This is a genomic window from Kineosporia sp. A_224 (assembly GCF_002198655.1).
GTDB lineage: Bacteria > Actinomycetota > Actinomycetes > Actinomycetales > Kineosporiaceae > R-H-3.
Window position 1 is genome coordinate 1 of sequence record NZ_MWLN01000216.1, and the last position, 54427, is coordinate 54427.

A 54427-nucleotide genomic window follows, 5' to 3' on the forward strand; every position below is an offset into this window, starting at 1 on the left:
AAGTACGAGATCTACACGATCGTCAACCGGCTCGCCGCCGAGGGGAAGGCGATCCTGCTGATCTCCTCCGAGCTCCCCGAGCTCATCGGCCTGTGCGACCGGATCTACACGCTCTCCGCCGGCCGCATCACCGGCGAGGTGCCCCGTGACGAGGCGACCCAGGAGCGACTGATGCAACTGATGACGAGCGAGCAGGAGCAGCCAGCATGAGCGTGACCCGGACCCCTGCGGACGCGCCCGCACCCGACACGTTCGAGCCGCTCGGCGGCGCGGGCCGGCGCGGACTTCGGCTGAACGCCCGGGAGAGCGGCATCTACGTCGCCTTCGGGCTCATCGTGCTGCTCTTCGCGGTGCTCACCGACGGCGCCCTGCTGCAGCCGCAGAACATCTCGAACATCATCGTGCAGAACAGCTACATCCTCATCCTCGCGATCGGGATGATCCTTGTGATCATCGCCGGCCACATCGACCTGTCGGCCGGTTCGGTGGTGGCGGTGAGCGGGGCCGTGAGCGCCGTGCTCATGGTCCGGCACGACGTCCCCTGGCCGTTCGCGCTGCTGCTCACCCTGCTGTTCGGGGCGGCGGTCGGGGCCTTCCAGGGCTACTGGGTGGCCTACTTCGGGCTCCCCGCGTTCATCGTCACCCTGGCAGGGATGCTCGTGTTCCGGGCACTCACCCTCACCGTGCTCGGCAACCAGGGGATCGGCCCGTTCCCCGACGAGGTGCGCACCCTGGCCAACGGGTTCCAGCCCGGCTACCTCGGCAACGTCGGTCTCGGTGCGCTCGGCGGGGCCGACCTCGTGAGCCTGCTCGTCCTCGTCGGTGTCGTGGCCGCGATCGTCGTCACCCAGTGGCGCGGGCGGTCGGCCCGGGCGGCGTACGGCCAGAAGGTCGACAGCGTGCCGGTGTTCGTCGCGAAGATGGTCGCGGCGGCGCTCGTCATCGGCTTCGTCGTCGTCCAGCTGGCCCGGTTCAAGAACCTGCCCTGGGTGCTCGTGCTCCTCGCGGTGCTCGTGCTCGCGTACTCCCTGGTGGCGTCCCGCACGGTGTTCGGCCGGCGGATCTACGCGATCGGCGGCAACCTCCAGGCGGCCCGGCTCTCCGGGGTCGACGTCCGGCGGGTGACGTTCTGGATCTTCGTGAACATGGGTGTGCTCGCCGCACTGGCCGGGGTGATCTTCGCCGGCCGGCTCAACCAGGCCGGCCCCACCGCAGGCACGAACTTCGAGCTCGACGCGATCGCGGCCGCCTTCATCGGCGGCGCGGCGGTGCAGGGCGGCGTCGGCAAGGTCGCCGGTGCCATCACCGGCGGCCTGATCATGGGCGTCATCAACAACGGGATGTCGCTCATCGGCGCGCCCAGCGAGCGCGTCATGCTCGTCAAGGGCGCCGTGCTCCTGGCCGCCGTCGCGTTCGACGTGTGGACCAAGCGCCGGGCGGACGGCGGCGGCCGCTGAGCCGGCCCCGACGGTAGGGCCGCTCCCGCCGTCGTCCCGGCGGGTGCTCGGGTCAGGTGAACGTGTACTCCACCGCGTCGCCGACCTGCACGTAGCCCAGCCGCGCGTAGACCCCGTTCGACGTCGGGTTCGCGAGGTCGGTGAAGAGCATCACCTGCTCGGCGCCGTCGTCGAGCAGGGCCCGGCTCACGACGGTGGTCGCCATCGCCGCGTAGCCGCGCCGCCGAAGCGCGGGCGGCGTCCAGACCGGCCCGACCCGGCCGACCCCGAAGGTCGGGCCGGACCGCCCCGCGAGGCTCACCGGCGTGCCGTCGACCTCCCACAGCACGAACCGCCGCTCGGCGACCCCGGAGGCGGCCCGGCGCACGAAGACCTCCCGCGGCTCGGGCTCCCGGTCGGCGAACGCCTCGGTGGAGAAGTCCAGGAGCCAGTCGGCGAGGAGGTCCTCGTCCGCGGGGCCGGCGGTCCGCGCCGTGCCCGGGACGCCGGTCGGCGGGACCAGCGTGCCCAGGACGTGGACGCCCTCGTCGGTCGACACCCGCGCCGTGCCCCCGGTGGCCGCCGTCCAGGCCGCGACGAAGCCGGCCACCGGCCCGCGGATCCCGACGACGCCCTGCGGCGTCCGGCCGGAGCCGAGCAGGGCCTGCGCCAGGAGGTCCCCGGCGGCGTCCGGCCCCGGACCGGTGTAGGCGTTCGGGGCGGTGTGCATCCCGGCGGCGACGACGGCGCCGTCCTGCTCGACGGTCGCGAACCAGGGGTCGTCGCACGTGTACGTGCCGCGGGCCATCCGTTCCGCCACGACCGCGAGGACGTTCGTCAGCACCGGTTCTGCGGCCAGGTGCGCGGCGGCCCGGTCGAGGAAGGCCGCCGGGTCGTCGGTGGTCCACACGTCCATGCCGCAACTCTGGCGGCTCCCGACCACGCCGGTCGACCCGATTGCGCCCACGGCGCGTCGCCCGGCGCGCGCCGTGACGCACCTCAGAGGTAGATCGCCCTCGGTATGCGCGGCGATCTACCTCTGAGGCCGGGATCAGGAGGCGAGGACCTCGTCGAGCTTCTCGTAGCCCTCGCGGACGCCGCCCTCCATGCCGCTCGCGACGAAGGCGTCGCGGTCGGCGAAGCTGTCGACGAGGGACGTCGCGACGAGCTCGGTACGGCCGTCGCCGAGGTCGGTGAAGACGACCTTCTCGAGCGCGACGCCGTCCGGCATGCCCTCGTAGGTGAAGGTCTGGACGATGAGGCCCGACGGGCGGACCTCGTGGAAGGTGCCGTGGAACCAGGCCTCGAAGCCGGTGCTCGTCGTGTGGACGTAGCGGTACGAGCCGCCGGTGCGGCAGTCGTGGTGCTCGACGCGCATCGTCACGTCCCGCGGGCCGAGCCAGCGGACGAGGAGCTCGGGGTCGGTGTGCGCCCGGAACACCTTGTGCGGCGCGGCGTCGAAGACCCGGGTGATGCGGACGAGGGGCACGTCGGGCGCGACCTCGATGCGGGTGTCGTGGGTGCTCGTGGGCATGGTGGTCCTCCGGTTCGTGGGTGGTGCGGGTCGGTGGTCGGGTCGGTGGTCGGGGCCCGGCGAGGGTCAGGCGGGCGGCAGCGGCTCGACGTCGTCCGGCAGGTCGGCGAGGACGTCGTCCAGCCGGCGGAACCGCTCCTCGGCGAGCACCCTGTAGCGCTCGATCCACTTCGTCATCAGGTCGAGCACCTCCGCCTCGAGATGGACGGGACGGCGCTGCGCGTCCCGGGATCGGCTGACGAGGCCCGCGGACTGCAGCACCTTGACGTGCTTGGAGACCGCCTGGACGGTCATGGCGTACGGCTCGGCGAGCTCGTTGACCGTCGCGTCCGCGACGGCGAGCCGGGCGACCATGTCCCGGCGCACCGGGTCGGCCAGGGCGGCGAACACCTGGGAGAGCGCATCTGCCGTCATGGGTCCTCGAGTCCTGCCGGGCCCGTTCGGCATACTCAATCGATCGGTTGAATAGAACGTACTCCCGGTCGTCCCCGTATGCAACCCCTGAGTTGAATACCGAGGGACGGCGGTGCGTGATCCCGCATCGTGCTCCCCGGTGTCCACATTCTTGACACTCGGGCGCGGGCGTGGCGTGGCTGCCTCGAGGGAGTCGTTGTCCGTTATGCCTGCTCTCACGGGGGACCCCCGGCCGCAGGGTCGCCCCCGGGCGGGTATACGGCCGGTGACCTGCGAGGACACGCCGGGAGGCAACTCCCCGCCAGGCCTTGTGTTCGACGCCGCATTCACCTTGGATGCGTCGTGAGTCACATCGAGGTGGCCCGCTCGAGCGGCCGCCTCGTTCCTGCACGAGATGTATGACGTGAGAGGCGTGGAGGCCGCATGGGCACCAGGAGGATCTCCGTCACCGTCGACGGCGTCGCGTACAGCGACGACGTCGAACCCCGCACCCTGCTCGTTCACTACCTGCGTGAGCGCCTGGGCAAGACGGGGACGGTGGTCGGATGCGACACCAGCAACTGTGGTGCGTGCACCGTTCATCTCGACGGCCGGAGCGTGAAGTCCTGCTCCGTGCTGGCCGTCCAGGTCGACGGGAGCGATGTCACGACGATCGAGGGCCTCGCCCAGAACGGTGAGCTGCACCCGGTGCAGCAGGCGTTCCACGAGAACCACGGCCTGCAGTGCGGCTACTGCACGCCCGGCATGATCATGCAGTCGGTCGACCTGCTCAAGGACAACCCCGACCCGAGCGACGAGGAGATCCGCGAGGGTCTCGAGGGCAACCTCTGCCGTTGCACGGGCTACCAGAACATCGTCAAGTCGGTGAAGGCGGCGGCCAAGGCCGGTTCCGTCTCCGCCGGTGTCGCTGGAGGTGCCGCGTGACCGCGGTCGACGAGACCACCGGGGCCAAGGAGTTCGGCCAGTCCCGCCGCCGCAAGGAGGACGCGCGCCTCATCACCGGCCGGACGAAGTGGACCGACAACATCGTCCTGCCCGGCATGGCGCACCTGGCCATGGTCCGCAGCCCCGTCGCCTCGGGGACGATCGCCTCGATCGACGTCGCGGACGCCAAGACGTCCCCGGGTGTCCTCGGGGTCTGGACGGGCGCCGACCTCGACGCCGAGCAGGGCGACCTGCCCTGCGCGTGGGCGGTCACCCCGGACATGAAGCACCCGCGGCGGCCCGCCGTCGCGGCCGGCCGGGTCAAGTTCGCCGGCGAGATCGTCGCGGTCATCGCGGCGCGCTCGGCCGCCGAGGCCCGGGACGCCGCGGACAAGGTCATCGTCGACTACGACGACCTGCCCGTCGTCCTCGACATGAACGAGGCCATCAAGGAGGGCACCCCGCTCGTCCACGAGGAGCTCGGGACCAACGTCAACGCGACGTGGATCTTCGACTCCGGCGAGGCCGGCACCGGCGGCAACGTCGACGAGGCCATCGCCGCCGCGCACGCGGACCCGGACAGCCTCGTCATCGAGCGGACCTTCCGCCAGCAGCGGCTCGTCCCGGCGTTCATGGAGCCGCGCTCCACGGTCGTCGACCCGACGGGCGAGCAGCTCACGGTCTGGTCGGCGACCCAGGTGCCGCACATCGCGCGCTTCCTGCTCGCCGTCGTCCTGGGCATCTCCGAGTCGAAGGTGCGCTTCATCGCGCCGGACGTCGGCGGCGGCTTCGGCGGCAAGATCCACCTGTCGCCGGAGGAGGTCGCGACCGTCCTCATCGCGCGCAAGCTCGGCAAGCCGGTCAAGTACACCGAGACCCGCAGCGAGTCGATCCAGTCGGCGCACCACGGCCGCGACCAGATCCAGAAGATCACGCTGTCCGCCAAGAAGGACGGCACGGTCACCGGTCTCAAGGTGGACCTGCTCGCCGACATGGGCGCCTACCTGGGCCTGGTCACGCCGGGCGTGCCGATCCTCGGCGCGTTCATGTACAACGCGATCTACAAGATCCCGGCGTACCAGTTCAAGTGCGTCAACGTGTTCACGAACAAGGTGCTCACCGACGCCTACCGCGGCGCGGGCCGCCCCGAGGCGACGTACGCCATCGAGCGGATGATGGACACCCTCGCGAACGAGCTCGGGGTCGACCCGCTCGCCCTGCGCGAGAAGAACTGGATCAAGCACGAGGAGTTCCCGTTCACCTCGGTGTGCGGCCTCACGTACGACTCGGGCAACTACGAGGCGGCCACCAGCCGCGCCGTGGAGCTCTTCGACTACGAGGGTCTGCGTCGTGAGCAGGCCGAGCGCCGGGCCCGCAAGGACCCGATCCAGCTCGGCATCGGCATCTCGACGTTCACCGAGATGTGCGGCCTCGCGCCGTCCCGCGTCCTCGGCTCCCTGAACTACGGGGCCGGCGGCTGGGAGTACTCGGCGATCCGGATGCTCCCGACCGGCAAGGTCGAGGTGCTCACCGGGGCCAGCGCGCACGGGCAGGGCCACGAGACGGCGTTCAGCCAGATCGTCGCCGACCAGCTCGGCGTGCCCTTCGAGGACGTCGAGATCCTCCACGGCGACACCCAGATCACGCACAAGGGCCTGGACACCTACGGCTCGCGGTCCCTGGTCGTCGGCGGCATCGCCATCGTCAAGGCGGCCGAGAAGGTCATCGAGAAGGCCAAGCCCATCGCGGCCCACCTGCTCGAGGCCAACGTGGCGGACATCGAGTTCGACTCGGGCAAGTTCTCGGTCGCGGGCACCGACAAGGGCGTGACGATCCAGGAGGTCGCGCTCGCCACCTTCGCGGCGCACAACTACCCCGAGGGCATCGAGCCGAGCATCGACGCGGACGCGACGTTCGACCCGGAGAACTTCTCCTACCCGCACGGCACCCACCTGTGCGCGACGGAGATCGACACCGAGACGGGCAAGGTCACGATCCGCAAGTACGTCTGCGTCGACGACATCGGCACGGTCGTCAACCCGCTCATCGCCGAGGGCCAGGTCCACGGCGGTCTCGCCCAGGGCATCGCCCAGGCGCTGTGGGAGGAGGCGCGTCACGACGAGTCGGGCACGCTGACGACCGCGACGTTCGTGGACTACACGCTGCCGACGGCCGCGGACATGCCGTTCTTCACGACGGACATGACCGAGACCGCGTCGACCTCCAACCCCCTCGGGGTCAAGGGCGTCGGCGAGGCCGGCACCATCGCCTCGACGCCGGCGGTCATCAACGCCGTCGTCGACGCGCTGCGGCCGTGGGGCATCGACGACATCCAGATGCCGACGACCGCGCAGCGGGTCTGGAAGGCCATCCAGGGCAAGGAGTTCGACGCGTCGGTCGGCGCGAAGGACACCCGGGACGGCAGCCACGAGGCGGCGCCCGGCAACGGTGCACCGCTGTGGAGCGGCAACGAGAGTGGAGGTGCCCAGTGATCCCCGCGGCGTTCGACTACGAGTCGCCGGCCAGCGTCGACGAGGCCCTGGCGGTCATCGCCGGTGCCGGTGACCGCGAGGTCAAGGTGCTCGCCGGCGGGCAGAGCCTCATCCCGGTGCTGCGCCTGCGGATGAACGCTCCCGACCTCGTCGTGGACCTCGGCCGTATCGCCGAGCTCCGCGGCGTCCGGGACGACGGCGACGCGATCGCCATCGGCGCGATGACGACGCACGACGACGTCACCCGCGAGCCGCTCATCCGCCAGCACGCCCTGCTGCTGTCGCTCGCGGCGCAGACGGTCGCCGACCCGCAGGTCCGCCACCGCGGCACCTTCGGCGGCTCCCTCGCGCACGCGGACCCGGCGGCGGACATGCCGGCCCCCGCGCTCGCGCTGGGTGCCGAGTTCGTCATCGCCGGCCCCTCGGGCCGGCGCACGGTGGGCGCGTCGGACTTCTTCACCGACCTGTTCACGACAGCGATCGGCGAGGGCGAGCTCCTCGTGGAGGTCCGGGTCCCCAAGCACACCGGCTGGGGCGCCCACTACGAGAAGTTCAACCACGTCGCGCACACGTGGTCGATCGTCGGCGTCGCGGCGGCCGTCCGCGTCGAGGGCGGCACAATCGCCGAGGCCAAGGTCGGCCTGACGAACATGGGCCTCGTCCCGATCCGCGCCACCGCGGTCGAGCAGGCCCTCGTCGGCCAGCCCGCCACGGCGGACGCGATCCGGGCCGCGGCGCAGAACGCCGACCAGGGGACCAACCCCATGAGCGACGCCAGCGCCGACGAGGACTACCGGCGGCACCTCGCCAAGGTCCTCACCGGGCGGGCCGTGCTCGCGGCCGTCGGCTGACCCACCCCTGCACGACAGCACCGCTGCACGTCCGCACCACCGCACCACTGCACGTCCCGGCGGGCCGGGCCTCCTCGTGAGGCCCGGCCCGCCGGCCGTGCGCCCCACCCCCTCCACGACCCCTCAGAGGTAGTTCGCTCTCGATATGCACGCGGATCTACCTCAGAGGGGCTGCCGGGGCAGTCCCTCGTGATGCGCCGTGACGGGGCTGGGGCATGCTGTCGGGAGGTCGGGCAGCGGTGCCCGGCGCGTTCCCCGGAGGACCTCCCTGTGAAGCTCGAGCACACGTTCACCGTCCCGGCGCCCGTCGACCAGGCGTGGGCGACCCTCCTCGACATCGAGGGCGTCGCACCGTGCTTCCCGGGGGCGACCCTGACCGGCACGGACGGTGAGGAGTTCGCCGGGCTCGTCAAGGTCAAGCTCGGCCCGGTGTCGCTCAGCTACTCGGGCAAGGGCCGCTTCCTCGAGCGGGACGACGAGGCGCACACCGTCGTCCTCGACGCGACCGGCCGGGACAAGAACGGCAACGGCACCGCGGGGGCCACCGTGCACGCCCGGATGGAGGCGGACGGCGAGAGCTCGACCCGGGTCGTCGTCGAGACAGACCTCAAGGTGACCGGACGCCCGGCCCAGTTCGGCCGCGGCGTCATCCAGGACGTCGGCGGCAGGATCATCGGCCAGTTCGCCGACTCCCTCGCCGCGAAGATGACCGCCGACGGCGCAGCGCCGGACGCCGCGGACGGCCTCGCCGCCGCAGCGCCGTCCGAGGCCGACCTGGCCGCTCCGCCGGTCGCGGCCGACGACGCAGCCGGCGCCCCGGCCGGCCCCCCGACCCTCGCGGCGGCGACCGCACCGACGCAGGGCCGCCGGCCGCCGGCCCCGCGGCCGCAACCGGTCCGCTCGCTGCCGACGACCTCGGGCACGCCGGACGCCGCGGCCGCCGAGCTCGACCTCGGGACGGCGCTGCTGCCCGTGCTGCTGCGCCGGTTCGCGCCGCCGGTCCTCGTCGCCCTCGTCGCGGCGTTCGTCGCCTGGCGCCTCGTGCACCACCGCCGGCGCTGACCGCGGGCACCCCGGCGGGGTGCCGAGGGCTCAGAGGTCCTTGCGGAGGTGGATGTCGGCCGCGCCCGGTGTCGGGACGCCGTCCCACCGGAAGATCTCGCGGTACCCGTGCCGGGTGTAGAACCCCGGCGCCTGGAACGTGAACGACGTGACGAACACGTGGGTGCAGCCGCGCTCCCGCGCCTGCGCCTCGAACTCCGCGAGCAACCGGCCGCCGAGGCCCGTCCCGCGGTCCTGCGCCCGGACCCAGGTCAGGGCGATCCCGGCCGCGACGCCCCACGTCCAGCCGCTGAGCCCGCCGGCGAGGTCGCCGTCCGCGCCGAGCGCCTGCACCGTGAGGTCCCGCGCGGGGGCCACGCCCGGGGTCGCCGCGGCGTTCACCGCGTCGAGCTCGTCGGAGAGCCGCTGGTCCAGGGCAGGGTCGCCCTCCCCGACGACGACCCGGACGTCAGGCACCGGCACGGAGCGGCTCCGGCAGCGGTTCGGCGTGCACGATCTCCAGGCCGGAGACGGCGCGGGTGAGAACGACGTACAACCGGCGCAGGCCGGTCCGCTCGTCCGGCTCCGCGGCCGCGATCTCCGTCGGCTCGACGACGACGACCCGGTCGTACTCGAGGCCCTTCGCGGTTGTCGCGGGGACGACGCTGACCCGCGGCGGGGGCGGCGGCGCGCCGTCGCCGGCGGCGGTGTCGTCGTCCCGGGGGCCGACCGGCGCGTCGAGGTCGACCGGTTCGGGCAGCGCCTCGTCGCCGAGCACGTGGTGCTCGATCCCCGCGCCCGCCAACGTCTTCGCGCACCGGGCGACGCCTGCGTCGGGGACGATGACGCCGACGCTGCCCTCGGCCCCGAGGGCGTGCCGGACCGCCGTGACGGTCGCCGGCCACAGCCGGGCGGCCGGGACGTGCGTGACGACGAGGCTCCCGGGGTCGTCGCGCACGCTCGTCGGTGCGGACATCCCCGGGGCCATGAACGGCAGCAGCCGCGCCGCGTACTCGATGACGGCCGCGGGCACCCGGAAGCCGCGGTCGAGGATCTCCAGGACGGCGTCGGTGCGCCCGAGGTGGGTCAGCGAGACGTCCCACGACGGGGTCGCCCACGGCGTCGTGCCCTGGGCGATGTCGCCGAGGACGGTCGCCGAGCCCGTTGAGCAGCGCCGCCCGACGGCGCGCAGCTGCATCGGGGAGTTGTCCTGGGCCTCGTCGAGGACGACGTGCCCGAGGCTGGGGGTGCGGCGCAGGACGTCCGCGATCTCGTCGAGCAGGACGGCGTCCTGCAGCGACCAGCGCGACGCCCCGGGCGTCCTGGCCGGCTTCGGGTGCAGGAGCAGGGCCTGCTCGCCGGCGTCGAGGACGCCGTCCGCGCACGCGGCGAGGAAAGCCGCGTCCGACAGGAGCCGGTGCAGCACCTGGGGCGGTGTGAGCGCCGGCCAGACGGCGTCCACCCAGCGCTTCACCTCGCGGCTGCGGGCGACCGCGTCCTGGACCCGGTCGTCGGGGGAGTCGCCGGCCTCCTCGAACTGCAGGAGCAGGGCGTGCGAGAGCCGCTGCGGGAGCATGTCGCGGGCCGCCGCGTACCGGACCCCGCGGCCCGTGAGCTCCGTGACGATCTCCGCCGCCTCGTAGGCCGGCACCCGCCAGCGCCGGGAGCCGCGCGGCAGGACGAGCGCCTCCGTCGGGGTCGCGACGTGCGACCAGACAGCCCGCCGGACGACCTCGGCCATCCGGGCGTCGCCCTTGAGCGTGGCGACGGCGACCTCGTCCGTGGCCCGGACGGCGCCGTGCACGGCGGTCATCGCCTCGACGGTCGTGTGCCGGACCTCGACCTCCCCGAGCGAGGGCAGGACGGCGCTCACGTGGTCGAGGAACGAGGCGTTCGGGCCGACGACGAGGACGCCCGCCCGGCCGAGCTTCTCCCGGTAGGCGTAGAGCAGCCAGGCCGCGCGGTGCAGGCCGACGGCGGTCTTGCCGGTGCCCGGTGCGCCCTGGACGCACACGGTCGTCCCGACGTCGGCCCGGACGATCTCGTCCTGCTCGGGCTGGATCGTCGCGACGATGTCACGCATCGGCCCGACGCGCGGCCGCTCGATCTCGCGGGCGAGGATCTCGCTGCGCTGCTCGCGCTCGCCGGGGTCGGTGAGGTGCTCGTCCTCGTAGGCGGTGATCCGGCCGGCCTCGATGCCGAACCGGCGCCGACGGACGACGCCGAACCGCTCGGTGCGGCTCGCGCGGTAGAAGGCCCGGGAGACGTCCGCCCGCCAGTCGATGACGACCGGGTCGCCGTGCGGGTCCGCGACGTGCCGGCGGCCGACGTACCAGCGCTCGCCGTCGTCGTGGTCGGTGCGGCCGAAGAAGAGCGTCGTCGTCGGGTCGTCGACGAGCGACGCGGCGCGCCGCCACAGCGCGGCCGCGAGGAACTCGCTGTTGAGCCGGTCGGCGCTCTGGACCTCGAGCGACAGGGTCCGGCGACGCATCTCGCCGAGGTGCTCGCGCGCACGGGCGAGATAGGCCTGCTCGGACACCAGGGGATCGGCAGCGGGGGAGTCGGCAGCGGGGGAGTCGGCACCGGGGCCGCGGAGGCCCACCGGCGCGGTGGTGGTCAGGGAGTCGGGTGCGGATATGGACCGGTCAGGCTGTCCAGGCACAAAGAGCGAGCCTACGCCTGACCGCCGACCGGTCTCACCTGCATTTCCCGGGGGCGTGCAACGGGGCTGAGCAGGCGTGCTCATGATCGCTCGGGGGGCGCCGGGGGAAGGTCGTGGCACCACCGTCGGCCGCCCGGCCGGCGGACCACCCCCCGCGCCCGGCGCGGAGAGGAGCCCGACATGGCGCAGCAGCCCACCACCTCGCACCCCGTCCTCTCGACCGCAGCACGCGTCCTCGTGCGTGCCGGTGCGGTCGCCGTCCTCTTCCTGCTCCTCGGGGCCGCGCTCCGCGCCGTCGAGCGGCTCGGCGGCAACGACGGCCCCGCCGGTGCCGACATCGGCGGCGGGATCGCCCTGATCGCCGTCATGCTCGGCGCGGTCGTCGCGGGCGGCGCTGTGGACGGCTACCGCCGCGGGTTCCGGGCCGCTGCGACCGACTGGGCCCTCACGGTCGCGCTCCTGGGCCTGACCGCCGGCGGGTTCGTGGTGCTCGGGACCGTCAACGCCGTCCAGGACCGCGGCATCGGCGGGATGTCGACCGGCGAGGCGCTCACCGGCGTCGGTGCCCCGCTCGCCTTCGTCGTCACCTCCCTCGTCGTGACCGCGGGTGCCCTCGCCGCCGGCGCGGCCGCCCTCGCCGAGTCGGCCCACGACCGTCGCGCGGCTCGGGCGGCCTGAACGTCACCCGTCCGGCCCGCCCGGCCTGTTCACCTTCGCGTGCTACGGTCGCTGAAGATGAACGCCAGGTGAACAGGAGGTGGCTCCATGGCCATCATGGAACTTCCGGTCAGTGAACGGACCGCCCGGGCGCTGCGCCCGGTCGCCCGCTGGGTGCCGCAGGCCGGCGCCGACGGCCGCACCAGGCTCGTCATGGTCTGGTCCGTGCCCGACCCGCAGCCTGCGGACCTCCACGCCGCGGTCGCCTGACCGCCGCTCTCCCGCCGGACCTGACGGCGGCCGGCCCGCGCCGGCCGCCGTCAGCGCGAGAACATCCGCACCGCCGACTCCTCGGCCTCGGCGTACTGCCGCCCCGCCGTCGAGAGCGCCTGCTGGATCTCCTCGAGCACCGCCCGCACCCGCTCCTGCGTCGCCCGCCAGTCGCTCACCACGTGCTGGAACGACGACGAGGCCTGGCCCCGCCAGCTGCCCTGCAGGTCGAGCAGGTTGCGCATCATCCGGTCCACCTCGGTGCCGATCTGCGCCGCCGACGCGTGCACTGCGGCGCTCGCCTGCGCCACCTGTGCACTGTCCACCTGGAACTGCGTCATCGCCGACCTCCTCCTCCGCCGCCGTGCGGCGGCTGCCCGCGGCCGGGCTCCCGACCGTCCGGTGCCGACACTGGCACGGACCCGCGACGGCCGGCGCCGTCATCCACAGGCGCGGCCGTTGCTGCGGTCGTCCACAGCGGGTGCTCCGGGTCGACCCTGACCGGATGTCAGTCGAGGACCGGGATCCGCAGCGACGTATGTCCACAGGCCGCACCGCGGGACGCACCTAGAGTGCCCGCATGGCCGTGCTCATCGACCCCCCGCTGTGGCCCGCCCACGGCCGTCGGTGGTCGCACCTGGCCAGCGACGCCTCACTGCGCGAGCTCCACGAGTTCGCCGCGGCCGTGGGCATCCCCGACCGCGGGTTCGAGGGTGACCACTACGACGTCCCCGAAGAGCGCTACGCCGCGACGGTCGCCGCGGGGGCCCTGCCGGTGAGCAGTCGTGAGCTGCTGCGGCGGCTGCAGGGGTCCGGGCTGCGCCGGCCCAAGCGTCGCGGCGAGCGGGTGCTCACGAGCAGCCACGCCCCGGACGGCGCGGGCCGGGTCGATGCGATGCTCTCCGCGCTGCCCCCGCTCGGCCGGGTCACCGGTGTGCACGCCGTCGTCGTCGCCGGCCACGACCTGCTCGTCCTGCCCGACGGTCCGGACGGCGTCGGGTACCGGCTGCCCGCGCACGCCCTGGGCCCCGGCGACGCGGACGAGGGCGCCGCAGCCTCCGCGCAGTCGCTCGTCGTCGCCCTCGTCGGTGGCGGCGCCGTCCCGCTGCTGCCGGCGGCCACCCAGGTCGGCTACCTGCGCCGGGTCGGGCCCGGCGCCCGGGTCGCCGACCCGGTCGTCGAGAACGAGGTGGTGCTGCGGTTCGTCCTCGGCACCCCGGCCCCGCGCCCCGCGGGCGGAGCGGCCTGGGTCGCCGCGCGGGAGGCGGTCGCGCTCCTCGCCGGACCGGTCGCGGCCCTCGCCGCCGGCGCCGCGTACCGGCTGCCCGGGCGCCCCGTCGGGCCGACGTCCATCTGACCCGGAACGGCTCGCCGCCCGGCTCTCGACCGGTGGCCCGGCGCAGGGCAGGATGCGCGCTGTGACCGTTCCCGCCGACCGCCCCGGACGTGGACATGGACATGGACGTGGACGCCGCATCGTCCGCCGGTCGGTCCGGACCCTCGCCACGCTCCTCGTCCTCGGGGTCGCGGCGGTCGCGGGGATCGCCTGGTACTTCTCCGGCGCGGCGCTCGCCGTCGACCACAGCCCGTACTACCCGTACGTCGTCCAGCGGGCGGTCGGCGGCACCGTCCAGCTCGACCGGGACCGCTGGTCCGAGGTGCCCGGCCGGTACGGGCTGCGCTGGGCCGGCGGTTACGGGACCGTCGGCGACGTCACGGCCGCGGCCCCGGGGGCGCACCCCGGCTCCGTCGTCCGGTCGTTCACCCCGGTCACCGGGACTCCCGCGGCAGGCACCCCGGTGTGGGTCGACCCGTTCGCGTACACCGGCGACCCGAGGACGGCCCTCGGCCTGGCGTACAGCGAGGTCGCCGTCCCCGGCGACGGCGGCGACCTGCCGACCTGGTACGTCCCCGGTGCCACCGGGGCGACCACGTGGGTGGTCTTCGTCCACGGTCGCGGCGGGACCCGCGAGGAGTCGCTGCGCTACCTCAAGGCCTGGAACGCCAGGGGTCTGCCGGTCGTCGTCCCGATGTACCGCAACGACGTCGGTGCCCCCGCGAGCCCCGACGGCCGATACCACCTCGGCGACACCGAGTGGCGCGACGCGGCCGCCGCGGTCCGCTGGGCACAGGGCCAGGGCGCCCGCGACGTCGTCCTCGCCGGCTGGTCGATGGGCGGCGCGATCGCGCTCCAGGTCGCCGACCGGTCGGACGTCGCCCGGGCGGTCCGCGGCCTCGTCCTCGACTCGCCCGTCCTCGACTGGCGCGACACCTTCGCCCGCCAGGGGGCGGACCGCGGGCTGCCGCCCTGGGTCACCGCGGTCGCCGTCCGCGCCGTCGAGGCCCGGGCGGACGTCGACCTCGACCGGTTCGACTGGCCGGCCCGCGCCGCTGACCTGAAGGTGCCCGTCCTCCTCTTCCACAGCGAGGACGACACGTTCGTGCCGGACGGACCGTCCCGGGCGCTGGCCCGTGCCCGGCCCGATCTCGTGACCTTCGTCGACGTCCCGGGCGCCGAGCACACCCGGGCCTGGAACGTCGACCCCGCCCGCTACGAGCAGGCGATGGCCGACTGGTTCATCCGGACCGGGATCGCCGCGACGTAGGCGGTGCGGTGGATCCCCGGACGACGAGCGTCGGGCGGAACATGTACTCCGCCCGCGGCGCCGGGTTGCCGGCCATCTCCTCGAGCAGGGCGCGGGCCGCGGTCTCGGCGATGTCCTCGGAGGGCTGCCGCACCGTGGTGAGCGCGGGTTCCGTGAACTCCGCCAGCGGGATCCCGTCGCTCCCGACGATCGACAGGTCTTCCGGCAGCCGCAGCCCGCGGCGCCGGGCGGCCCGGATCGCGCCGAAGGCCATGACGTCCGAGCCGCACACGACCGCCGTGACACCGCGGTCGAGGAGCGCCTCGGTGGCCTCCTCGCCGCCCTCGACGGTGAACACCGTCGTCTCGAGCAGGTCGTCGAGCTGGGCGGGGGTCGCGGCGGGGTCGACGTGCGACCGGTACGCGACGGCGAAGCCGGCGACCTTGCGCCGCACCGGCACGTAGCGGTCGGGCCCGAGGGCCAGGCCGATCCGGGTGTGCCCGAGGCCGGCGAGGTGCTGCACCGCAAGCTCCATGCCCGCTGCGTCGTCGTTCGACAGGAAGGGGGCGTCGACGTCGGGCAGGTAGCCGTTGACGAGGACGATCGGCAGGCCGCGCTTGCGCAGGGCGACGTAACGCGCCGGGTCGGAGTCGACGTTCGCGTGCAGGCCCGACACGAAGACGATGCCTGACACGTTGCGCTCCAGCAGCATCCGTACGTACTCGTCCTCCCGCACGCCGCCGGGCGTCTGGGTGCAGAGGACCGAGGTGACGCCCTTGTCCGCGAGGGCGGTCTCGATGACCTGCGCGACGAGCGGGAAGACCGGGTTCGTCAGCTCCGGGACGATGAGCCCGACGAGCCCGCTCGTCCTCGTGCGCATGCGTTCGGGGCGCTCGTAGCCGAGCAGCTCCATGGTCCGCAGGATCTCCTTGCGGTTGGCCTCGGAGACGCCTGGCTTGTTGTTGAGCACACGGCTGACCGTGGCCTCGCTGACCCTGGCCCGCGAGGCGATGTCGGCAAGGCGCACCCTCACCCCCGCAGACTAGCCGCGACCGGGAGCACGTGACCCGAAACAGCACCCGCAAGTCGGTGCGACTTGCACGCAACCCGTGCCAGGGTGAACGGGATCAGCCGCCGAGGCCGGCCAGCTCCGCCGCGACGTTGGCCCGGGCGGCGGCCTCCCAGCGCTGCCGGCCCTGCGCCGTCCGGTAGAGCCGGTCCGCCGCGACGAGCCCGGCGAGGACGGCGCTGCGCCCGGCCCGGAAGGCGTCGTCCGGCACCGCTGAGTACTCGGCCCGGACGGCGGCCGCGTACCGGGCGTAGCGCGGCGCGGGGGCGGCGAGGATGGCGAGGTCCGCGTCGCTGAGCACCGCCTCGTCCGGGTCGCCGTCCGACGGCGCGTGCGCCGCGGTCATCCGGACGAGCCGGGCCACCCGCGCCGCCCGGTCGGCGGGCACCCCGAGACGGGCGAGCACCTCCTCGGCGAGGACGGCGCTGGCTTCCTCGTCGTCCCCCGGCCGGCCGTCGTAGACCGCGTCGTGGAACCACGCGGCGAGCCGGACCGCGGCCGGGTCGGCGGCGTCGGCCGCGAGCAGGTCGACCGCGGCGAGCACCTCGGTGAGGTGCTCGGTGTCGTGGTAGCGGCGGTGCGGTTGCGCCCAGCGGGCCAGCAGGTCGGTGCCCGCGGCGTCGACGGCGGCGGGGCCGGCCGTCGCACCTGCCGACCGGACGGCGTCCCGCCAGGCGTCGAGGAGGTCCGTCACGGGGCCCATCCTCGCGGTCCCGTCGCGACAAAGCGACGGAGCACCGTCGCGGCCGTCAGGGGGAGCGGTCGCGACGGTGCTCCGTGCTCGGCGCGCACGTCTGCGCGCCCGGTGAGGACCAGACCTCACCACCGGCCGCCGGAGGGGAGCCGCGGCCGGCTGCCGCCGGTGGCTCGGGATCACCGGCGGGTCCTGCCCGCAGGTGCCGGGGAGAGCACCTGCGGTCCTGCGTCGGCCGTCGCGGCGGGAGGTCCGCGTCGGCCGGGTTCTCGGGCGGCGTGGGGCCGGGAGGTCCCCACGCCGCCCGGGTCCGGGCGGCCTACTGGCCGGAGGTCGGGCGCGTCCCGAGGGTGACGTCGACCTTCTGCGTCGAGCCGCCGCGGACGACGGTCAGCGAGACGGTCGTGCCGGGCTTGCGCTCGCGGATCTGGGCGACGAGCGAGTCGGCGCCGCTGACGGCCTCGCCGTCGATGGCGACGACCGCGTCACCGGTCCTGAGCCCGGCCTTCGCCGACGGCCCGTCGGCGGCCACCGACTGCAGGATCGCGGCCTGGCGCTGCGCGCCGTCCGCCGACGCGGTGCCCTCGCTCAGGGAGACGCCCATCCAGGCGTGCTGGGCGGTGCCGTTCTTGACGAGCTGGTCGGCGACGTCCTTCGCGGCGTTGATCGGGATCGCGAAGCCGAGGCCGATGCTGCCGGACTGGCTGCTGCCGGCCACCGCGCCGAGCGAGGCGATCGACGAGGTGATGCCGATGACCCGGCCGCGGCTGTCGACGAGCGCGCCGCCGCTGTTGCCGGGGTTGACAGCGGCGTCGGTCTGGATCGCGTTCGTCACGACCGCCTCGCCGCTGCTGCCGAGCGGGGTCTGGCTCTCCGACGCGGACGTCGTCACCGGCCGGTCGACGGCGCTGACGATGCCGGTCGTCACGGTGTCCGAGAGGCCCAGCGGGTTGCCGAGCGCCATGACGGCGTCCCCGACGCGGACCGACGAGGAGTCGCCGAGCGTCGCGGCCTTGAGGCCGGACGGCGCCGCGTCGAGCTTGATGACCGCGAGGTCCGTCGCCGGGTCGCGGCCGACGATCGACGCGTCGAACGTGCGCCCGTCGGAGAGCACGACCTGGATCGTCCCGCCGTTCGCGGCTTCCGAGACGACGTGGTTGTTCGTGAGGATGCGGCCGCTCGTGTCGAGGATGACGCCGGAGCCCTCGCCGGAGCTCTGGCCGGCCTGGACCTTCACCGAGACGACGCTCGGCTCGACGGCCGCCGCGACGTCGCCCCAGTTCGGGGACGTCACGTTGCCGCTGTCCACCGGTGCCTTGCCGGTGCCGGCCGCGGGGCTCGAGGAGGTCGTCGTCACGGTGCCGCCGGAGTCGTCCGTCGCGGTGACGATGCCGGCGGTGAGCAGGCTCGACAGGACCGCGGCGCCGGCGCCCATCGCGACGACCCCGCCCCAGCCCGGGCGGCGGTCGCGCCGGTCACGGCCGGGCGGTGGCGGGACGGGCGGGAAACCGCCGTGGCCGGGGCCGCCGTACGGCTGGCCCGGCGGAGCCGGCTGGGGGGTCTGGTACGCCTGCCCGCCGAACAGCGGGGACGCCGGCGGCGGCCAGCCGGCGCCGAGCGGCTGGGTCTGCGGACCGGCCGGGGCGACTGGCGTGGCCGGCGTGGCCGGCGCGGACGCTGCGGACGGTGCGGACGCCGCGGGGTACTCCGGAGAGGCTGCCACCGGGGCGGTCACGGGGGCGGTCACGGGGGCCGTCGCCGCCTCCGGCGGCGTCCCGCCGCCGGCCGGCGCCGCCCAGGGGGCGCGCCAGTGGTCGGGGCGGGGGTCCGTGGTCTGGGTCATCGCGGTCACCTCTGTCGTGGACTTGGTGACTCCTATGGGACCCCCTGCCGCTGGGCGGACCCTCCGACGACCCTGGGAGTTGACTGGGAGCCTGCGACGGCGGCGGGGTCCTGGCCGGGGCCGAGGACGTGGGATCCAAAACGCGGCGGCCGGCAGGACGCTCGCGCGTCCGGCCGGCCGAGCCGGGTCCGCTGTGGGGCGGGACCTGGGCCGAGTGCTCCTGCCGGGTCAGTCCCGGTCGGAGGTGTCGGTCAGGGGCGGGGAGGACAGCCGGACCCGCTTGGGGTTGGCCACGGTGGTCAGACCCACGGAGCGGTCGTCGTCGGCGGGCTGGTTGGTGTTCGTCATCCACGTCTCCTCGTCGAGCTGTGTCGGTTCGAGCTGTTCCGGGCGAGCCGGCGGTCGTGCGGTGCGTCGGGCCCCGCCGGTCCGTGCGGACGGGCGAGCGGTTGGCGCGGGGTGCGACCCTGTCGGGCCGCCCCCGCGGCAAGGATCCTCGTGGTCCGAGGTGTCCTGTGCGTTTCCCGATGGGAACATCCTCGTCAAGGTCGTACCCACACCTTGTGTTCCCGAACACAGGTGCAACGAACGTCACACTTGTTGGTCACGGCGCGCGAAAACGCTTGCATCCCAACGGGATCCTGTGCGCGGACGACCAGAGCCGGTCCGGACCCGTTGTGGTGCAACGGTTCCGGCCGCCGATGGCAGCCCCGGCGGGTGCCCCGACGACGATCATCGCGGCTCGGCACCGGCCCGGGCTGCCCGACGCAACGGTGTGGGAACGGTCACGCCGCAACGGGGGACGCGCGGACGCCGGACGCCCGAGGGCCGAACGGCCGAGACCGCGGAGCCGGGACGTGCGACGGGGCGCCGCGGCGTGGCCGCGGCGCCCCGTCGTGGAGCGGGTGGGTCGGTCGCCTCAGGCGACGCCGACGACCTGCGACGCGAGCTCGCGGTCGCGGGCGGCCACGAGGACGCGGAACCGGCCCGGTGTGCCGGGCATCGAGCCCACGGGCTGGATGACGGCGCGCAGGCCGACGTCGGCGAGGCACTCCTCGACGAAGTAGAGGCTGTCGCGGCTGATCTCGGCGACCGGGACGAGCCGGTTCGGGCTCGGCGCCGGCGCGACCGCGTCGAGCAGACGCGTCCAGCGCGACCTGTGGTCGGCGGTGCGCGCCTCGCGGGTGGTGGCGGATGCGTGGATCGGGGCGGACATGTGGGTCATCACTCCTGTAGGGGTGACCAAGGGGGTCCCGTCGGCGCGCCGTCGCGCCGGGCGAGGTCCGGCGGCCGCTGCGAGGCGGCTCCGCCGCTCGTCCCGTCAGAGGTGCCGGGTCGCGGTCACCCTGTCCGAGAACGCTTTCATTCTCTCACTCCGTCGGCATCCGCGCCCCCGCGGAGAACCCGTACGACCAAACCGTGAGGGGGATCACGAGATGGGTGAACAACCCTCCTCCGGGCGGTCAACCTCTGGAGGGTTGTGCATCCCAAAACGTGAGTTTGGGGTGAACAACCCGCCAGAGGACGGTGGGGGAGGGTTAGTCGGGGGGCGCTGCCGGGAGGGTCACGCGGAAGGTCGCGCCACCGCCGGGCGTCGTCCGGACGCCGACCTGGCCGTGGTGCGCCGACACGACGGCGGACACGATCGACAGGCCCAGGCCCGAGCCGCCGCCCTTGCCGCGCTGGCGGGAGGAGTCGGCCCGGTAGAAGCGCTCGAAGATCTTCGCGGCGTGCTCGGGGGAGAGCCCCTGTCCGTGGTCACGGACCTCGAGGACCGCTGAGCGGGTGCCGTCCGGCCCCGTCTCCGTGCCGACGGCGACCTCGACGGGGGTGCCGGGCGCGGTGTGCCGGACGGCGTTCGCGACGAGGTTCGCGACGACCTGGCGGAGCCGGTCCTCGTCGCCGACGACGCCCGAGGGGACGGGTCCGACGTCGGGCCGCAGCCCGACGAGCTGGACGGGGCGGTTCGGGTCGAGGCCGCGGGCGTCGTGGACGGCGTCGCCGGCGAGCACCGTGAGGTCGACGCGCTCGACCCGGCCGGGCCGCTGCTCGTCGAGCCGGGCGAGGAGCAGCAGGTCCTCGACGAGGCCGCCCATCCGGGTCGCCTCGTCCTCGATGCGGCGCATGGTGCGCGGGACGTCGTCCGTGGGGACGGCGCCCTGCCGGTACAGCTCGGCGAACCCGCGGATCGCGGCGAGCGGCGTCCTCAGCTCGTGGGAGGCGTCGGCGGCGAACCGGCGGGTCCGCGCCTCGGAGGCCTCCCGGGCGCGGAAGGCCGCCTCGATGTGGCTGAGCATCGTGTTGAGGGAGGCGGTGAGCCGGCCGACCTCGGTCGTCGTGGGCCGCTCCTGGATCCGGCGGGAGAGGTCCCCGCCGGCGATGAGCGCGGCCGTCTCCTCGACCTCGACGAGCGGGCGGAAGGCCCGCCGGATCGCCAGCCAGCCGAGCAGCGCGAAGACGGCGATCGCCGCACCACCGATGCCGAGCGTGAGCTGCCGCAGGGTGCGCACCGAGGCGTCGACCTGCGAGGTCGGCAGCGCGAGCGTCACCGTGCCCGGGTAGGACGACAGGCTGAGCGAGGGCCGGACCCCGACCGGGACGACGACGGCGCGCCACGGCGTCCCGTCCGCGGACTCGAGCTGGAAGACCGCGCCGTCGAGCTCCTCGGCCTGCGCGTAGCTGACGTCGGTGAAGACCGGGGTGGCCCGCTCGGGCCCGGAACCGTTGGTGCTGTTGAGGTCCGGCCGGGACGGCACGGTGACCCGGGTGGCGAACTGGGCGGGCCCGCGGCGGTCGTCGTCGTCGGTGCGGGTGAGCCCGGAGAGCAGCCGGTTGTCGCCGCCGACCGCCTGCTCGTAGGTCGCCTTGAGCTGGTCGTCGAGCTGCTGGACGAGGTAGCCGCGCAGCACCCACTGGACGCCGAACCCGGTCGCCGCGAGCGCGAGGAGCAGGGTGCCGACGAGGACGGCGACGAGCTGGGTGCGCAGCGGGATCGCCGCGAGCCGGGAACCGGCGGCGCGGGCCGGTGCGTCGTCCGGCGCCTCCGCTGCGTCGGCCGGTGCGTCGTCCTGCGCCGGGTCCGCCCCGGGGGTCACGTCGACGGCCTCGGGGGCGGGGCCGGCGAAGAGGTTCACCGGGGGTTCGGTCCGGGAGCCGGCACGCACCGGGTCCGGCCCGAAGGCCGCGACGTCGATGCCGCGGGTCGGCTCGCTCATGCCTCGGGGGGCAGCCGCAGGACGTAGCCGACGCCGCGCCGGGTGTGGATGAGCGGCGGGTCGACGTGGTCGATCTTGCGGCGCAGGTAGGAGATGTAGGACTCGACGATGCCGGACTCGCCGTTGAAGTCGTACGCCCAGACGTGGTCGAGGATCTGGGCCTTCGACAGCACGCGGTTCGGGTTGAGCATGAGGTAGCGCAGGAGCTTGAACTCCGTCGGCGACAGGTCGACGAGCTTGCCCGCGCGGCGCACCTCGTGGGAGTCCTCGTCGAGCTCGAGGTCCTCGAAGACGAGACGGCCGGTGTCGGGGTCGCCGCCCACGCCCGTGCGGCGCAGCACGGCGCGGATCCGGGCGACGACCTCCTCGAGGCTGAACGGCTTCGTGACGTAGTCGTCCCCGCCGACCGTGAGCCCCTGCACCTTGTCCATCGTCTCGTCGCGCGCGGTGAGGAACAGGACGGGCATCTCCCGGCCGCGCTCGCGGAGCTTGCGGGTCACGGTGAAGCCGTCGAGGTCCGGGAGCATCACGTCGAGGACGACGAGGTCCGGGCGGTGCTGCTCGGCGAGCTTCAGCGCCTGGGCGCCGTCCTCGGCCGGGAACACCTCGAAGCCGGCGAAGCGCAGGCTCGCGGTGAGGAGCTCGCGGATGCTCGGCTCGTCGTCGACGACGAGCAGCCGCGCCTCAGGGGTCTTGTCTGCCACCTGACCAGTCTCTCTCGTCCTGCTGTGAACTCGCTGGGAGACTGCTGTGCGGTCCGTGCACGGTGTGCAGGGTGAGGTCGGCCGGCGGCACGCTCAGGGCGACGACGGCCGCGACGAGGAGCACCGACGGCCCCAGGGCGGCGTCCCACGTGAGGACGGCCGGGGCGGTCGGCGTCGCGTGCCGGGGCCGCAGGCGCATGGTGACGGGATCGGACCCGGCACGGTCCGCCTTGAGGGCCCGGCGGCCACGCGTCGGTCAGGACGGCGGGCCGGTGACCGTCCGCACGTCGCCGCGACCGTCGACGAGGACGACCGCGTGGTCGGCCAGCGTCGACGCCCACTGCGCGGCGTCCGCGCCGCGGACGAACGCCGCCGTCGCGTAGACGTCCGCCCAGGTCAGGCTCGGGCCGACGACCGTCGCCGAGAGCAGCCCGGACGGCGCGGCGCCGGTCGCCGGGTCGACGATGTGGGCGCCCCGCGCCGCCGTGCCCGACGTCGCGACCGCGCCGCGGCGCAACGGCACCGTGAGCAGCATCCGGCTGCGCATCCGCGGGTCCTCGACGCCGACCGTCCAGTCCGGGGTGTCCGTGCGTGCACATCCGACGACGACGTCGCCGCCGGCCGACAGGAGCACGTCGTGCGGGCCGAGCGCGGCGAGCCGGTCGACGAGCCGGTCGAAGGCCTGCTCGGCGGCCCAGCCCTTGACGAGGCCGGTCGGGTCGAACACGGGCCGGGCCCCGGCGGCCGGCGGCAGCCAGGCGGAGAACGCCCCTCCGGTCCGTTCCGCGGCCTCGTCGCAGAGAGCGGCGACACGACGGACCCGCTCCGGGGCGTCCTCGAGGCGCAGCTCTCCGCGCCGCATCCGGCTCACCGGGCTCTCCGGCTTCCACGTGCTGAACATCGCGTCGTCGGCGCGCAGGTCGGCGAACGCCGCCTCGACGGCGCGGGCGACGCGGTCGTCGCGGGCGAGCGGCCCGCGGACGTGGACGCTCATCGGCAGCCCCATGACCTGCTCGACGAACGAGCGCCGGGGCTGCTCGACGATCGGCGTCGCGCCGTCGAGGGCCGGGGCGGCGGCCGGGTCGGTGCCCGGGTCGGCGTCCGGGCGGACCGTCCGGGCCTGGCCCGGGACGGTCACAGGTGGGCCTGGTCGATGGCGGACTGCAGGGACTGGACGTAGCCGTCGCTGGTGACGGTGGCGCCGGAGACGGCGTCGATGTTCGCGCTCTGGGCGGCGGTGACCTCCTCGGCGAGCACGGGCAGCGCGTAGGAGTTGATCTGCTCGTCCCGGTGGTTCCCCTGCGGGTACTGGACCGCCTCGGACTTCGTGATCTTGCCGTTCTTCACGGTGATCTCGACCTGGACGACGCCCCAGCGGGTCATGACCGCGTCGCCGGTGTAGGTGCCGGAGGACGACGAGGAGCCGGACGACGACCCGGACGACGAGCCGGACGACGAGCCGGACGACGAGGCTTCGTCCGAGGACGTCGAGCCGTCGGCCGACGTGTCTGCGGAGGCGGTCCCGTCGGACTGCCCGGCCGCCGTCCCGCCGGCCGTCCCGGTGCTCGCGAGCGCCGTCCCCGAGTTCGTGCTCGTGTGGTAGCTGAAGAGCAGCACGAGACCGCTGAGGGTGCTCATGAGGCCGATCGCGATCCTGCGCATGGGGTGCCGTTCTCCTTACCAGGTGAAGCGTTCGTCGTGGATGTGGGTGCTGGGGACGCCGGCGGTGGTGGCGGCGGTGCGGGCGGCGTCCATCCAGGTGTCTGCGCCGCAGAGGTAGACGTCGTGGTGGGCGATGTCGGGGACGAGCTGGGTGAGGGCCTGGGCGTCGGTGAGGTGCGCGGCGGTGGCGGGCAGCCAGGAGGGGGTTCCGTCCCGGCGGCGGGCGCGGGGGCCGAGGACGTAGTAGACGCGGTGGCCGCGGGCGGCGGCGAGGGCGTCCAGCTCGTGCTTGAGGACGAGGTCACCGGTGTCGCGGGCGCGGTAGACCAGGGTGATGTCGCCGGGGGCGGCGGGGAGCTCCTCGAGCAGGGCGCGCAGTGGGGTGATGCCGATGCCGGAGGCGAGGAGGGTGACCTTGCGCCGGGTGCGGACGCCTTCGTGGAGGCGGCCGTAGGGCCCTTCGATGGCGACCCGGGTCCCGGGGCGCAGGTGCTCGAGCCGGCGGGAGTCGTCGCCGAGGTCCTTGACGGTGATCCGCAGGGTGCTGGGGGTGGGTGCGGCGGACAGGGAGTACGGGTGGGCGCGGGTCCAGCCGGGGCCGTCGAGGAAGCGCCAGCTGAAGAACTGGCCGGCGGCGACGGGGAGCCGGTGCAGGTGGCGGCCGCGCATGTGGACCGAGACGACATCGGGGCTCTCGCGGACCACGTGGGTGACCCGCAGGTCGTGGGTCAGGGTCCGGTAGACCGGCATCCCGACCCGGTAGACGAGGACGGCGGCTGCGGCGGCGGCCCACAGGGTCCACCAGTAGACGGTGGCGACGGTGCTGGAGAGGAACTCCTGGCCGGTCCAGAGCTGGTGGGGCAGGGCGAGGCCGACGCCGAGGTAGGCGTAGAGGTGGAGCAGGTGCCAGGACTCGTAGCGCAGCTTCTTGCGGGCCTTGCGGATGCTGGTGACGGTGACCAGGACGAGCAGCAGGGTGCCGGCGGCGGCCAGGAGCATGCCGGGGTAGTCGACGACGAACGACCACAGCTCGGCGACCGGGTCGGTCGAGTACTGGGCGGCGTACCCGAGGGTGATGAAGAGCAGGTGGGCGGCCATCAGGGTGAAGGAGGTGAACCCGACGAGGCGGTGCCGGCGGGCCAGCTCGTCCTGGCCGTAGGAGCGTTCCACGAGCGGGATCCGGGCCATCAGGAGCACCTGCACCAGCAGCAGGTCCGCCGAGACCAGCCCGGTGAGGCGGCCGATGCTGGTCAGCCCGGACGCCCACCCGCCGAGGTCCTGCAGGCCGCCACCGGCCACCCACAGCCCGACCACCACGAGCATGCTCGCCCAGGTCGACGACCCGACCAGGTCACGCCACCACGCCGGCACCCGCACGGACCTCCACGTCGGCACGACGGCCGCGGGCCTGTACCGGGGGTCACCGGTACCGAGCGGCCGCCGGTCAGCGGTCATGGTCATCGTCAGGCTCCTGGAGGCATGGCGTGCGGCCGCCGGGTGCGGCTGCTTCCTGAGATCAACCGTGGGGCCCGAACCTGAGAGGTTCCTGTGGGGGACCTATCCGCCAGGTTGTCGTGCGGCGTCGCGGCCTGTGATCCGCGGCACAGGGCCGTCAGGACGTCGACGCCAGCGGCCGCCGGCGCGCGAGCGACACGATCCCGGCCGCGCCGAGGACGACGCCCTCGTCCCGCAGGACGAGGTCGGCGCCGTGCGCGAGCAGCACGACCACGTCAGCCGTCGACGCCCGCGCCGGCAGCGTCGCGAGGACCGCCGCAGCGGGGAAGCGCGCCCGTACCGCGTCGACGGTCGGGGCGTCGGCGCTGCTCACCCACACGACGTCCGGGACGTCGTGCGACACCAGGGCCTCGGCGAGCGGCGCCTCGTGCACGTCGGCCCCGCCCGGCAGCGCTGCCGAGAGGGCGTCGCCGAGCGTCGGCTGCGCCGAGAACGCCCGGACGACGTGGAGCACATGGGTGGTCATGCCCCGACTGTCCCGCGACCGGCTCGGAACCCGATGACCACTACCTGTGAGTCGTCTGGGCGCCGGCCGGCCCACAGTCAGGCCTGGAGGACGTCGTCCGCGTCGACGATCCGGTAGGCGTAGCCCTGCTCGGCGAGGAAGCGCTGCCGGTGCGCCGCGAAGTCCTGGTCGAGGGTGTCGCGGGCGACGATCGCGTAGAACCGCGCCGAGCGGCCGTCCGCCTTCGGGCGCAGCACCCGGCCGAGGCGCTGGGCCTCCTCCTGGCGGGACCCGAACGACCCGGAGACCTGGATGGCGACCGAGGCCTCCGGCAGGTCGATGGAGAAGTTCGCGACCTTGCTCACGACGAGGACCGTGATCTCGCCCTGGCGGAACGCCTCGAAGAGTCGCTGCCGCTCCTTGACGGTCGTGTCGCCCTTGAGGACGGGGCAGTCGAGCCGCTCCCCGAGGTCGTCGAGCTGGTCGAGGTACTGGCCGATGACGAGCGTCGGCTCGCCCTTGTGCTGGGCGACGAGCTTCTCGACGACCTTCGACTTCTGCTCGGCGGTCGAGCACAGCCGGTAGCGCTCCTCGGGCTCGGCCGTCGCGTAGAGCAGCCGGTCCCGCTCCGGGAGGGTCACCCGGACCTCGACGCAGTCGGCCGGGGCGATGTAGCCCTGGGCCTCGATGTCCTTCCACGGGGCGTCGTACCGCTTGGGCCCGATGAGGGAGAAGACGTCGCCCTCACGGCCGTCCTCACGGACGAGCGTCGCGGTGAGGCCGAGCCGGCGGCGGGCCTGCAGGTCGGCCGTCATCCGGAAGATCGGCGCCGGGAGCAGGTGCACCTCGTCGTAGACGACGAGGCCCCAGTCGCGGGCGTCGAAGACCTCGAGGTGGCTGTAGACGCCCTTCCGCTTGGTCGTCATGACCTGGTAGGTCGCGATCGTCACGGGGCGGATCTCCTTGCGGGACCCGGAGTACTCGCCGATCTCCTCCTCGGTGAGCGAGGTCCGCTTGAGCAGCTCGTCGCGCCACTGCCGGGCCGACACGGTGTTCGTCACGAGGATGAGCGTCGTCGCGCGGGCCTTCGCCATCGCCGCGGCACCGACGATCGTCTTGCCGGCACCGCAGGGGAGCACGACGACGCCCGAGCCGCCGTGCCAGAAGTTGTCGACGGCCTGGCGCTGGTAGTCGCGCAGCACCCAGCCGTCCTCGGCGAGGTCGATCGCGTGCGCCTCGCCGTCCACGTAGCCGGCGAAGTCCTCGGCGGGCCAGCCGAGCTTGAGGAGCACCTGCTTGAGGTGCCCGCGCTCGCTCGGGTGGACGGCGACGTGCTCACGGTCGATCCGGGCGCCGACGAGCGGGATGACCTTCTTGCTCCGGAGCACCTCCTCGAGCACGGGCAGGTCGATCGCGTGGAGGACGAGCCCGTGGGTCGGGTGCTTGAGCAGCTGGAGGCGCCCGTAGCGGGCCATCGTCTCGGCGACGTCGACGAGCAGCGCGTGCGGCACGGGGTAGCGCGAGTGCTCCAGGAGGACGTCGACGACCTGCTCGGCGTCGTGCCCCGCGGCCCGGGCGTTCCACAGGCCCAGCGGGGTGAGCCGGTAGGTGTGCACGTGCTCCGGGGCGCGCTCGAGCTCCGCGAACGGGGCGATCGCCTGGCGGCAGGCGTCGGCCGCGGGGTGGTCCACCTCGAGGAGCAGGGTCTTGTCGGACTGGACGATGAGCGGTCCGTCGGTCACGTGGTGCCTTCCGTGGGGGGACGTCCGGTGCCAACGTCGGCCGGGGGCGTCTGCTTCCACCCAGGGTAGGAGTCCCGTGGCCCGCTCAAGTTCACCCGGGCGCAGGCCGACCACCTGATCGTGAACGCGCAGGCCGGGACGGCGACGGAGGTGGCAGGTGCAGGAGCCTGACCACAGCCGGCTCGTCATCATCGGCGGCGGCCCGGCCGGGTACACCGCGGCGCTCTACGCGGCCCGCGCGGGCCTCGAGCCGATCTGCATCGAGGGCTTCGAGGCCGGTGGCCAGATCGCCAAGTCCGCCCGGGTGGAGAACTTCCCGGGCGCACCGGGCATCACGGGCGCCGACCTGTCCTGGCGGATCCGCGAGCAGGCCGAGGAGTTCGGCACCCGGATCGTCGTCGACGACGTCATCGACGTCGACTTCTCCCGGCGGCCCTTCGTCGTCGTCGCCGCCGGTGGGCTGTTCACCGGGGACGCCGTCATCGTCGCGACCGGCTCCAAGCCCCGCTCCCTGGGCCTGCCCGGGGAGAACGACCTCGTCGGGCGCGGCGTGGCCTACTGCGCGATCTGCGACGGCGCCTTCTACGAGGGGCAGGACGTCGTCGTCGTGGGCGGCGGCAACGCGGCGCTCAGCGAGGCCCTGCAGCTCGCCCGGATCGCCGCGAAGGTCACGCTCGTGCACCGGCGCTGGCAGTTCCGCGCCGAGTCGATCGTCGAGGACGCCGTCCGCAACGAGGAGCGGATCGACATCGTCCTGCCGACCGTCGTCGACGAGCTCGTCACCGACGAGACCGAGTGCCTCAGCGCCGTGACGCTGCGCCACCTCACGACCGGCGACCGCGCCCGGCTCGACGTCCACGGGCTCTTCGTCGCCGTCGGGCACGAGCCGGCGAGCGCGCTCTTCGCTCCCTACCTCAAGACCCACAGCGGGCACATCGTCACGACCCCGGGCGGGACGGCGACGTCCGTCCAGGGTGTCTTCGCCGCCGGGGACGTCGTCGACGCCCGGTACCGGCAGGCCATCACCGCGGCCGCCTCCGGCTGCATGGCGGCCCTCGACGCCGAGCGGTGGCTCTCCACGAGCGAGGCGGCCGACGCGGCCGCCGAGGGCGGCCTCACGAGCGCCCCCCCAGACCACAGTGACCCGGAGTCTGCCGCGGTCCCTGCACCCCGCCCCGTTCCCTCCCAGGAGACGCGATGCTGATCGGCCGGCCGGCACCGGACTTCCGGATGCTCACCACCAAGGACCCCAACACCCTCGAGCACGAGGCGACCCTGGCCGACTACCAGGGGCGCTGGCTGCTGCTGTTCTTCTACCCGTCGGACTTCACGTTCGTCTGCCCGACGGAGATGCTCGCGCTCAACGCCGCGCTCCCGGAGTTCGCCGACCTCGGCTGCGACGTCCTCGGGGTCAGCACCGACGGCGTCTTCGCGCACATCGCGTGGATGGAGTTCCACATCGGGACGCTCGACTACCCGCTCGCGAGCGACCGGTCGCAGGCCGTGTCCCGCGCGTACGGCGTCCTCGACGAGAACGGCTGCGCGGCCCGCGCGGTGTTCCTCGTCGACCCCGAGGGGGTCGTCCGCTTCGAGACCGTCTACGACGACCGGGTCGGCCGCAGCATCGACGAGATCCTGCGCGTCCTGCAGTCGCTCCACAAGCCCGGGCGGACCTTCGCCCAGTACACCTCGCCGCCCCGGCCCCGGAACGCCGACTGCAACCCGGCCCTCACGACCGCCTGACCCCGCCCGCCTCCGCCCCCCCCTGCAAGGAGACCGACCATGTCCACCGTCGTGCTGTACTCGGCGACCGGGTGCCCGCTGTGCGCCCGGTACCGACAGATCCTCGAGGACAAGAGCATCGCGTACACCGAGCTCAACACGACCGACGACCCGAGCCTGCTCGGGGAGCTGGCGAAGAAGGGCATCCGGATGGTGCCGACGGTGTTCGTCGGTGACAAGTTCGTCGCGGGCTTCCGACCGTCCAGCCTGCTCGAGCTGCTCAGGTAGTCAGCCGCCGGTCCCCATGGAGACCGCGACGACGACGGCGACCGCGAGCACGATGAACGCGGACACGCCTCCGAGCACGATCCAGCCGGTGCGGGCGAGCCGCTGCGCCTGCTGCGGGTCGGTCGCGTTCCGGCTGAGTGCGATCGCGCCGAGGATGACGGCGGGCAGGCCCGCCAGGGTGAAGTAGCAGGACGTCGTGGCGAGGGCCGACAGCACGACGAGGACGATCATCGACGCGGGTGTGGGCCGGGGGAACGCGTAGCCGGGCGGCGGGCCGTAGCCGGGCGGGCTGCCGTAGTACGGGACCGGCGGCCCGTACTGCGGGGACGGCGCCCCGTAGGGAGCGGACGGCGGCCCGTAGGGAGCGGACGGCGGCCCGTAGGGGCCGGGCGGTGGCCCGGACGCGGGCGGCGGCGACCCGTACGGCGGAACCCCGTGCGGCTCGCCCGCAGACTCCCCAGCCATGACCGTGCCCCCCTCGTGCCGACGCCCGGACCCTAGCGGAGCGGGCGGGCGGGCCGCCGTCAGGCGGGTGCGACGCCGAACACCCGGTGCACGGAGAGCGTGCGGACCTGCTCGGCGCCGCGGTCGAAGACCTCGATCCGGCCGGCGTCGACGCGCAGCGGGTCGACGAGGCGCCGGGAGGCGGTGCCGCCGGCGTCCGCGACGCCGATCCACAGCGGCCTGCGGTCGGCGGCGGCGTCCCGCAGGATCGCGAGCACCCCGGCCGGGTCCATCGGCGCGAGCTCCGGGCCCTCGCCGATGTCGGAGCGGATCGTGGCGCGCGCCGTCCGGGCTCTCGGCGGCGGGCGCCAGGCCCATCGAGCGCAGCACCTGCAGCACCGTGTCCGGGCCGGCCTGGGCCGAGACGACGGTCGGCGCCAGCCGGCGCAGCCGCAGCGTCGAGGCCCGCTTGTCGGCGAGCACCTCCGACAGCGCCGCCTCGTCGTCGCAGCGGATGTACGAGCCCGCCGCTCCGACCCGGACCCGGCCGTGCCGCCGGGCGGTGTCCGTGACGAGGTACTCCAGCGGCTGCGGCACCGGGGTCCGGCTCCAGGCGGTGAGCCCGCTGAGCATGTCGTCGCCGGTGCGGCCGGCGTCCAGGGCCCGGCGCACGGAGGCCGGCGTGAACCGGTAGACGGTGGCACCCCCGCGGCTCTCGACGTCCGCCATGAGCGCGAGGTCGCGGGCGAGCCCCGGCTCGAGCGGGCCGGGGGCGACGGCGGTGAGGTCCGCCTGCAGCAGGACGTGGTCGACCGGCTCGGGCAGGACGGCGGCCAGCGCGTCGGCCGCCGCGGCGAGCGCGTCGGCGCTGTCGAGCGCCGGCCAGCCGCCCGGACCCGTTGCGGCGGAGGCGGTCTGGGCGTCCGGCGGGCCGAGCAGGGCACGACCGTGGTCGGCGAGCGCGCCGGCCCCGGTGACGCCGAGCCAGGCCGCCTCGACGAGCGCCCGGTCGACGAGCAGCGACCGCATCCGGCCGGTCCGGCGCGGGGCCGCGGTGTCGACGCGCGCGTGCACCGACGCGGGGTCGACGACGGCCGCGGCGTCCGACGCCGACGCCTTCGCCTCGCCGAGCGTGCGCAGGACGAGGGCCCGCACCTCCGGTGCCGAGGCGCGCTCGACGGTGGGGGACAGGGCCGTGCGGACGGCGTCCCGCTCGTCGCGCGTGCCGACCAGGCCCGGGCAGCGCGTCGTCGTGAGCCACGCTCCGGCGAGCACCGCCCAGCGGTCGGGCACCTCGAGCGCGAGCCAGCCGTCGAACGCGGGGGTCGGCGCGAAGTGCGGGTCGGCCTCGCCGTCGTCGGCGACGAGCCCCGCGGCGTAGGCGACCTCGACGACGAGTGCCGCGGTGGCGTCGTCCACCTCGAGCGCCTGGGCGGTCCGGCGCTGCTCGCGGACGCCGAGCCCGCCGGAGCGCAGCACGGGCGGCGGCGTCGTGCCCCACAGCTCACCGAGCGCCTCGACGAGCCGGGCGGCCTCCGCGGCGGCCCCGGCGGCCGTCCCGCGGACCGCGGCCTTCGAGCGGTCCCGGACCGTCAGGGCGGGCGGGCCGGTCACCGTGGTCCGGTGCACCTTCCCGCCGCGCAGCACGAGGCCGACCTCGCGGGGCAGGACGACGTGGCCGGCGTCCGCGACCGCGAGCAGGCCGTGCGCGAGGAGCCACTCGACCGGGCCGGTCGCGCTCGCCCGCCGGACGGCGCGGTCGGCGTCCGGGAGCGCGCCGACGGGCGGCCCCCAGACGAGCCGGTCCAGGACGGTCCGGACGCCGTCCGGGGCACCGGCGAGCAGGGCGTCGAGGGCGTCCGCGGTGCCGAGGTGCTCGGCGAGGCGGGTGAGCGCGGTCTCCGGATCGCCGGTCGCGGGCAGCCCGAGGTCCTCGAGGAGCTCGGCCAGGCGTGCGGGGCTCCGGCGGCCGAGCGCCTCCGCGAGCGGCGGGCCGAGGCCCGCGGGGTGGGCGCCGAGCACGTCCCGCGCCGTCCGGACCAGGCGCAGGGCGCGTGGGGTGCCCCAGACGAGGGCGAGGTCGCGCAGGTCGTCGAGGACGTCCCCGGCCGGCGCGCCCCAGCGCCGGCTCACCTCGCCGGTCGTCGTCGGCTCGGGCAGCACCGCGAGCACCTCGACGACCTGGAGCGCAGGTGCGGGGAGCCCGTCGAGAACCCGCTGGACGCTCGCGCGGCTCGTCGCCCGGGCGCCGAGGGTCGTCAGGTCGGCCGGCAGCGGGACGCCGAGGTCGGGACGGCGCGCCAGGAGCCGCGCGAGCGCGCCGTCGTCCCGCCGGCGCAGGTCGTCGGCCAGGCTGCGCGGTGCGTCACGGCGGGCGGGGGGCATCCGTACAACGGTACGCGGTCGGGGTGCGGGCGGCCGGGCGGGTCGGTGCGGCGGGGCGTCGACGACGGCCCGCCGCACCGGTGGACCGGCCGGTCAGCCGGTCGCCGCGATGTACGTGCCCGCAGCCCCGTTGGGGTGGAGCAGGACGACGGGCGCGACGCACGGCTGCGGCACGTCCACGGTCGCGCGGATGTCCGCGTCCCCGGCGGTGTCGAACGGGACCGCGACGGTGAGCGCGCCGTCCTTGCCGTTGCACACGAGGCTCGCGGCGAGCGCCGGCACCGGGTTGGGCACGGCGTTGCCCGGGATGACGAGGCCCCGGACCTTCGCCACGAGCAGACCGTCACGGGTCACGACGACCTTGCTCTCGCTGCCGGCGACCCAGGGCCGGCCGCCGGGGTTGACGGTGAACAGGGCCGGCCCGCCCGCAGCGGGCGGGGTCGACCCGGCGACGCCGGAGCGAAGCAGCAGACCGGCGCCGTCGTCGCCGGCGCTGGCCGGGGAGACCGCGAACGCGGCGGAGGCGGCGAGCAGCGCGACGGCCGCGCCGCCCACCGGCTGCGCGGGAGGAGGGTGCGGAGGGATCGGGATGGGTGGACATGCGTCGCTCCCCGGGGAGGCCTGTGCCGACGGGCGTCGGCTCCCGGGACACGTCGCCGGGCGGTGTCCGGTTCGATCTGTGCGGCGCTCGTGCGCTCAGCGGCGCGCGGGCTCGACCTTCTGCAGGTCGGGCAGCATCGCGGCGACGTCGTCGAGGACCGACTCGGGCGCGTCGTAGACGGGCGCGCCGGGCAGCGGCCAGTGCGCGACGACGTCGGTGAAGCCGAGCGCGGCGGCCCGGCCGACGACCTCGGCGAGGTAGCCGGCCGAGACGAGCGCGAAGGTCGGCGCGGCGTCGACGGACAGGTACCGGCGCAACGTCGCCGGGTCGCGGCCGTCGGCGGCGAGGGCCTCGTCGACCTGGTCGGACAGCCGCGCGACGCCGTCCCACCAGGCGTCGTCGGTGCCGGCCTCGCTGCGCCGCAGGGTGCCCGTCGTGGCCCAGCCCTCGCCGCGGCGGACCGCGAGCCGGACCGTCCGGGGGCCGTTCGCCGCGATGACGAACGGCAGCCGGGGACGCTGCACGCACGCGACGGTCGTCCGCGCGTCGACGGCGCGGTAGGAGGAGCCGTCGTGCGTCGTCGACGCCCCGGTGAGCACCATGTCGAGGACGTCCACGAACTCCTCGAAGCGCGAGGCGCGGCCGCCGGGCGTGAGCTCCGGCTCGCCGAGCACCCGCGCGTCGTGGCCCGTGCCGCCGGCCCCGATGCCGAGGACGGCACGGCCGCCGCTGATGTCGTCCAGGGCCGCGAGCTCGCGGGCGAAGGGCACCGGGTGCCGGTAGTTCGGGGACGCCACCCAGGTGCCGAGCGGCGCCCGGCGGGTCACCGTCGCGGCCGCGACGAGGGTGGGAACCGTTGCGCCCCAGGGGGTTCCTTCGAGCGGGTCCCACGTGAGGTGGTCGTAGGTCCAGAGGTGGTCGTAGCCGTCCGCCTCGGCCCGCCGCCACTGGTCGGCCTGCTCGGACCACGGACGCTGGGGAAGGATGATGAGACCGATGCGCACGGCGCGACGCTACCGGGTCTGGCCCGGGAGGCGTCCGGTGCGAGAGGATCCGGCCGGCAGGGCGACCTGCCCGTCGCCGCCCCGACGTCGTCCGCGGACCGCCGCCCCGGTGGTCCGCCCCGTCGGCAGGAGCGGTCATGACCCCGGCAGCAGCACCCCTCGGCCCGTCCTCACCCGTGCGCGTCGCCGACGAGGCCGCCTGGCGCCCGCTCGAGGTGTGGGCCGTCCTGTGCCTCGTCGGCGGCGCCTTCGCCGTCCCGCTCGTGCTCCCGACGCTCGGGGCGCTGCTCGCCGTGCTGTCCTCGCGGTGGCGGCCGTGGACCCGGGTCGTGGTGGCGGTCGCCGTCCTCGCGCCCTTCGGGCTGCGGCCGGTCTCCGGCGTCGCGGTCGTCGTCGCGCAGACCGTCACCGCGACCGTGTCGGGCGTCCTGCTCGCGTTCGCGCTGCGCCGTCCGGCGGACTGACGGGCCCGGCCGGCCGCCCCGTCCGGTCGGACCGTCCGGTCGGACCGCCCGGTCGGACCCTCCGGCTGCATCGGATGCTTGCGTCGCACGGTACCGGCGGCTACCTTGTGACGCATGGAACCGGGTGAGGCACGGCAGGTGCTGCCCCAGCTGCGCCGCGGCGCGCTGGAGTACTGCGTGCTCGCCCTGCTCCGCGGGCAGCCGCGGTACGGGTTCGACCTCGTCCGCGAGCTCAGCGAGGCCGACGGCCTGCTCACCAGCGAGGGCACGATCTACCCGCTGCTCTCGCGGCTGCGCAAGGACGGTCTCGTCACGACGACGTGGCAGGAGTCGGACGCCGGCCCGCCGCGGCGGTACTACGCGCTGACGGCCGACGGCCGGTCGGCGTTGGAACGGTTCGTCGTCGACTGGCGTCGGTTCCGCGACGGTGTCGACCGGGTCCTCGGGACGACGCCGGCGCCCGGCCCGGGGAGGGGACGGGTCGCCACGGCGGCCGGCGGTACGGACGGCGGCCAGGTCGGCACCGTCACGAGCAGCACTGGCACGGGCGAGCAGCCCGGCCCCGGGAGGAGCGCATGATGTCGGTAGGCCTGGACCACCCGGAGGTGACGCGGTTCCTCGCGCGCCTCGACGACGCGGCGGCCGCGCTGCCGCCGGGGCGCCGCGAGGAGCTCGTCGCGGAGATCCGCGACCACCTGCGGGACGCGCTGTCGGTCGGTGCGGGCGACGAGGCCGCCCTCCGGGAGACGCTCGACCGGCTCGGCGACCCCGCGGACATCGTCGCCGCCGAGGCGGACGGGGCGCCGTCCGCCGCGTCCGCCGCACCTGCCGCGCCCGTCTGGCAGACCGGCCCGCCCGGGCAGCAGCCGTGGCCGGCGCCGCGGGTCTCGCCGTGGGGCGGGCTCGAGATCGCCGCGGTCCTGCTGCTCACGGCGGGGACGGTCGTCGTCCCGGTCGTCGGGCCGCTCGTCGGGCTCGTCCTCGCCTGGGTCTCCGAGCGCTGGACCCGCCGCGAGAAGGTCGTCGCGACCGTGCTCACGCTGCTGCCGGTGGCCGTGCTCGTCGCCGGCGCCCTCGCCGTCCTCGTCGCGGTGCCGACGAGCTCGAGCACGACGTTCGACTCGACCGTGCCGGCACCGGTCGTCGAGACCGCCCCCGCCGTCCCCGCTCCCTGACCCGTCTGCCCTCCGGAGGAACGTCGTGTTCGTCGGCTCGCTCGTCGTCCTGCCCGTGCTCGTCGTCGCACTGCTCGGCCCCGTCATCGCCGGTGCCTATCTCGCCGTCCGGCTGAACCGCCGGGGCCAGTGATGTCCGTGGGGGTGACGCACCCCCTCGTCGTGGACTGGCTCGCCCGGCTGGACGCCGCGGCGCGCGCGGCCGGGGTAACGGCCTCCCGGCGCGCCGAGCTCGCCGCGGAGCTGGGCGACCACGTCGCCGCGGCGCTCGGTGAGGCGGCGGACGACGTCACGGTCCGCGCCGCGCTCGACCGGCTCGGCGACCCGGAGGACGTCGTCGCGGCCGAGCAGGGCCCGGACCTCGTCCCGCCCGTCGCGCCGGTCGCGTCCGCCGTACCTCAGGCGGCACCCGCCGGGTGGAGCGCGCTCGAGGTGCTCGCCGTCCTCGCGCTCGTCGGGGGCGGGTTCGTCGTCCCGGTGCTCGGCCCGCTCGTCGGTCTCGCGCTCGCCGCGGGCTCCCCGGTCTGGAGCCGTCGGGACACGCGGGTCACCGCCGTGCTCGTCGCCGGCCCGGTCGTGCTCTGGGCCGGGTTCGCCGTCGCCCTCTACCTCGGCGGCGGCAGCCTCTTCGGCCTGCACCCGGCCGAGCTGCTCCTGCTCGGCGCCCTCCTGTCGCCGCTCACCGCGCTGGTCGCCGGCGTGCGGCTGGCGCTGCGGGTCGGTCGCCGGGGCGCCTGAGCGGCGCAGGCGGCGTCCGCTGTCCAGAAACTGCACTACCGGTGCGGCGCCTGCCGGGTGAGGATGGTCGTCGCCCGACGACGACGTCCCGGCCCCGGAGGTTCGCTGTGCTGAGCAAGCCCCTGCCCTCGTACTCCTCCTCGACCGCCGACGTCCCGCTGCTCGGCGAGACCATCGGCGCGAACCTCGAACGCACCGTCGCCCGGTACGGCGACCGGGAGGCGCTCGTCGACTGCGCGACGTCGCGGCGCTGGACCTACAACGAGCTCGACATCGCCGTGGACCAGGTGGCGCTCGGGCTGCTCGAGCTGGGTGTCACGAAGGGCGACCGGGTCGGGATCTGGTCGCCGAACTGCGCGGAGTGGGTGTTCGTCCAGTACGCGACGGCGAAGATCGGCGCCGTCCTCGTCAACGTCAACCCGGCGTACCGGGCCCACGAGCTGACGTTCGTCGTCAACCAGTCCGGCATGCGGGTGCTCGTCAGCGCGGTCGAGCACAAGGGCAGCGACTACCGGGCGATGGTCGAGTCGGTCCGCGGCGACTGCCCCGCGCTCGAGCAGGTCGTGCACATCGGCGAGCCGTCGTGGACCGACCTCGTGGAGACGGGCGGCCGGGCCGACCACCACCGGCTCGACGAGGTCATGGCGACCCTGTCGTTCGACGACCCGATCAACATCCAGTACACGTCCGGGACGACGGGGTTCCCCAAGGGCGCGACGCTCTCGCACCACAACATCCTCAACAACGGCTACTTCGTCACCGAGGTGCTCGGGTTCACCGTGGAGGACCGGGTCTGCCTGCCGGTGCCGTTCTACCACTGCTTCGGCATGGTCATGGGCAACCTCGGGGCGACCTCCCACGGGGCCTGCGTCGTCATCCCGTCGCCGTCGTTCGACCCCGGGCTGGCGCTGAAGGCGGTGCAGGAGGAGCGGTGCACGGCGCTCTACGGCGTCCCGACGATGTTCATCGCCGAGCTGTCGCACCCGGACTTCGCCTCCTTCGACACCTCGACGCTGCGCACCGGGATCATGGCCGGCTCGCCGTGCCCGGTCGAGGTCATGAAGCGCGTCGTCGACGAGATGCACATGGCCGAGGTGACGATCGCCTACGGGATGACCGAGACGTCGCCGGTGTCGACGATGACCCGCCGGGAGGACGACCTCGACCGGCGGACGTCGACCGTCGGCACCGTGATGCCGCACGTCGAGGTGAAGATCGTCGACCCTGCGACGGGGCTGGAGGCGCCGCGGGGCACCGCCGGCGAGCTGTGCACCCGCGGGTACTCGGTGATGCTCGGCTACTGGGACGAGCCGGCGAAGACCGCCGAGGCGATCGACGCCGCGGGCTGGATGCACACCGGCGACCTCGCGGTGATGGATGCAGCCGGGTACGTGAACATCTCCGGCCGGATCAAGGACATGGTGATCCGCGGCGGGGAGAACATCTACCCGCGCGAGATCGAGGAGTTCCTCTACAGCCACCCGGACATCGCCGACGTCCAGGTCGTCGGCGTCCCGGACGTGCGGTACGGCGAGGAGCTCATGGCGTGGGTCGTCATGAAGGCGGGCCGGGAGGCGCTCACCGCGCAGGCGGTGCGCGCGTTCTGCGCCGACCAGCTCGCGCACTACAAGGTGCCCCGGTACGTGCACGTCGTCGACGGCTTCCCGATGACCGTCACCGGCAAGGTCCGCAAGGTCGAGATGCGGGCGCAGGCCGTGGAGATCCTCGGGCTCCAGGACGCCGCAGCCGTCCGGCACGCGTGACGCGGCGCCCTTCGGGGGCGGCCGGTCTCGGACGAGGGGTGTGAGACCCGGCTCCCGGGGTACTGGGACGACGCCCCGGGGTGCGGTCGACGGTGTCGGGGGGCACCGTCGGCCGCCACCGGGCAGTGTCGGCGCAGCCCCGCGCCGCCCGTCCCTCAAGGAGACCGTCATGAGACCCCTCGTCTGGGTGCTCGTCGTCCTCGTCGTGCTCGCGGTGGTCGCCGCGGTGGCCTGGACCGTCATGCAGGGCCGGCGCCGCGCCGCCCTGCAGTCGCGGTTCGGGCCCGAGTACGACCGTGCCGTGGCGCAGTCCGGTGACCGGCGCTCCGCCGAGTCGCAGCTCGCCGAGCTCGCCGACCGGCGCGACCAGCTCGACGTCCGTGACCTCGACCCCGAGGCCAAGGCCCGCTACGACACGCAGTGGGCCGGTGTGCAGGCCCGGTTCGTCGACGAGCCCGGCCAGGCGGTCGCCGACGCCGACGGCCTCGTCACCGCCGTGATGCGCGACCGGGGCTACCCGGTCGAGGACTTCTCCGAGCGGGCCGCGATGCTCTCGACCGACCACGCGGACGTCGTCGAGCACTACCGCGCCGCGCACGACGCGCACGCCCGGCACATGCAGGCCGGTGCGGCCGACACCGAGGACCTGCGCCAGGCGTTCGTCCACTACCGCTCGCTCTACGGCGCGCTCACCGGCACGGTGGCCGACGCCGACGTCCGGCACCCGGCCGACGACGCGACCCACTCCCCGTACGTCGTCGACGCCCGGGACGGTTCGGCGCCGGACGGCAGCACCTGGTCGACCGACGAGGCCCTCGGCCGTCGGGAGGTCCGACCGTGAGCACCCATGAGGACAGGACCGTCGCGATGCCCGTGACGCGGCCCGAGGAGCACGTCGACACCACGGTCGACGGCACGGTCGACAGCACGGTCGACGGGGAGCACCGGCTGCCCGACGAGTGGGCGACCGACGACCGGCAGCCCGGTGAGCGGGCGACCGACGAGGGGATGCCGCCCCCCGGTGCCGGCAGCCATGTGGCCGACGCAGCCCCGGAGCGGCCGGCGGGTGCCGAGCAGCGCACCCGGCTCGGCGGCCCGGACGGTCACGACGAGCCCGGCTGGCGCTCGGAGCTGACCACACCGGGGACCTCGACGACGTCGACGACCGGCTCGGTCGGCGGGGACACCGCGGCCGCGGACGACGCGTGGCGCCGGCTCGCCGGTGACTTCGTCGACGACCCGCGGCACGCCGTCGAGCAGGGCCGGGTCCTCGTGCAGCAAGCCGTCGACGCGATGATGGCCAAGGCCGGCATCGGCCCGGACGGCGTCGCGGGCGGCGGCCAGGGCGACACCGAGAACCTGCGCCAGGCGTTCCGGCGGCTGCGTGACCTGCACCGCTCGGTGAGCGGGATCTGAGCCTGGCTCTCCGACCCGGGAACGGGTCAGCGTGGAGGGTCCCGCGGCGATGTGCCGCGGGATCCTCCACGTTCCGGTGTCTAGGCCCGGACCGTGCGGCCGTGCAGCCGGACCGCCGTCGTCAGCAGTGCCAGGGACAACGGGATCGCGAGCAGAGCAGCGAACGGCAGCAGGTGGGACGGCCTGAGCATCCAGGCGCCCGGTTCCGGGGCCGCGATCCCGGCATGGGTGACCACGATCCACGTGCCGCCAACGGTCACCGCGGTGACGAGGATCCCCGGGCGGTGCCAGACGGTCAGCAGCCCCAGACCGAGTACGGCCCAGGTCGCGGTGGTGGCGATGCCGCCGAGCGAGGCCAGCCCGAAGACCGAGTAGAAGCCGTAGCCGGTGAACTCCCACGCAGGGCTGCTCGACGAGGCCACCGTTCGGAGGATCTGCGCCGCACCGATCGCCGTCCCGGCCAGCACGGCTGCCCCGACGACGACGCGATGCCTGCGGGAGGCGTCCGGCCATGCCACCGCGGCCACAGCCCCGAAGACCGTGAGCCCGCCGAGCAACCCGACCCGGGCCTGCGGAAGCGCGGTCAGCGCGCTGAGGACGGCGACGAGTGCGGGCGCCGCGGCGGCGACGGCGAAGGCCCGGCGTGCCGGACCTACCCGGCCCGCCAGCGCCGCGACGAGGGCGACGAGCCACACGACGTGGACGACGACAGCGGTCGTCGTGAACCCGAGCAGAGGTTCCGGGCCCGGCATGGTCGGCGTCCTCGTGAGGATCGGCCCCAGCTCGCCGAAGCCGAGGCTCAGCGCGGCGAGGACGGCACCGCTCACCACGGCGGCTGGGCCGAGGGCCGCGAACGAGCGCAGCACCGCGTCGTGCCGTTGCCGGCCCTGCCACCGCGACCGCCACTGCGTCGTCGCGTGCCCGAGGGCCGAGAGTGCTTCTCGCGCAGTCGGTCCGGCGCGGCCGTCGGCCTCGGCCGCGTCGAGCATGACGCCGAGCATCGCGTCGCCGTGGTCCGCCTGCCACTGCGCCGGGTACAGCGCGAGCAGCCGGCGGAAGCGCCACGGTGCCGGGTCGGCCCGGGGCGCGTCCGGTCCGGCGGTCACGCCGCGGCTCCTGGGGAGGGAGCGGCACCGGCGCGTGCGGTCCGGACGCCGACGACGAGCAGCGACAACGCGACGGACAGCACGCCGAGGGCGAGCGTGAGGAGCGTTCCCTCGCCGTCGAGCGGGCCGGGAAGCCAGAGCTTCGAGAGCGTCCCCGGGTCGACGAACACCGCCGGGACGCCGAGCAGGCCGGCCGCCAGCGCCCGGGCCGGGCGCCGCCAGACGGTGGCGAGGCCGACGAGGAGCCAGCCGATCACCACGGGCGTGGCGAGCAGGGTGATCGTGCCCAGGCCGAAGTAGCGGTAGAAGCCGAGGCCGACGAAGAAGTCCACGGTGCCGGGGTCCCGGACGTCCAGCCGCGTGACCGAACCGAGAGGGAAGTCCCAGGCGGGCAGCGCCAGCCCGAGCGCGGTCACTGCGGTGAGCAGCGCGGTGACCGCCGCCGTGGCTCCACCGACGACGGCTCCCAGCCGGCGTCGCGTCGCGCCGTCCTGCCTCGGCAGACCGACGAGCGCCACCACGGCGAACAGGGCCATCGTGTACAGGAACAGCAGCGGCGGGCGGGCGACACCGGCGCGGTCGCACACCGTCAGCAGGACCGGTGCGCCGACCGCCGCGAGCGCGAGCAGCAGCCGGCCCGTCCCGACGGCACCTGCGACGACGGCACCGAACGCGAGCAGCCAGACCGCGTAGAGCAGCGGCCCGGCGGACGGGAACGGCCCGAACGGTGCGGCGTGGAAGTCGCCGGCCCACGTCAGGGGCACACCCGGGAACCACTCTCCGAAGAGGAACGACACCGCGGCCAGCGTCGTCCCGAGGGCGAGCGCAGCGGGGCCGATCCCCGCGAACGACGGCACGACACCGCTGCGGTCGAGGCGGTCGGACGCGGCGTTCGCCCACGTCGACAGCGCGTGCCGGACGACGGCCGTCCCCTCCCGGGCCGTCGGCCGGTCGCGCCCGTCGGCGTCGGCGACGTCGAGCATGACGCCGAGCAGCGCCTCGCCGTGCGCCGTCCGCCACGACCGCGGGTAGGCGCGGAGCAGCCGGCGGAACGCGGCCTCCGCGGGTGACGTCGCGCTCATGCCGTCGCCCCGCGCAGCCGCAGCGCCGCGGTCGTCGACTCGGCGAGCCGGCGCAGCCGGGCGGCCTGCTCGGCGAGAACCGTTGCGCCGTCCGGGGTCAGCTCGTAGTACCGGCGCAGCCGGCCGTCGACGATCTCCTCGCGGGAGACGGCGACGTGGCCGTCGGAGAGCAGGCGGTCGAGGGCGCCGTAGAGGGTGCCCGGGCGCAGCCGGACCCGCCCGTCGGAGAGGTCCGCGACCTCGGTGATGAGGGCGTAGCCGTGCCGCGGGCCGCTCGACAGGGCCGTGAGCAGGTAGACCGTGGGGTCGCGCATCTCGGTGACCATGGCGGAACCATAGTCAGTCAGCCGATATATGTCACGCGCCGAGCCATAGGTGCCCGGTCAGGCCTTGCGGGCCACCCCGCCCAGGGCCGGGGACTTGGTGCGCGGGGCGTCCGGGTCGTCGTCCGGACGCCAGTCGTGGAGGGTGACGACGCCGGGCTCGACGAGCTCGAGACCGTCGAAGAACGCCGTGATCTCCTCGCGGGTGCGGCGCTTCATCGAGGTCGCGACCTTCTCGTTGTACTGCGCCGTCGCCCGGTTCGCGACGCCGCTCTCGTCGACCGCCGGGTGCGAGACGACGAGGTAGCTGCCCGCGGGGAGCTCGGCGAGCATCGAGCGGACGACCGCGTACGGGTCCTCCTCGTCCGCGATGAACTGCAGCGTCATGAGGATGATCAGTGCGACCGGCTCGGAGTAGTCGAGCGTGCGGGCGGCCTCGCGCATGATGTTCGCGGGGTCGCGCATGTCGGCGTGCACGTAGTCGACCGTGCCGGGCTCACCCGTGAGCAGCGCGTGCGCGTGGACGTTGACGATCGGGTCGTTGTCGACGTAGACGACCTTCGTGCCGGGCTGTGCGGCCTGGGCCACCTCGTGGACGTTGTCCGCGGACGGCAGCCCGGTGCCGACGTCGAGGATCTGCCGGATGCCGGCCTCGCCGACGAGGAACCGCACGACCCGCTTGAGGAAGGCCCGGTTGCTCCGCACGCCCTCGACGATGCCGGGGTTGAGGGCGATGACCTTCTCCGCGGCCTCCTTGTCGGCCGGGTAGTTGTCCTTGCCGCCGAGCCAGTAGTCGTAGACCCGGGCCGGGTGCGCGACGGTGACGTCGATCGCCGGACGTGCCGTCTCAACCCCGCCGTGACCGGTTGGTTCAGCGTCCATGGGGACCGTCCCGTTTCGTCTCGAATGAACCCTCGACGTGGCGAGCATAGCCATGCCGTCTTTGGCGGAGGAAGCCTGCCGCGGTCACAGGTCGATACCACTGTCAGTGCCGGATCAAGCGCTCTCGGTCATGACAACGGACCGTGTTCGTGGCACTGCGTGAAGATACGGGCCTGATGGGCGCGCAGAGTCACCGTGCGAGCGCGGCCGCCGTGGCGTCGTCCGCCGGCTAGAAGGTCTCGACGACGAGCTCGGAGACGGTGCGCCGTCCATGACGTCTCAGGTCACGCGGCACGTGCGGGTGCCCCATGCTCGCCTCCTGGCCGCAGATGGAAACCTTGCACTGTCGAGAAGACGGCAGCGGCTCCGCTCTACGAAGGAGCCCGACCGACGGGCCGCGCGAACGAGGAGGCCGCCATGCCGAAGTATCTGTTGCTCAAGCACTACCGCGGGGGACCGGAGCTGCCGCACCCGGTGCCGCCCATGGACCAGTGGGCCCCGGAGGACGTCGAGGCCCACATGGCGTTCCTCCGGCACGTGGGCGAGATGCTGGAGGCGAACGGCGAGTACGTCGACGCGCAGGCGCTGACCCCCGCCCGCACCTGGGTCCGGTACGCGGGCCGGACGCCGCCCCCGTCACCACCGACGGGCCGTTCCCCGAGACCAGTGACCTCGTGGCCGGCTGGTACATGATCGACGTCGAGTCCCACGAGCGTGCCCTGGAGGTCGCCGCGTACGTCTCCTCCGAGCCCGGACCCGGTGGGGAGCCGATGTACGAGTGGATCGACGTCCGCGAGGTGATGTCCTGAGCGCCGGGGGGCGGAGGCGCCGTGGCTGAACCGGAGGCGGCCCCCTGGGACGAGGACGCGCTGCGCGCCCTCGTCCCACGGGTGCTCGCCGCCCTCGTGCGCCGGGGCGAGGACTTCGACGCCGCCGAGGACGCGCTGCAGGAGGCGCTCGTGGAGGCGCTGCGCACCTGGCCGGGGCACCCTCCGCGCGATCCGCGCGGCTGGCTGACCACGGTGGCGACGCGGAGGCTCGTGGACGCCCGTCGCAGCGAGGCGGCCCGGCACCGCCGGGAGCAGCAGACGAGCGAACCGCCGCCGTCCGCTGCGGAGGAGGGTGACGACACGCTGTTCCTGCTCTTCTGCTGCTGCCACCCCGCGCTCTCGCCGGCCTCCCAGGTGGCGCTGACGCTGCGCGCCGTCGGCGGCCTGACGACCCGCGAGATCGCCGACGCCTGCTACGTGCCCGAGGCGACGATGGCGCAGCGGATCAGCCGGGCGAAACGAGCCCTCCGCGGCCGGCCCCTGGACCGCGCAGGCGACCTCGCCGTCGTGCTGCGGGTGCTCTACCTGATCTACACCACGGGTCACTCGGGCCGGGTGGACCTCGCCACGGAGGCGATCCGGCTCGCCCGCCAGCTGACGCTGGCGACCGACGAACCGGAGGCCGCCGGGCTGCTCGCCCTCATGCTGCTCAACCACGCGCGCAGGCGCGCGCGGTTCGACACCCACGGCCGGCTCGTCACGCTGGACCGGCAGGACCGCTCCCTGTGGGACCGGCGCATGGCCGCCGAAGGGGTGCGGGTCCTGCAGACGGCCCTCGCACGACAGGACGCCGACCGCCCGCGCGGCAGGTACCAGGTCCAGGCGGCGATCGCGGCCCTCCACGACGACGCCGCCGGCGCCGCGGAGACCGACTGGCCGCAGATCCTCGCCTGGTACGACGACCTGGTCGCACTGACGGCCGACCCGGTCACGCAGGACCCGGCAGCGGTGCTCGGACGGGCCGTGGCGGTCGGCCACGTCCTCGGCCCCGCCGCCGGCCTGCGCGAGACGGAACGGCTCCGGGACGTCATCGGCGAGAGGCATCGCTGGCACGCCACCCGCGGCTACCTCCTCGAGCGCCTGGGTGACCGGGTCGCCGCCGCCGCGGCCTACGCCGAGGCCGCGCGGCTGGCGACGAACGTGCCGGAGCGAGACCACCTGGTGCTCCGGGCCGCCGCCGTCCTCTCGTCGTCGATGACGTGAGAGGTCATGCGCCGCAACGGGTCTGCGTCAGGAGGCGAGCAGCCGGGACACCTCGGCGAGCTGGGTGGGCGTCAGGGGCCCGTGCGCGAGCGCCCCGGCGTCCGCCTCCGCCTGGGCGACGGTGCGGACGCCGGGGATCGGCACCGTGACCGGGCTGCGGGCCCAGATCCAGGCCAGCCCGGGACGGCCTGAGCGTCGGCGAGGCGGCCCGCGAGGCCGGCGTGAGCATCGACACCCTGCGCTACTACGAGCGCGAGCACCTGCTGCGCACCGATCGGACGCCGAGCGGGCGCCGTCGCTACTCCCGGGGCGACCTCGAGTGGATCGCCGTCCTCACGTGCCTGCGCGAGACCGGGATGCCGATCCGGCGGATGCGCGACTTCGCGACCCTCGTCGGGGAGGACGACGACGCGACGATCGGCGCCCGCATCGACCTGCTCGCCGAGCACCGCGAGGACGTCCTGCGCCGGATCCGCGAGCTCGAGGCGAACCTCGCGCACGTCGAGGGGAAGATCGCCTACTACCGGGGGCGGTCGACCGGCTGACGGCCGCGGCCGGGCAACCATGTGCGGGGTCCAGACCCTTCTAGGGGGCAGGAGGTGGCCGTGGACGAGGGTCCGCCGGGGTTCCGCGAGTTCGTCGCGACGCGCTCGCCCGCGCTGCTGCGCCTCGCGTGGATGCTCACGCTCGACGCGGGCGCCGCGGAGGACCTCCTGCAGACGGCGCTGGCCCGGACCTGGCCGCACTGGGACCGGGTCGCGGCGGGCCGGCCGGAGGCGTACGTCCGGCAGGTCATGGTGCGGACCGCCGGTGCGTGGCGGCACCGGCGCTGGCGCGGCGAGGTCCCCGCGGGGCGGCTGCCGGACGTCGCGGGCGGCGACCCGACGGGCGGCCACGACGACCGGGTGGTCCTCGTGCAGGCGCTCGCGGCCCTGCCGGCGGGGCAGCGGCAGGTCGTCGTCCTGCGCTACTACGCGGATCTGTCCGAGCAGGAGGTCGCCGGCCTCGTCGGCTGCTCGGTCGGCACGGTGAAGAGCCAGGCGTCCAAGGGGCTCACCCGCCTGCGCGCCGCCCTCGCCGGGCCGACGGCCCCGGTGCTCGCCGACGTCCTCGAGGAGGGCCGCCCGACATGACCGACGACCTGCCCCGGACGCGCGGGGAGCGGCCCGGCGCCGACCCGCTGGTCGCCCTGCTCCGGGCGCTGCCGCCGGACCTGCCCGACGTGCCCGACCGGTTCGAGCGGGTGCGCGCCGCCCGGGCCGGGCGCCGACGGCGGGCGGTCCTGCTCGCGGCCGCGGCGGTCGTCGCCGTCGTCGGTACGGCCGGGGTGCTCGTCCGGGGCGCCGGGGCGCCGTCGTTCCTCGACCCGGGCCCTGCCGCCGCGACCGACGCGTCGACCTGCCCGCAGGTCTACGGGGCCGGCGGGGTCGACAGGGTCGACAGGGCCGGCGACCCGTGGGTGCCCGGGTCGCCGTCCGTGCCGGACGGCGGCGACCGGCTCGTGCCGCAGGCGGTGCCGCAGCGGGCGCTGCTCTGCCGGTACGCGCCGGCGGACGGCGCGGAGTTCAGGGCCGGGGCGCCGGCGTGGGCCGGGCCCGCGCTGGCCGGCTCCGTCGTGCTCGTGGGACCGCTCGACACCCTCGCGGGCGACCTCACGTGGCTGCCCGAGGAACGGCTCGGCGCCCCGCGTACGTGCACCGCCATCGGCGGCCCGACCACCCGTTTCCTCCTCGGCCTGACCTACCCGGACGGCGTCGTCTGGGTGGCCGGCAACGAGGACCCGAACGGCTGCGACCAGAGCTGGAACGGCCGGTTCGCGACGGGCACGAACCTCGGCCGCCAGCTCGCCGCGACGTTCGACGCGAAGACCTGGGTCGGCGGGCAGGCCTGGGCGGTCGACTACTCGGCCGAGGCCGGACCGTGCTGGGCGCCGCGCTCGGGGCGGCTCGGCCAGGGCCGGGACCTGGTGCCCGCCGGCGCGACGTCGCTGCGGGTCTGCCGGCAGGACTTCGCCGGGACCTCGGCGACCTGGACGAGCGTGGAGCCCGCCGACTACGGCCGCCTCCTCGCGCTGCTCGACGACCTGCGCACCTCGGAGTGGGACTCGTCGTGCAGCATGCTCGACCCGGACGCGCCGACACGGACGACCTACGAGCTGCGGTTCGACTACCCGGCAGGGCCCCCCGTCGTCGTCCGGGTGGACCCGACGTGCCGACCGGCGGTGATGTCCGGTGACCGCGAGGTGAACGACGCGGGCCCGCTCGTCCCGGAGATCGAGCGGCTGCTCGCGGCGGGCTGATCGGCGGGCTGACCGGCCCGTACGCTCGACGCGTGCAGCCCCCTCCCACCGGCCCGGTCGTCGGCTTCGACCTCGACATGACGCTCGTCGACTCCGCGAGCGGGATCGTCGCGACGATCACCGCCGCGTGCGCCGAGGTCGGGGTGAGCGTCGACCCGGAGGCCGCACGGCGGTTCATCGGGGTGCCGCTCGAGGACACGCTGCGGGTCATCGCGCCGGACGTCGACCCGGTCGCCACCGCGGACCGGTACCGCGCGCTGTACCCGGTCACCGGGATCCCGCCGATCACGCTGCTGCCGGGGGCGGCGGAGGCTTTCGAGGCGGTCCACGCGCTCGGCGGGCGGGTGCTCGTCGTCTCGGCGAAGGTCGAGCACGCGGTGCGGCGGGTCCTCGAGCACGTCGGGCTCGACGCCGGGGTGCTCGCGCCCGACCTCGTCGTCGGCGGGCTCTACGCGGCGGCGAAGGGCGTCCGGCTGGCGACCGAGCACGCCGACGTCTACGTCGGCGACCACCCCGGCGACGTCGAGGCGGCGCAGGTGGCCGGGGCGGTCTCGGTGGCCGTCGCGACCGGCCCCCACCCCGCCGCCGACCTCGCCGCGGCCGGGGCGGACGTCGTCCTGCCGGACCTCACCGGGTTCCCGGCGTGGCTGCGAACCTGGGCGGAGGACGCGGCGCAGCGGACCGAGCGGGCGGGCTGAGCCCGCCGGACCGCGGGCGGACCCGCACGGCCGGTCAGTCGCGGCGGTGGGCGCGGGCCTGGACGACGAGGCCGGAGAACGAGATCGCGAAGCCGATCGGGCTGAGCAGCGCGAGCCCGACGAGCCACAGCGGCGCGTCACCCGTGCGCGCGAAGAACACCATGACGAGCGCGAGCACGAGGATCCCGACGAGGAACACGATGCCGCCGCCCATGACGAGGCGGTCGGCGAGGGTGCGCTGCGGCGGCGTCGACGTCACGCGCCCAGGGTACGACGTGGCGGGGGAGCGGCCCTTCGTGAACCTTCCCGGCTCCGGGACACTCCTACCCTGCAGCCGGTACCCGTCAGGGGTACCCGTCACGAAGGTCGTGCGATGTCGGTCCCCGGTCCCCGCCCCCGCAGTGCCGCCCGCCCCGCCGGCGTCGTCCGCCGCCGGCTGGCGCCGGTCGTCGCGGCCGCGGCGCTGACGGTCCTGCTGTCGGCCTGCGCCGACGAGGTCGTCTTCCGGCCGCTCACCGAGGACCCGTCGGCCACCACGGCCGCCGGCGCCGGGACGTCGTCCGCGTCCGGTCCGTCGTCCGGTCCGTCGCCCTCGTCGTCACGCTCGGAGGTCCGCTTCGCCGACGGCGCCGTGACGCTGTCCGTGGGCCGGGTCGCCGCCACCACGACGTCGCAGAAGGACGTCGCCGCGGCGTGGCGCCGGTACTGGGAGGTGCGGATCCGGGCGTACGCCGAGCCCGGGACAGACGTCGTCCAGGCCCAGGACCTCGCATCGGGCGAGGCGCTCGACGAGGTCCTCGCTGTCGCCGCCCAGTTCCGGCAGAGCGGGCAGCACCTCGAGGGCACGATGGCGCTGCGGGTGCCCGCGGTCGAGGTCGACGGCGCGCAGGCCGAGGTCGTCGCCTGCGTGGCGTCGGACCTGCGGGTCGTCGACAGCGCCGGCACCGTCGTCGAGGACTCCTCGGCCGGGCTCCTGCCGCAGGTCACGACCTTCGCCCGGACCGACGGCGGGTGGCGCGCCACCAAGGTCGTCGGCCGCTCCGACAGCCGCTGCGACTGACCGGGCGCGGCCGGGACGAACCGGTGCCAACCGCCCTGCGAAACCCCTTGCGCCTGCCGATAGCCTTCTCGGGCACAACCGGTTGCCGGTGCGTGCTGCCGGCGAGGGATCTGCGTGATCGAGGGTGTGACGTGCCTACAGGCAAGGTGAAGTGGTACGACGACGACAAGGGCTTCGGCTTCCTTGCGAACGACGACGGCGGCGACGTCTTCGTCCACGCGTCGGCGCTGCCTGCGGGTGTGTCCCTCAAGCCGGGGGCCAAGGTCGAGTTCGGCGTCGCCGAGGGCAAGCGCGGGCTGCAGGCGCTGTCCGTGCGCGTGCTCGAGCCGGTGCCGTCGGTGGTCAAGGCGACCCGCAAGCCGCCGGAGGACATGGTTGTCATCGTCGAGGACCTCATCAAGCTCCTCGACGACCTCGGCAACGGGCTGCGCCGCGGTCGCTATCCGGACAAGTCGCACGCGTCGAAGGTCTCGGCGGTGCTCCGCGCGGTCGCGGGGGACCTCGAGGCCTGACCGGCGGGCTTCGGCGGGGTCGTTCGGCCGGGGCGTTCCGGCCGGCGACCCGGTCGAGGGCTGATGTCGACCGGGGCCACGTGCGTCCCCGAAGCGTCCTGTGGTGGGTTGTGCACCTCATCCTCTGGTGGGTCGTGCACCCCATCGATGGGTGCCTTCGTCCTCTGGTGGGTCGTGCACCTCACGAGCGGCGTCCTCTGGCGGCTTGCCCACCTGACAGCAGGGGGTTGGCGTCCTCTGGCGGGTCAACGACGTCAAAACCGTGTTTTGGGGTGCTTGCGACACCAGAGGACGAGTCGAACGTGCGTCTCCCACCAGAGGACGCCGCTCGTGAGGTGCACGACCCGCCACAGGACGGGACGTACCCCGCTGCGTCAGGCCGGGCGGGCGCGGCGGGTGCCGCCGTCCCGCCGGGTGCGGCCCGCGAGGCTGAGCGCCGAGGCGAAACCGGACGCCGCCGTCCCGACCGCGGCGATGCCCAGGCCCCACGCCCCGGACAGCGGCAGCACGAGCCCGACGAAGCCACCGGCGACCCAGGCCAGCTGCAGCACCGTCTCGGAACGTGCGAAGGCCGACGTCCGGACCTCCTCGGGGACGTCGACCTGGACGAGCGCGTCGAGGCAGAGCTTGGCGAGCGACTGCGCGGTGCCCGCGACGAGGGCGACGGCGAAGACGGGCCACGGCCCGTAGGCCAGCGCCGCCCAGGCGGTGGCGAGCGCCGTCCCGGCGAGGGTGACGACGACGAGCCGTTCGGTGTCGACCCGCCGCAGCCGGTTGCCGAGCACGGTGCCGAGGCCGCCGCCGACCGCGGCGAGCGCGACGACGACCGCGACGGCCGTCGTCTGGCCGAAGCCGGGCAGCGGGTCGGTGCGCAGCCGGAACGCGAGGAAGAGCGTGAGGAAGCCGGTGAAGGCCCGCACCGTCGCGTTCCCGCGCAGCGCGAGCACGACCCGGGGGCCGATGCTGCGGCGGCGCCGGCCGCTTGCGGAGTCGGGCGCGGACGCCGCCCGGTCCGCCCCGGGCTCGTCCTCCGGCCCGCCGTCGTCCACGGCCGTGCCCTCGGCGTCCGTGCCCGACGACAGCAGCGCCCCCACCTCGCCCTCGCCGACGTCGACGACGGCCGGCAGGGCCAGTGCGAGGACGACGCCGGCGGCGAGGACGACGAACGCCAGCCGTAGCGACCACTGCGGGCCGGCCCACGCGGTGAGGCCGACCCCGATCGGTGCCGCGACGACCATGGCCGCGACCCCGGCGAGCGAGATCCGCGAGTTCGCCGCGACGAGCCCGATGCCGCCGGGCAGCACCCGGGGCACGGCCGCCGCCCGGGTCACGTGGTACGCCTTCTGCCCCACGAGGAAGCCGAACGCCGCGAGGTAGAACGACAGCGGGGTCGCGGACGCCACCGTCGCTCCGACCGCCCCGGCCATGACCCACGCGAGGAACGACCGCACGAGCATCGTCGTCGCGAGCGCGTACCGCCGGCCGTGCCGCACCCGGTCGAGCAGCGGGCCGATGACCGGCGCGAGGACGGCGAACGGCACCATCGTCACGAGCAGCGAGGTCGCGACCCGGCTGCGGGCCTCCTCGGTCGGGACGGCGAAGAAGACGGTGCTCGCGAGCGCGGTCGCGACGAGGACGTCCCCGGCGGTCTGGACGATGTGCAGCTCGAGGACCCGGGCGAGCCCGGACTCCCCGGCCCCGCCCGCGTGGGTCGCCGAGCGGACGGCGCGGATCCCGCCGCGGGCGGCCCGGGCCGACGCCTGTGCGGTCGCCCGGCCCGCACGCCGGGCCCCGCCGGCGGCGCGCCGGACGTCCCCGGCCAGCCGCCGGCCCCGCGCCGGGCGGGCAGCCGGGCGCTGCGGGGGACGAGGCGGGGGACCGAGCTCCACGTGTCCATCCTCGCAAGCCGGGCGAGGTTCTCGCGGCGCGACGGGCGGTCGGGACCGCCGGGCCCCGGCGATGGGGGACAATCGACGCGTGCCTTCCACCCGCGCCGGCGACGCCGCCGTCCACGACGAGACCGTGACCGACCCCGAGCAGGCCGCCCCGGCCACGCCGGAGGCGTCCGTCGAGGGTCCCGGCGAGCACGACGCGCCGGCTCCGGACGCCGCAGCCGAGACCGCGGCCGAGCCCGTGACCGAGCCCGTGGCCGAGCCGGAGGAGGAGGCGCCGTACGCCGGCGACCCCGACCCGGTCGCCGCGGCCGCCGTCGACCTCGCCCGCGCGGCCGCCGAGGGGATCGCCGAGAAGGGCACGGTCGGCGAGCACCTGGGCGTGCACGCCGAGGCCCCCGGCGTCGTCACGCACGCCTTCGCGTGCACCGCGCGCGGGTACCGCGGCTGGTACTGGGCGATCAGCGTCGTCAACGTGCCCGGCGACGAGGTACCCACCGTCTCCGACACCGTGCTGCTGCCCGGCGGCGACGCGATCCTCTCCCCGACGTGGCTGCCCTGGTCGGACCGGCTCGCCCCGGGCGACCTGCGCGCGGCCGACGTTCTGCCCTATCGCGCCGACGACCCGTACCTCGAGCCCGGCTACACGCAGGCCGACGACGACGAGGCCGACGAGGTCGCGCTCTGGGAGCTGGGCCTCGGCCGGGCCCGGGTGCTCGGTGCCCTCGGCCGGGCCGCCGCGACCGAGCGCTGGTACCTCGGGGACCGCGGCCCGACGGCCGAGGAGGCCATCCACGCCGCCGCACCGTGCTCCACGTGCGCGTACTTCCTGCCGATGGCCGGCGCCCTGCGCCAGGTCTTCGGGGTGTGCGCCAACGAGTGGTCGCCGTCGGACGCGCGGGTCGTCAGCGTCGACCACGGCTGCGGCGCGCACAGCGAGACGGACGTCGAGCCCGTCGAGCCGGTGCCGCTGCCCGAGCCGATCCTCGACGAGACCGGCGCCGAGTCGGTCGTCATCGTGCGCCGGGTCAAGGACGAGGCCGCGGACGACGTCGCTGCGGACGACGCCGACGCCGACGCGCCGGAGGCGGTGGCCGACGCCGACCCGGGCGTGGAGCCGGTCGCGGACGCCGAGCCGGTCTCCGAGGTCGAGCCCGTTGCCGACCTCGAGCCGGTGGCGCAGACCGAGCCGGTGGCGCAGGCCGAGCCGGTGGCGCAGACCGAGCCGGTGGCGCAGACCGAGCCGGTGGCGCAGACCGAGCCGGCAGCCGAGGCCCCCGCCGAGGAGCCCGCCGCTGCGACCGAGGCGGCGGCCACCCCCGAGTCGTGAGCGACGACCCGTCCGACGGCGACCCCTTCGACACCGGGGCGGTCCGGCAGCGGGTCCTCGCCGGGTGGCGGGCGGCGGCCGTCCGGTTCCGGGAGGACGCCAACGCCGAAGAGGACCTCGCCCTCGGCGGCTACCGCGACCGGCTCGTCGTCGAGCTGGCCCAGAACGCCGCCGACGCCGCGGCCCGGGCCGGGGTCGACGGCCGGCTGCTCCTGCGGCTCACCGACCTCGAGGACGGCCCCGTCCTCGTCGCGGCGAACACCGGCGCAGCGCTCGACGACGCCGGCGTCGAGGCGCTCTCGACCCTGCGCGCGTCCGCCAAGCGCGGCGACGCGTCGACGGTCGGCCGGTTCGGCGTCGGGTTCGCCGCCGTGCTCGGGGTCAGCGACGAGCCCGCGGTGCTCTCCCGGCACGGCGGCGTCCGGTTCTCCGCCGCCGACACCCGCGACCTCGTCACGCACGCGGCGGCCGGCACACCCGCGCTGGCCGAGGAGCTCGCCCGCCGGGACGGCCACGTCCCGGTGCTGCGGCTGCCCTTCCCCGCCGAGGGGACACCGCCCGAGGGCTACGACACGGCGGTCGTGCTCCCGCTGCGCGACGCCGTCGCCGAGGACCTCGTCGTCCGGCTCCTCGACGAGGTCGGCGACGCACTGCTCGTCGCGCTCCCGGCGCTCGCCGAGGTCATGCTCGAGCTGCCCGGCCGGGAGCCGCGCACGGTGCGCGACGTCGCGGCCCGCTGGCACGTCGTCCGCCGCTCCGGCCGGTTCGCCGACGCGCTGCTCGCCGACCGGCCCACCGAGGAGCGCGCCCGCACCGCGTGGTCGCTCACCTGGGCCCTGCCTGCGGCAGGCTCTGCTCTGCCATCACCAGCGAGCCACCGGGACGGACCGGCCACCGGCTCGCTCCTGATGGCAGAGCAAGCGGGCGGTGGCTCGCTCCTGATGGCAGAGCAAAGCACGGCGCCACGCACCCAGGTCCTGCACGCCCCGACCCCGAGCGACGAGCCGCTGCCATGGCCCGCGCTGCTCGTCGGCACGTTCCCGCTCGACCCGTCGCGCCGGCACGTCGCCCCCGGGCCGGCGACGGACGCCCTCGTCCGCGAAGCCGCGGCCGGCTACGCCGACCTGCTCACCGAGGTCGCGGCCGCCGGCCGGACGCCGTGGGACCTCGTCCCGGTCGGGCTCCCCGCCGGGGTCCTCGACGGCGCCCTGCGGTCCGCGCTCGCCGACCTGCTCCCCGGCACGGCGTTCCTCGTCGCCGCCGAGCAGCCGGAGCCCGGCCCCGACGGCGCGCCGCCCGCCGTGCTCCGCCCGCGGGACGCCGTCGCGCTCGACCCGCCCGCCGGCGCGGACGCCGCGGTCGTCGTGGCGCTCGCCCCGACCGTCGCCGGGCTCGTCCTCGTGCCCCGGGCCGCCCGGGCCGCGGCCGACCTCGTCGGCGTCCGCCGGGTCGAGG

54 protein-coding genes and 4 pseudogenes are annotated in these 54427 nt (G+C 74.9%); 30 read left to right on the forward strand and 28 right to left on the reverse strand.

The genetic code is table 11. The features are described 5' to 3' along the window. Both EDJALFJO_RS27450 and mmsB read left to right on the forward strand, forming a co-directional pair. Positions 1 to 210: pseudogene (locus tag EDJALFJO_RS27450) on the forward strand (ABC transporter ATP-binding protein); the annotation flags it as partial. After that, entirely contained in the window at positions 207 to 1457 is a 1251-nt protein-coding gene (gene mmsB, locus EDJALFJO_RS27455) for a multiple monosaccharide ABC transporter permease (protein ID WP_088289515.1), read from the forward strand. The pseudogene EDJALFJO_RS27450 and the gene mmsB, both read left to right, overlap by 4 nt. Before the next feature lie 52 nt (positions 1458 to 1509). Here mmsB and EDJALFJO_RS27460 read toward each other — a convergent pair whose 3' ends face one another. The 3 genes from EDJALFJO_RS27460 to EDJALFJO_RS27470 all read right to left on the reverse strand — a co-directional run bounded on the left by EDJALFJO_RS27460 (position 1510) and on the right by EDJALFJO_RS27470 (position 3384). Continuing rightward, positions 1510 to 2352, reverse strand: a complete 843-nt coding sequence (locus EDJALFJO_RS27460) for a GNAT family N-acetyltransferase (protein ID WP_088289516.1) — start codon at positions 2350 to 2352, stop codon at positions 1510 to 1512. 135 nt (positions 2353 to 2487) lie between these two features. Next, a complete protein-coding gene (locus EDJALFJO_RS27465) occupies positions 2488 to 2970 on the reverse strand; it encodes an SRPBCC family protein (RefSeq protein ID WP_088289517.1) in 483 nt (160 codons plus the stop codon). Positions 2971 to 3036: 66 nt separating this feature from the next. Continuing rightward, complete coding sequence (locus EDJALFJO_RS27470) at positions 3037 to 3384, reverse strand: helix-turn-helix transcriptional regulator (protein WP_088289518.1); 348 nt, start codon at positions 3382 to 3384, stop codon at positions 3037 to 3039. Between the two features lie 423 nt (positions 3385 to 3807). On the opposite strand from EDJALFJO_RS27470, the gene EDJALFJO_RS27475 reads away from it, so the two are divergent. The 4 genes from EDJALFJO_RS27475 to EDJALFJO_RS27490 all read left to right on the forward strand — a co-directional run bounded on the left by EDJALFJO_RS27475 (position 3808) and on the right by EDJALFJO_RS27490 (position 8713). Continuing rightward, the gene (locus EDJALFJO_RS27475; RefSeq protein ID WP_088289519.1) at positions 3808 to 4308 is read left to right on the forward strand and encodes a (2Fe-2S)-binding protein; all 501 of its coding nucleotides are present in this window, start codon (positions 3808 to 3810) and stop codon (positions 4306 to 4308) included. Further along, positions 4305 to 6800 carry a xanthine dehydrogenase family protein molybdopterin-binding subunit gene (locus tag EDJALFJO_RS27480; protein WP_088289520.1) on the forward strand — a complete coding sequence of 832 codons (2496 nt, stop codon included), beginning with the start codon at positions 4305 to 4307 and terminating at the stop codon, positions 6798 to 6800. Before EDJALFJO_RS27475 ends, EDJALFJO_RS27480 begins: the two co-directional genes overlap by 4 nt. After that, a complete protein-coding gene (locus EDJALFJO_RS27485; protein ID WP_088289521.1) occupies positions 6797 to 7651 on the forward strand; it encodes a xanthine dehydrogenase family protein subunit M in 855 nt (284 codons plus the stop codon). The genes EDJALFJO_RS27480 and EDJALFJO_RS27485 overlap by 4 nt, the downstream gene beginning before the upstream one ends. Positions 7652 to 7921: 270 nt before the next feature. Beyond that, the gene (locus EDJALFJO_RS27490; RefSeq protein ID WP_088289522.1) at positions 7922 to 8713 is read left to right on the forward strand and encodes an SRPBCC family protein; all 792 of its coding nucleotides are present in this window, start codon (positions 7922 to 7924) and stop codon (positions 8711 to 8713) included. Between the two features lie 30 nt (positions 8714 to 8743). On the opposite strand, the gene EDJALFJO_RS27495 is transcribed toward EDJALFJO_RS27490, so the two are convergent. Further along, positions 8744 to 9175, reverse strand: coding sequence for a GNAT family N-acetyltransferase (locus tag EDJALFJO_RS27495; RefSeq protein ID WP_198950706.1), 432 nt, complete (start codon positions 9173 to 9175; stop codon positions 8744 to 8746). Continuing rightward, entirely contained in the window at positions 9162 to 11183 is a 2022-nt protein-coding gene (locus EDJALFJO_RS27500; protein ID WP_143448827.1) for an AAA family ATPase, read from the reverse strand. Before EDJALFJO_RS27500 ends, EDJALFJO_RS27495 begins: the two co-directional genes overlap by 14 nt. A 351-nt stretch (positions 11184 to 11534) precedes the next feature. On the opposite strand from EDJALFJO_RS27500, the gene EDJALFJO_RS27505 reads away from it, so the two are divergent. Then, positions 11535 to 12032: a hypothetical protein gene (locus EDJALFJO_RS27505; protein ID WP_088289523.1), complete on the forward strand. Its 498-nt coding sequence runs from the start codon at positions 11535 to 11537 to the stop codon at positions 12030 to 12032. Positions 12033 to 12119: 87 nt separating this feature from the next. Then, positions 12120 to 12281: a hypothetical protein gene (locus EDJALFJO_RS34590; RefSeq protein ID WP_158220589.1), complete on the forward strand. Its 162-nt coding sequence runs from the start codon at positions 12120 to 12122 to the stop codon at positions 12279 to 12281. 50 nt (positions 12282 to 12331) lie between these two features. On the opposite strand, the gene EDJALFJO_RS27510 is transcribed toward EDJALFJO_RS34590, so the two are convergent. Beyond that, positions 12332 to 12622 carry a WXG100 family type VII secretion target gene (locus EDJALFJO_RS27510; RefSeq protein ID WP_088289524.1) on the reverse strand — a complete coding sequence of 97 codons (291 nt, stop codon included), beginning with the start codon at positions 12620 to 12622 and terminating at the stop codon, positions 12332 to 12334. A 239-nt stretch (positions 12623 to 12861) separates the two neighbouring features. Here EDJALFJO_RS27510 and EDJALFJO_RS33130 point away from each other — a divergent pair, with 239 nt between their 5' ends. After that, positions 12862 to 13638 (forward strand): DUF4031 domain-containing protein, encoded by a 777-nt coding sequence (locus tag EDJALFJO_RS33130; protein WP_094354980.1) that lies wholly within the window; start codon positions 12862 to 12864, stop codon positions 13636 to 13638. Positions 13639 to 13699: 61 nt separating this feature from the next. Next, positions 13700 to 14887, forward strand: coding sequence for an alpha/beta hydrolase (locus tag EDJALFJO_RS27520; RefSeq protein WP_158220590.1), 1188 nt, complete (start codon positions 13700 to 13702; stop codon positions 14885 to 14887). On the opposite strand, the gene EDJALFJO_RS27525 is transcribed toward EDJALFJO_RS27520, so the two are convergent. The 12 genes from EDJALFJO_RS27525 to EDJALFJO_RS27580 form a co-directional block, all read right to left on the reverse strand. Next, the gene (locus EDJALFJO_RS27525; protein ID WP_088289526.1) at positions 14859 to 15899 is read right to left on the reverse strand and encodes a LacI family DNA-binding transcriptional regulator; all 1041 of its coding nucleotides are present in this window, start codon (positions 15897 to 15899) and stop codon (positions 14859 to 14861) included. The genes EDJALFJO_RS27520 and EDJALFJO_RS27525 overlap by 29 nt on opposite strands. Before the next feature lie 94 nt (positions 15900 to 15993). Next, entirely contained in the window at positions 15994 to 16638 is a 645-nt protein-coding gene (locus tag EDJALFJO_RS27530) for a metal-dependent phosphohydrolase (protein ID WP_088289527.1), read from the reverse strand. Between the two features lie 310 nt (positions 16639 to 16948). Beyond that, on the reverse strand, positions 16949 to 18472 hold the full coding sequence (locus EDJALFJO_RS27535) for a S1C family serine protease (protein WP_198950709.1): 1524 nt from the start codon (positions 18470 to 18472) through the stop codon (positions 16949 to 16951). 919 nt (positions 18473 to 19391) lie between these two features. Further along, complete coding sequence (locus EDJALFJO_RS27540) at positions 19392 to 19697, reverse strand: hypothetical protein (protein ID WP_233150069.1); 306 nt, start codon at positions 19695 to 19697, stop codon at positions 19392 to 19394. A 313-nt stretch (positions 19698 to 20010) separates the two neighbouring features. Beyond that, the gene (locus EDJALFJO_RS27545) at positions 20011 to 21687 is read right to left on the reverse strand and encodes a cell wall metabolism sensor histidine kinase WalK (RefSeq protein ID WP_198950710.1); all 1677 of its coding nucleotides are present in this window, start codon (positions 21685 to 21687) and stop codon (positions 20011 to 20013) included. Next, a complete protein-coding gene (locus EDJALFJO_RS27550) occupies positions 21684 to 22391 on the reverse strand; it encodes a response regulator transcription factor (protein WP_088289529.1) in 708 nt (235 codons plus the stop codon). The genes EDJALFJO_RS27545 and EDJALFJO_RS27550 overlap by 4 nt, the downstream gene beginning before the upstream one ends. Further along, positions 22372 to 22590, reverse strand: a complete 219-nt coding sequence (locus EDJALFJO_RS27555) for a hypothetical protein (protein WP_088289530.1) — start codon at positions 22588 to 22590, stop codon at positions 22372 to 22374. The genes EDJALFJO_RS27550 and EDJALFJO_RS27555 overlap by 20 nt, the downstream gene beginning before the upstream one ends. A gap of 57 nt (positions 22591 to 22647) precedes the next feature. After that, positions 22648 to 23529 carry an FAD:protein FMN transferase gene (locus tag EDJALFJO_RS27560; protein ID WP_198950711.1) on the reverse strand — a complete coding sequence of 294 codons (882 nt, stop codon included), beginning with the start codon at positions 23527 to 23529 and terminating at the stop codon, positions 22648 to 22650. Next, positions 23526 to 24053, reverse strand: coding sequence for an FMN-binding protein (locus tag EDJALFJO_RS27565; protein WP_088289531.1), 528 nt, complete (start codon positions 24051 to 24053; stop codon positions 23526 to 23528). Before EDJALFJO_RS27565 ends, EDJALFJO_RS27560 begins: the two co-directional genes overlap by 4 nt. A 15-nt stretch (positions 24054 to 24068) precedes the next feature. Then, positions 24069 to 25514: a ferric reductase-like transmembrane domain-containing protein gene (locus tag EDJALFJO_RS27570; protein WP_088289532.1), complete on the reverse strand. Its 1446-nt coding sequence runs from the start codon at positions 25512 to 25514 to the stop codon at positions 24069 to 24071. A gap of 151 nt (positions 25515 to 25665) precedes the next feature. After that, positions 25666 to 26034, reverse strand: a complete 369-nt coding sequence (locus EDJALFJO_RS27575; RefSeq protein WP_143448823.1) for a hypothetical protein — start codon at positions 26032 to 26034, stop codon at positions 25666 to 25668. Positions 26035 to 26111: 77 nt separating this feature from the next. After that, a complete protein-coding gene (locus EDJALFJO_RS27580) occupies positions 26112 to 27755 on the reverse strand; it encodes a DNA repair helicase XPB (RefSeq protein ID WP_088289534.1) in 1644 nt (547 codons plus the stop codon). 157 nt (positions 27756 to 27912) lie between these two features. Between EDJALFJO_RS27580 and trxB the strand changes: the two genes are divergently transcribed. Genes trxB through EDJALFJO_RS27595 form a run of 3 tightly spaced genes read left to right on the forward strand, consistent with a single transcriptional unit; the run spans position 27913 to position 29765 of the window. Further along, the gene (trxB, locus tag EDJALFJO_RS27585) at positions 27913 to 28959 is read left to right on the forward strand and encodes a thioredoxin-disulfide reductase (protein ID WP_088289535.1); all 1047 of its coding nucleotides are present in this window, start codon (positions 27913 to 27915) and stop codon (positions 28957 to 28959) included. Beyond that, positions 28953 to 29498: a peroxiredoxin gene (locus tag EDJALFJO_RS27590; RefSeq protein WP_088289536.1), complete on the forward strand. Its 546-nt coding sequence runs from the start codon at positions 28953 to 28955 to the stop codon at positions 29496 to 29498. Before trxB ends, EDJALFJO_RS27590 begins: the two co-directional genes overlap by 7 nt. 39 nt (positions 29499 to 29537) lie before the next feature. After that, positions 29538 to 29765, forward strand: a complete 228-nt coding sequence (locus EDJALFJO_RS27595; protein ID WP_088289537.1) for a glutaredoxin — start codon at positions 29538 to 29540, stop codon at positions 29763 to 29765. On the opposite strand, the gene EDJALFJO_RS27605 is transcribed toward EDJALFJO_RS27595, so the two are convergent. The 3 genes from EDJALFJO_RS27605 to EDJALFJO_RS27615 all read right to left on the reverse strand — a co-directional run bounded on the left by EDJALFJO_RS27605 (position 29766) and on the right by EDJALFJO_RS27615 (position 34199). Further along, positions 29766 to 32594 carry a helicase-associated domain-containing protein gene (locus EDJALFJO_RS27605; RefSeq protein WP_198950712.1) on the reverse strand — a complete coding sequence of 943 codons (2829 nt, stop codon included), beginning with the start codon at positions 32592 to 32594 and terminating at the stop codon, positions 29766 to 29768. A gap of 93 nt (positions 32595 to 32687) precedes the next feature. After that, positions 32688 to 33149 (reverse strand): hypothetical protein, encoded by a 462-nt coding sequence (locus EDJALFJO_RS27610; RefSeq protein ID WP_088289539.1) that lies wholly within the window; start codon positions 33147 to 33149, stop codon positions 32688 to 32690. Positions 33150 to 33290: 141 nt separating this feature from the next. Continuing rightward, entirely contained in the window at positions 33291 to 34199 is a 909-nt protein-coding gene (locus EDJALFJO_RS27615) for an LLM class flavin-dependent oxidoreductase (RefSeq protein WP_088289540.1), read from the reverse strand. A 137-nt stretch (positions 34200 to 34336) separates the two neighbouring features. Here EDJALFJO_RS27615 and EDJALFJO_RS27620 point away from each other — a divergent pair, with 137 nt between their 5' ends. The 7 genes and pseudogenes from EDJALFJO_RS27620 (at position 34337) to EDJALFJO_RS27650 (ending at position 39755) form a co-directional block, all read left to right on the forward strand. Continuing rightward, the gene (locus tag EDJALFJO_RS27620; RefSeq protein ID WP_143448825.1) at positions 34337 to 34663 is read left to right on the forward strand and encodes a hypothetical protein; all 327 of its coding nucleotides are present in this window, start codon (positions 34337 to 34339) and stop codon (positions 34661 to 34663) included. A gap of 114 nt (positions 34664 to 34777) precedes the next feature. Then, a pseudogene (locus tag EDJALFJO_RS27625) lies at positions 34778 to 35110 on the forward strand (PadR family transcriptional regulator); the annotation flags it as partial. A gap of 131 nt (positions 35111 to 35241) precedes the next feature. Further along, positions 35242 to 35838, forward strand: coding sequence for a hypothetical protein (locus tag EDJALFJO_RS27630; RefSeq protein ID WP_088289543.1), 597 nt, complete (start codon positions 35242 to 35244; stop codon positions 35836 to 35838). 144 nt (positions 35839 to 35982) lie between these two features. Then, on the forward strand, positions 35983 to 36576 hold the full coding sequence (locus tag EDJALFJO_RS27635; RefSeq protein ID WP_088289544.1) for a hypothetical protein: 594 nt from the start codon (positions 35983 to 35985) through the stop codon (positions 36574 to 36576). A 110-nt stretch (positions 36577 to 36686) separates the two neighbouring features. Then, complete coding sequence (locus EDJALFJO_RS27640; RefSeq protein ID WP_088289562.1) at positions 36687 to 38339, forward strand: AMP-binding protein; 1653 nt, start codon at positions 36687 to 36689, stop codon at positions 38337 to 38339. Between the two features lie 169 nt (positions 38340 to 38508). Next, positions 38509 to 39180, forward strand: coding sequence for a hypothetical protein (locus tag EDJALFJO_RS27645; RefSeq protein ID WP_198950713.1), 672 nt, complete (start codon positions 38509 to 38511; stop codon positions 39178 to 39180). Beyond that, on the forward strand, positions 39177 to 39755 hold the full coding sequence (locus EDJALFJO_RS27650; RefSeq protein ID WP_088289545.1) for a hypothetical protein: 579 nt from the start codon (positions 39177 to 39179) through the stop codon (positions 39753 to 39755). Before EDJALFJO_RS27645 ends, EDJALFJO_RS27650 begins: the two co-directional genes overlap by 4 nt. 80 nt (positions 39756 to 39835) lie before the next feature. On the opposite strand, the gene EDJALFJO_RS27655 is transcribed toward EDJALFJO_RS27650, so the two are convergent. From EDJALFJO_RS27655 to EDJALFJO_RS27670, 4 genes are read right to left on the reverse strand one after another with little or no spacing between them, the layout of a single operon-like run. Continuing rightward, the gene (locus tag EDJALFJO_RS27655; RefSeq protein ID WP_088289546.1) at positions 39836 to 40861 is read right to left on the reverse strand and encodes a hypothetical protein; all 1026 of its coding nucleotides are present in this window, start codon (positions 40859 to 40861) and stop codon (positions 39836 to 39838) included. Beyond that, a complete protein-coding gene (locus tag EDJALFJO_RS27660) occupies positions 40858 to 41943 on the reverse strand; it encodes a hypothetical protein (protein WP_088289547.1) in 1086 nt (361 codons plus the stop codon). Before EDJALFJO_RS27660 ends, EDJALFJO_RS27655 begins: the two co-directional genes overlap by 4 nt. Continuing rightward, a complete protein-coding gene (locus EDJALFJO_RS27665; protein ID WP_088289548.1) occupies positions 41940 to 42269 on the reverse strand; it encodes a PadR family transcriptional regulator in 330 nt (109 codons plus the stop codon). The genes EDJALFJO_RS27660 and EDJALFJO_RS27665 overlap by 4 nt, the downstream gene beginning before the upstream one ends. 57 nt (positions 42270 to 42326) lie before the next feature. After that, positions 42327 to 43148, reverse strand: coding sequence for an SAM-dependent methyltransferase (locus tag EDJALFJO_RS27670; RefSeq protein WP_088289549.1), 822 nt, complete (start codon positions 43146 to 43148; stop codon positions 42327 to 42329). A gap of 417 nt (positions 43149 to 43565) precedes the next feature. Here EDJALFJO_RS27670 and EDJALFJO_RS27675 point away from each other — a divergent pair. Together EDJALFJO_RS27675 and EDJALFJO_RS27680 are read left to right on the forward strand one after the other, a co-directional pair. Continuing rightward, positions 43566 to 43957, forward strand: a pseudogene (locus EDJALFJO_RS27675) (YciI family protein). Positions 43958 to 43978: 21 nt separating this feature from the next. Then, a complete protein-coding gene (locus EDJALFJO_RS27680) occupies positions 43979 to 45181 on the forward strand; it encodes an RNA polymerase sigma factor (RefSeq protein ID WP_198950714.1) in 1203 nt (400 codons plus the stop codon). A 27-nt stretch (positions 45182 to 45208) separates the two neighbouring features. Here EDJALFJO_RS27680 and EDJALFJO_RS36575 read toward each other — a convergent pair. After that, positions 45209 to 45361: pseudogene (locus EDJALFJO_RS36575) on the reverse strand (aldo/keto reductase); the annotation flags it as partial. A gap of 8 nt (positions 45362 to 45369) precedes the next feature. Here EDJALFJO_RS36575 and EDJALFJO_RS27685 point away from each other — a divergent pair. The 4 genes from EDJALFJO_RS27685 to EDJALFJO_RS27700 are packed head-to-tail and all read left to right on the forward strand — an operon-like array spanning position 45370 to position 48178. Next, on the forward strand, positions 45370 to 45726 hold the full coding sequence (locus EDJALFJO_RS27685) for a MerR family transcriptional regulator (RefSeq protein WP_088289550.1): 357 nt from the start codon (positions 45370 to 45372) through the stop codon (positions 45724 to 45726). A 60-nt stretch (positions 45727 to 45786) separates the two neighbouring features. Continuing rightward, positions 45787 to 46314, forward strand: a complete 528-nt coding sequence (locus EDJALFJO_RS27690) for a SigE family RNA polymerase sigma factor (RefSeq protein ID WP_088289551.1) — start codon at positions 45787 to 45789, stop codon at positions 46312 to 46314. Further along, the gene (locus EDJALFJO_RS27695) at positions 46311 to 47480 is read left to right on the forward strand and encodes a hypothetical protein (protein ID WP_088289552.1); all 1170 of its coding nucleotides are present in this window, start codon (positions 46311 to 46313) and stop codon (positions 47478 to 47480) included. The genes EDJALFJO_RS27690 and EDJALFJO_RS27695 overlap by 4 nt, the downstream gene beginning before the upstream one ends. Positions 47481 to 47512: 32 nt before the next feature. Beyond that, complete coding sequence (locus EDJALFJO_RS27700; RefSeq protein ID WP_233150073.1) at positions 47513 to 48178, forward strand: HAD family hydrolase; 666 nt, start codon at positions 47513 to 47515, stop codon at positions 48176 to 48178. 34 nt (positions 48179 to 48212) lie between these two features. Here the strand turns inward: EDJALFJO_RS27700 and EDJALFJO_RS27705 are convergent, their stop codons facing one another. Continuing rightward, positions 48213 to 48437, reverse strand: coding sequence for a hypothetical protein (locus EDJALFJO_RS27705; RefSeq protein ID WP_088289553.1), 225 nt, complete (start codon positions 48435 to 48437; stop codon positions 48213 to 48215). Between the two features lie 114 nt (positions 48438 to 48551). Here EDJALFJO_RS27705 and EDJALFJO_RS27710 point away from each other — a divergent pair, with 114 nt between their 5' ends. Then, the gene (locus EDJALFJO_RS27710) at positions 48552 to 49238 is read left to right on the forward strand and encodes a hypothetical protein (RefSeq protein ID WP_088289554.1); all 687 of its coding nucleotides are present in this window, start codon (positions 48552 to 48554) and stop codon (positions 49236 to 49238) included. Between the two features lie 131 nt (positions 49239 to 49369). Next, a complete protein-coding gene (locus tag EDJALFJO_RS36170; protein ID WP_088289555.1) occupies positions 49370 to 49750 on the forward strand; it encodes a cold-shock protein in 381 nt (126 codons plus the stop codon). A gap of 374 nt (positions 49751 to 50124) precedes the next feature. Here EDJALFJO_RS36170 and EDJALFJO_RS27720 read toward each other — a convergent pair whose 3' ends face one another. After that, entirely contained in the window at positions 50125 to 51639 is a 1515-nt protein-coding gene (locus EDJALFJO_RS27720) for an MFS transporter (protein WP_198950715.1), read from the reverse strand. Between the two features lie 88 nt (positions 51640 to 51727). Here EDJALFJO_RS27720 and EDJALFJO_RS27725 point away from each other — a divergent pair, with 88 nt between their 5' ends. Both EDJALFJO_RS27725 and EDJALFJO_RS27730 read left to right on the forward strand, forming a co-directional pair. Continuing rightward, the gene (locus EDJALFJO_RS27725) at positions 51728 to 52972 is read left to right on the forward strand and encodes a DUF3027 domain-containing protein (RefSeq protein ID WP_233150074.1); all 1245 of its coding nucleotides are present in this window, start codon (positions 51728 to 51730) and stop codon (positions 52970 to 52972) included. Further along, a partial coding sequence (locus EDJALFJO_RS27730) for a sacsin N-terminal ATP-binding-like domain-containing protein (RefSeq protein WP_233150075.1) occupies positions 52969 to 54427 on the forward strand: 1459 nt, incomplete at its 3' end. The genes EDJALFJO_RS27725 and EDJALFJO_RS27730, both read left to right, overlap by 4 nt.

Bases quoted from the DNA above. Each gene is read 5' to 3' on its own strand.
- EDJALFJO_RS27695 (WP_088289552.1), top strand. From the start codon at position 46,311: ATGACCGACGACCTGCCCCGGACGCGCGGGGAGCGGCCCGGCGCCGAC.
- EDJALFJO_RS27510 (WP_088289524.1), bottom strand. From the start codon at position 12,622: ATGACGCAGTTCCAGGTGGACAGTGCACAGGTGGCGCAGGCGAGCGCC.
- EDJALFJO_RS27665 (WP_088289548.1), bottom strand. From the start codon at position 42,269: ATGGTCACCGAGATGCGCGACCCCACGGTCTACCTGCTCACGGCCCTG.
- EDJALFJO_RS27645 (WP_198950713.1), top strand. From the start codon at position 38,509: ATGAGACCCCTCGTCTGGGTGCTCGTCGTCCTCGTCGTGCTCGCGGTG.
- EDJALFJO_RS33130 (WP_094354980.1), top strand. From the start codon at position 12,862: ATGGCCGTGCTCATCGACCCCCCGCTGTGGCCCGCCCACGGCCGTCGG.
- EDJALFJO_RS27475 (WP_088289519.1), top strand. From the start codon at position 3,808: ATGGGCACCAGGAGGATCTCCGTCACCGTCGACGGCGTCGCGTACAGC.
- EDJALFJO_RS27565 (WP_088289531.1), bottom strand. From the start codon at position 24,053: ATGCGCAGGATCGCGATCGGCCTCATGAGCACCCTCAGCGGTCTCGTG.
- EDJALFJO_RS27530 (WP_088289527.1), bottom strand. From the start codon at position 16,638: ATGGGCCCCGTGACGGACCTCCTCGACGCCTGGCGGGACGCCGTCCGG.
- EDJALFJO_RS27630 (WP_088289543.1), top strand. From the start codon at position 35,242: ATGTCGGTAGGCCTGGACCACCCGGAGGTGACGCGGTTCCTCGCGCGC.
- EDJALFJO_RS34590 (WP_158220589.1), top strand. From the start codon at position 12,120: ATGGCCATCATGGAACTTCCGGTCAGTGAACGGACCGCCCGGGCGCTG.
- EDJALFJO_RS27505 (WP_088289523.1), top strand. From the start codon at position 11,535: ATGGCGCAGCAGCCCACCACCTCGCACCCCGTCCTCTCGACCGCAGCA.
- EDJALFJO_RS27620 (WP_143448825.1), top strand. From the start codon at position 34,337: ATGACCCCGGCAGCAGCACCCCTCGGCCCGTCCTCACCCGTGCGCGTC.
- mmsB (WP_088289515.1), top strand. From the start codon at position 207: ATGAGCGTGACCCGGACCCCTGCGGACGCGCCCGCACCCGACACGTTC.
- EDJALFJO_RS27660 (WP_088289547.1), bottom strand. From the start codon at position 41,943: ATGAGCGCGACGTCACCCGCGGAGGCCGCGTTCCGCCGGCTGCTCCGC.
- EDJALFJO_RS27540 (WP_233150069.1), bottom strand. From the start codon at position 19,697: ATGACCCACATGTCCGCCCCGATCCACGCATCCGCCACCACCCGCGAG.
- EDJALFJO_RS27470 (WP_088289518.1), bottom strand. From the start codon at position 3,384: ATGACGGCAGATGCGCTCTCCCAGGTGTTCGCCGCCCTGGCCGACCCG.
- EDJALFJO_RS27595 (WP_088289537.1), top strand. From the start codon at position 29,538: ATGTCCACCGTCGTGCTGTACTCGGCGACCGGGTGCCCGCTGTGCGCC.
- EDJALFJO_RS27500 (WP_143448827.1), bottom strand. From the start codon at position 11,183: ATGCGTCGCCGGACCCTGTCGCTCGAGGTCCAGAGCGCCGACCGGCTC.
- EDJALFJO_RS27555 (WP_088289530.1), bottom strand. From the start codon at position 22,590: ATGCGCCTGCGGCCCCGGCACGCGACGCCGACCGCCCCGGCCGTCCTC.
- EDJALFJO_RS27710 (WP_088289554.1), top strand. From the start codon at position 48,552: ATGTCGGTCCCCGGTCCCCGCCCCCGCAGTGCCGCCCGCCCCGCCGGC.
- EDJALFJO_RS27670 (WP_088289549.1), bottom strand. From the start codon at position 43,148: ATGGACGCTGAACCAACCGGTCACGGCGGGGTTGAGACGGCACGTCCG.
- EDJALFJO_RS27465 (WP_088289517.1), bottom strand. From the start codon at position 2,970: ATGCCCACGAGCACCCACGACACCCGCATCGAGGTCGCGCCCGACGTG.
- EDJALFJO_RS27545 (WP_198950710.1), bottom strand. From the start codon at position 21,687: ATGAGCGAGCCGACCCGCGGCATCGACGTCGCGGCCTTCGGGCCGGAC.
- EDJALFJO_RS27460 (WP_088289516.1), bottom strand. From the start codon at position 2,352: ATGGACGTGTGGACCACCGACGACCCGGCGGCCTTCCTCGACCGGGCC.
- EDJALFJO_RS27535 (WP_198950709.1), bottom strand. From the start codon at position 18,472: ATGACCCAGACCACGGACCCCCGCCCCGACCACTGGCGCGCCCCCTGG.
- EDJALFJO_RS27605 (WP_198950712.1), bottom strand. From the start codon at position 32,594: ATGCCCCCCGCCCGCCGTGACGCACCGCGCAGCCTGGCCGACGACCTG.
- EDJALFJO_RS27570 (WP_088289532.1), bottom strand. From the start codon at position 25,514: ATGACCATGACCGCTGACCGGCGGCCGCTCGGTACCGGTGACCCCCGG.
- EDJALFJO_RS27575 (WP_143448823.1), bottom strand. From the start codon at position 26,034: ATGACCACCCATGTGCTCCACGTCGTCCGGGCGTTCTCGGCGCAGCCG.
- EDJALFJO_RS27590 (WP_088289536.1), top strand. From the start codon at position 28,953: ATGCTGATCGGCCGGCCGGCACCGGACTTCCGGATGCTCACCACCAAG.